Origin of the sequence: Mycobacterium sp. E3251, from assembly GCF_001666835.1 — a bacterium.
GTDB lineage: Bacteria > Actinomycetota > Actinomycetes > Mycobacteriales > Mycobacteriaceae > Mycobacterium.
Genome location: NZ_LZJF01000068.1, coordinates 56,497 through 110,805, shown reverse-complemented (window position 1 = coordinate 110,805; position 54,309 = coordinate 56,497). Strand labels below are relative to the sequence as shown.

Annotated in this window: 60 protein-coding genes and 1 pseudogene (2 of these 61 cut by a window edge); 31 read left to right on the top strand and 30 right to left on the bottom strand. The window is 67.3% G+C overall.

The features are described from left to right. Both A5697_RS10510 and A5697_RS10505 read left to right on the top strand, forming a co-directional pair. Positions 1-675 carry the 3' portion of a GlxA family transcriptional regulator gene (locus A5697_RS10510; protein WP_068010260.1) on the top strand. 285 nt of this gene lie to the left of the window's left edge, so 675 of the gene's 960 nt are visible here — the last part of the coding sequence; its start codon lies beyond the left edge, outside the window; its stop codon occupies positions 673-675. Between the two features lie 31 nt (positions 676-706). After that, positions 707-1,444, top strand: a complete 738-nt coding sequence (locus A5697_RS10505) for a DJ-1/PfpI family protein (protein WP_068010259.1) — start codon at positions 707-709, stop codon at positions 1,442-1,444. Here A5697_RS10505 and A5697_RS10500 read toward each other — a convergent pair whose 3' ends face one another. After that, a complete protein-coding gene (locus A5697_RS10500) occupies positions 1,445-1,921 on the bottom strand; it encodes a nuclear transport factor 2 family protein (protein WP_068010256.1) in 477 nt (158 codons plus the stop codon). Positions 1,922-1,979: 58 nt separating this feature from the next. On the opposite strand from A5697_RS10500, the gene A5697_RS10495 reads away from it, so the two are divergent. Beyond that, the gene (locus tag A5697_RS10495; RefSeq protein WP_068010254.1) at positions 1,980-2,750 is read left to right on the top strand and encodes an SDR family oxidoreductase; all 771 of its coding nucleotides are present in this window, start codon (positions 1,980-1,982) and stop codon (positions 2,748-2,750) included. 1 nt (position 2,751) lies between these two features. On the opposite strand, the gene A5697_RS10490 is transcribed toward A5697_RS10495, so the two are convergent. The 6 genes from A5697_RS10490 to A5697_RS10465 form a co-directional block, all read right to left on the bottom strand. Next, positions 2,752-3,525: a YqjF family protein gene (locus A5697_RS10490; RefSeq protein ID WP_082953323.1), complete on the bottom strand. Its 774-nt coding sequence runs from the start codon at positions 3,523-3,525 to the stop codon at positions 2,752-2,754. Next, the gene (locus A5697_RS10485) at positions 3,522-4,178 is read right to left on the bottom strand and encodes a hypothetical protein (RefSeq protein WP_068010252.1); all 657 of its coding nucleotides are present in this window, start codon (positions 4,176-4,178) and stop codon (positions 3,522-3,524) included. The genes A5697_RS10490 and A5697_RS10485 overlap by 4 nt, the downstream gene beginning before the upstream one ends. Positions 4,179-4,205: 27 nt before the next feature. Then, entirely contained in the window at positions 4,206-4,877 is a 672-nt protein-coding gene (locus tag A5697_RS10480; RefSeq protein WP_067944529.1) for a GAP family protein, read from the bottom strand. A gap of 8 nt (positions 4,878-4,885) precedes the next feature. Next, positions 4,886-7,213 (bottom strand): arylsulfatase, encoded by a 2,328-nt coding sequence (locus A5697_RS10475; RefSeq protein ID WP_068010251.1) that lies wholly within the window; start codon positions 7,211-7,213, stop codon positions 4,886-4,888. Positions 7,214-7,305: 92 nt separating this feature from the next. Then, positions 7,306-8,538, bottom strand: coding sequence for a serine hydrolase domain-containing protein (locus A5697_RS10470; RefSeq protein WP_068010291.1), 1,233 nt, complete (start codon positions 8,536-8,538; stop codon positions 7,306-7,308). 75 nt (positions 8,539-8,613) lie between these two features. Further along, the gene (locus tag A5697_RS10465; RefSeq protein WP_068010250.1) at positions 8,614-10,449 is read right to left on the bottom strand and encodes a fatty acyl-AMP ligase; all 1,836 of its coding nucleotides are present in this window, start codon (positions 10,447-10,449) and stop codon (positions 8,614-8,616) included. A 207-nt stretch (positions 10,450-10,656) separates the two neighbouring features. On the opposite strand from A5697_RS10465, the gene A5697_RS10460 reads away from it, so the two are divergent. Then, positions 10,657-11,124, top strand: a complete 468-nt coding sequence (locus A5697_RS10460) for an SRPBCC family protein (RefSeq protein WP_068010248.1) — start codon at positions 10,657-10,659, stop codon at positions 11,122-11,124. Between the two features lie 58 nt (positions 11,125-11,182). Here A5697_RS10460 and A5697_RS10455 read toward each other — a convergent pair whose 3' ends face one another. From A5697_RS10455 to A5697_RS10435, 6 genes are all read right to left on the bottom strand, one after another. Beyond that, entirely contained in the window at positions 11,183-11,518 is a 336-nt protein-coding gene (locus A5697_RS10455; RefSeq protein WP_156673237.1) for a hypothetical protein, read from the bottom strand. Positions 11,519-11,589: 71 nt separating this feature from the next. Next, entirely contained in the window at positions 11,590-12,753 is a 1,164-nt protein-coding gene (locus A5697_RS10450) for an LLM class flavin-dependent oxidoreductase (RefSeq protein ID WP_068010244.1), read from the bottom strand. A 186-nt stretch (positions 12,754-12,939) separates the two neighbouring features. Further along, positions 12,940-13,338 (bottom strand): hypothetical protein, encoded by a 399-nt coding sequence (locus A5697_RS28035; protein WP_068010242.1) that lies wholly within the window; start codon positions 13,336-13,338, stop codon positions 12,940-12,942. Positions 13,339-13,491: 153 nt separating this feature from the next. Continuing rightward, on the bottom strand, positions 13,492-13,710 hold the full coding sequence (locus tag A5697_RS27100; protein ID WP_082953322.1) for a hypothetical protein: 219 nt from the start codon (positions 13,708-13,710) through the stop codon (positions 13,492-13,494). Between the two features lie 374 nt (positions 13,711-14,084). Then, positions 14,085-16,373 carry an isocitrate lyase ICL2 gene (aceA, locus tag A5697_RS10440; RefSeq protein WP_068010241.1) on the bottom strand — a complete coding sequence of 763 codons (2,289 nt, stop codon included), beginning with the start codon at positions 16,371-16,373 and terminating at the stop codon, positions 14,085-14,087. A 212-nt stretch (positions 16,374-16,585) separates the two neighbouring features. Beyond that, the gene (locus A5697_RS10435; protein ID WP_068010239.1) at positions 16,586-17,302 is read right to left on the bottom strand and encodes an MBL fold metallo-hydrolase; all 717 of its coding nucleotides are present in this window, start codon (positions 17,300-17,302) and stop codon (positions 16,586-16,588) included. Positions 17,303-17,385: 83 nt separating this feature from the next. Here A5697_RS10435 and A5697_RS10430 point away from each other — a divergent pair, with 83 nt between their 5' ends. The 3 genes from A5697_RS10430 (at position 17,386) to A5697_RS10420 (ending at position 19,539) form a co-directional block, all read left to right on the top strand. Next, positions 17,386-18,390 (top strand): zinc-binding dehydrogenase, encoded by a 1,005-nt coding sequence (locus A5697_RS10430; protein WP_068010290.1) that lies wholly within the window; start codon positions 17,386-17,388, stop codon positions 18,388-18,390. 35 nt (positions 18,391-18,425) lie between these two features. After that, complete coding sequence (locus A5697_RS10425; protein ID WP_067944506.1) at positions 18,426-18,869, top strand: SRPBCC family protein; 444 nt, start codon at positions 18,426-18,428, stop codon at positions 18,867-18,869. A 61-nt stretch (positions 18,870-18,930) separates the two neighbouring features. Beyond that, positions 18,931-19,539 (top strand): YbhB/YbcL family Raf kinase inhibitor-like protein, encoded by a 609-nt coding sequence (locus tag A5697_RS10420; protein WP_068010237.1) that lies wholly within the window; start codon positions 18,931-18,933, stop codon positions 19,537-19,539. Positions 19,540-19,542: 3 nt separating this feature from the next. Here A5697_RS10420 and A5697_RS10415 read toward each other — a convergent pair whose 3' ends face one another. Beyond that, complete coding sequence (locus A5697_RS10415; RefSeq protein ID WP_068010235.1) at positions 19,543-21,105, bottom strand: NAD(P)/FAD-dependent oxidoreductase; 1,563 nt, start codon at positions 21,103-21,105, stop codon at positions 19,543-19,545. 106 nt (positions 21,106-21,211) lie between these two features. On the opposite strand from A5697_RS10415, the gene A5697_RS10410 reads away from it, so the two are divergent. Then, positions 21,212-21,811 carry a TetR/AcrR family transcriptional regulator gene (locus tag A5697_RS10410; RefSeq protein ID WP_068010232.1) on the top strand — a complete coding sequence of 200 codons (600 nt, stop codon included), beginning with the start codon at positions 21,212-21,214 and terminating at the stop codon, positions 21,809-21,811. A 79-nt stretch (positions 21,812-21,890) separates the two neighbouring features. Here the strand turns inward: A5697_RS10410 and A5697_RS10405 are convergent, their stop codons facing one another. Beyond that, positions 21,891-22,760, bottom strand: coding sequence for a LysR family transcriptional regulator (locus A5697_RS10405; RefSeq protein WP_068010230.1), 870 nt, complete (start codon positions 22,758-22,760; stop codon positions 21,891-21,893). A gap of 94 nt (positions 22,761-22,854) precedes the next feature. On the opposite strand from A5697_RS10405, the gene A5697_RS10400 reads away from it, so the two are divergent. Together A5697_RS10400 and A5697_RS10395 are read left to right on the top strand one after the other, a co-directional pair. Further along, positions 22,855-23,247 (top strand): tautomerase family protein, encoded by a 393-nt coding sequence (locus A5697_RS10400; RefSeq protein WP_068010228.1) that lies wholly within the window; start codon positions 22,855-22,857, stop codon positions 23,245-23,247. Continuing rightward, positions 23,244-24,230, top strand: coding sequence for a nitronate monooxygenase family protein (locus A5697_RS10395; protein ID WP_068010225.1), 987 nt, complete (start codon positions 23,244-23,246; stop codon positions 24,228-24,230). Before A5697_RS10400 ends, A5697_RS10395 begins: the two co-directional genes overlap by 4 nt. Here the strand turns inward: A5697_RS10395 and A5697_RS10390 are convergent. Genes A5697_RS10390 through A5697_RS10380 form a run of 3 tightly spaced genes read right to left on the bottom strand, consistent with a single transcriptional unit; the run spans position 24,216 to position 27,081 of the window. Further along, positions 24,216-24,929 carry a hypothetical protein gene (locus A5697_RS10390; RefSeq protein WP_068010223.1) on the bottom strand — a complete coding sequence of 238 codons (714 nt, stop codon included), beginning with the start codon at positions 24,927-24,929 and terminating at the stop codon, positions 24,216-24,218. The genes A5697_RS10395 and A5697_RS10390 overlap by 15 nt on opposite strands. A 15-nt stretch (positions 24,930-24,944) precedes the next feature. Continuing rightward, positions 24,945-26,381, bottom strand: a complete 1,437-nt coding sequence (locus A5697_RS10385; RefSeq protein ID WP_068010221.1) for a class I adenylate-forming enzyme family protein — start codon at positions 26,379-26,381, stop codon at positions 24,945-24,947. A gap of 10 nt (positions 26,382-26,391) precedes the next feature. Next, entirely contained in the window at positions 26,392-27,081 is a 690-nt protein-coding gene (locus A5697_RS10380) for a hypothetical protein (RefSeq protein WP_231972035.1), read from the bottom strand. 129 nt (positions 27,082-27,210) lie between these two features. On the opposite strand from A5697_RS10380, the gene A5697_RS10375 reads away from it, so the two are divergent. The 6 genes from A5697_RS10375 to A5697_RS10350 all read left to right on the top strand — a co-directional run bounded on the left by A5697_RS10375 (position 27,211) and on the right by A5697_RS10350 (position 31,252). Continuing rightward, the gene (locus A5697_RS10375; protein WP_067944496.1) at positions 27,211-27,693 is read left to right on the top strand and encodes a carboxymuconolactone decarboxylase family protein; all 483 of its coding nucleotides are present in this window, start codon (positions 27,211-27,213) and stop codon (positions 27,691-27,693) included. Between the two features lie 11 nt (positions 27,694-27,704). Beyond that, positions 27,705-28,334, top strand: a complete 630-nt coding sequence (locus tag A5697_RS10370) for a nitroreductase family protein (protein WP_068010218.1) — start codon at positions 27,705-27,707, stop codon at positions 28,332-28,334. Further along, positions 28,334-28,828 carry an SRPBCC family protein gene (locus A5697_RS10365; RefSeq protein ID WP_068010216.1) on the top strand — a complete coding sequence of 165 codons (495 nt, stop codon included), beginning with the start codon at positions 28,334-28,336 and terminating at the stop codon, positions 28,826-28,828. The genes A5697_RS10370 and A5697_RS10365 overlap by 1 nt, the downstream gene beginning before the upstream one ends. A 105-nt stretch (positions 28,829-28,933) precedes the next feature. Beyond that, positions 28,934-29,485 (top strand): hypothetical protein, encoded by a 552-nt coding sequence (locus A5697_RS10360; RefSeq protein ID WP_067944493.1) that lies wholly within the window; start codon positions 28,934-28,936, stop codon positions 29,483-29,485. Positions 29,486-29,501: 16 nt separating this feature from the next. Beyond that, on the top strand, positions 29,502-30,473 hold the full coding sequence (locus A5697_RS10355; protein WP_068010213.1) for an FAD-dependent oxidoreductase: 972 nt from the start codon (positions 29,502-29,504) through the stop codon (positions 30,471-30,473). Beyond that, positions 30,470-31,252: an enoyl-CoA hydratase/isomerase family protein gene (locus A5697_RS10350; protein ID WP_068010212.1), complete on the top strand. Its 783-nt coding sequence runs from the start codon at positions 30,470-30,472 to the stop codon at positions 31,250-31,252. Before A5697_RS10355 ends, A5697_RS10350 begins: the two co-directional genes overlap by 4 nt. Here the strand turns inward: A5697_RS10350 and A5697_RS10345 are convergent. The 3 genes from A5697_RS10345 to A5697_RS10335 form a co-directional block, all read right to left on the bottom strand. Then, positions 31,249-31,641, bottom strand: a complete 393-nt coding sequence (locus A5697_RS10345; protein WP_068010211.1) for a phage holin family protein — start codon at positions 31,639-31,641, stop codon at positions 31,249-31,251. The genes A5697_RS10350 and A5697_RS10345 overlap by 4 nt on opposite strands. A gap of 66 nt (positions 31,642-31,707) precedes the next feature. Then, a complete protein-coding gene (locus A5697_RS10340) occupies positions 31,708-31,947 on the bottom strand; it encodes a hypothetical protein (protein ID WP_067944489.1) in 240 nt (79 codons plus the stop codon). 78 nt (positions 31,948-32,025) lie between these two features. Then, a complete protein-coding gene (locus A5697_RS10335) occupies positions 32,026-33,090 on the bottom strand; it encodes an amidohydrolase family protein (protein ID WP_067944488.1) in 1,065 nt (354 codons plus the stop codon). A 52-nt stretch (positions 33,091-33,142) separates the two neighbouring features. Here A5697_RS10335 and A5697_RS10330 point away from each other — a divergent pair, with 52 nt between their 5' ends. After that, positions 33,143-34,405: a sialate:H+ symport family MFS transporter gene (locus A5697_RS10330; protein ID WP_197500967.1), complete on the top strand. Its 1,263-nt coding sequence runs from the start codon at positions 33,143-33,145 to the stop codon at positions 34,403-34,405. Positions 34,406-34,478: 73 nt separating this feature from the next. Here the strand turns inward: A5697_RS10330 and A5697_RS10325 are convergent, their stop codons facing one another. Then, positions 34,479-35,765, bottom strand: coding sequence for a competence/damage-inducible protein A (locus A5697_RS10325; RefSeq protein ID WP_068010210.1), 1,287 nt, complete (start codon positions 35,763-35,765; stop codon positions 34,479-34,481). Between the two features lie 85 nt (positions 35,766-35,850). Then, on the bottom strand, positions 35,851-36,156 hold the full coding sequence (locus A5697_RS10320; RefSeq protein WP_067944471.1) for an MTH1187 family thiamine-binding protein: 306 nt from the start codon (positions 36,154-36,156) through the stop codon (positions 35,851-35,853). A 40-nt stretch (positions 36,157-36,196) separates the two neighbouring features. Between A5697_RS10320 and dtd the strand changes: the two genes are divergently transcribed. Both dtd and A5697_RS10310 read left to right on the top strand, forming a co-directional pair. After that, positions 36,197-36,628 (top strand): D-aminoacyl-tRNA deacylase, encoded by a 432-nt coding sequence (gene dtd, locus A5697_RS10315; protein WP_068010208.1) that lies wholly within the window; start codon positions 36,197-36,199, stop codon positions 36,626-36,628. 55 nt (positions 36,629-36,683) lie between these two features. Next, the gene (locus A5697_RS10310; RefSeq protein ID WP_068010206.1) at positions 36,684-37,595 is read left to right on the top strand and encodes a class I SAM-dependent methyltransferase; all 912 of its coding nucleotides are present in this window, start codon (positions 36,684-36,686) and stop codon (positions 37,593-37,595) included. Positions 37,596-37,600: 5 nt separating this feature from the next. Here A5697_RS10310 and A5697_RS10305 read toward each other — a convergent pair whose 3' ends face one another. Beyond that, the gene (locus A5697_RS10305) at positions 37,601-38,626 is read right to left on the bottom strand and encodes an alcohol dehydrogenase catalytic domain-containing protein (protein WP_068010205.1); all 1,026 of its coding nucleotides are present in this window, start codon (positions 38,624-38,626) and stop codon (positions 37,601-37,603) included. Positions 38,627-38,636: 10 nt separating this feature from the next. After that, a complete protein-coding gene (locus tag A5697_RS10300; RefSeq protein ID WP_068010204.1) occupies positions 38,637-40,568 on the bottom strand; it encodes an NAD(P)/FAD-dependent oxidoreductase in 1,932 nt (643 codons plus the stop codon). A 328-nt stretch (positions 40,569-40,896) separates the two neighbouring features. On the opposite strand from A5697_RS10300, the gene A5697_RS10295 reads away from it, so the two are divergent. Both A5697_RS10295 and A5697_RS10290 read left to right on the top strand, forming a co-directional pair. Then, positions 40,897-41,361, top strand: a complete 465-nt coding sequence (locus A5697_RS10295; RefSeq protein WP_068010202.1) for a hypothetical protein — start codon at positions 40,897-40,899, stop codon at positions 41,359-41,361. A gap of 124 nt (positions 41,362-41,485) precedes the next feature. Beyond that, positions 41,486-42,619, top strand: coding sequence for a nitronate monooxygenase (locus A5697_RS10290; RefSeq protein ID WP_067944477.1), 1,134 nt, complete (start codon positions 41,486-41,488; stop codon positions 42,617-42,619). An 8-nt stretch (positions 42,620-42,627) separates the two neighbouring features. Here A5697_RS10290 and A5697_RS10285 read toward each other — a convergent pair whose 3' ends face one another. Genes A5697_RS10285 through A5697_RS10275 form a run of 3 tightly spaced genes read right to left on the bottom strand, consistent with a single transcriptional unit; the run spans position 42,628 to position 43,610 of the window. Next, entirely contained in the window at positions 42,628-42,852 is a 225-nt protein-coding gene (locus A5697_RS10285) for a hypothetical protein (RefSeq protein WP_067944478.1), read from the bottom strand. A gap of 57 nt (positions 42,853-42,909) precedes the next feature. After that, the gene (locus A5697_RS10280) at positions 42,910-43,200 is read right to left on the bottom strand and encodes a hypothetical protein (protein WP_068010200.1); all 291 of its coding nucleotides are present in this window, start codon (positions 43,198-43,200) and stop codon (positions 42,910-42,912) included. 11 nt (positions 43,201-43,211) lie between these two features. Continuing rightward, on the bottom strand, positions 43,212-43,610 hold the full coding sequence (locus A5697_RS10275) for a hypothetical protein (protein ID WP_067944480.1): 399 nt from the start codon (positions 43,608-43,610) through the stop codon (positions 43,212-43,214). A 211-nt stretch (positions 43,611-43,821) separates the two neighbouring features. Between A5697_RS10275 and A5697_RS10270 the strand changes: the two genes are divergently transcribed. The 3 genes from A5697_RS10270 to A5697_RS10260 are packed head-to-tail and all read left to right on the top strand — an operon-like array spanning position 43,822 to position 46,691. Further along, the gene (locus A5697_RS10270) at positions 43,822-45,105 is read left to right on the top strand and encodes a cytochrome P450 (RefSeq protein WP_067944481.1); all 1,284 of its coding nucleotides are present in this window, start codon (positions 43,822-43,824) and stop codon (positions 45,103-45,105) included. Positions 45,106-45,115: 10 nt separating this feature from the next. Next, positions 45,116-46,129, top strand: a complete 1,014-nt coding sequence (locus A5697_RS10265) for an alcohol dehydrogenase catalytic domain-containing protein (RefSeq protein WP_067944482.1) — start codon at positions 45,116-45,118, stop codon at positions 46,127-46,129. 13 nt (positions 46,130-46,142) lie between these two features. After that, positions 46,143-46,691 (top strand): YceI family protein, encoded by a 549-nt coding sequence (locus A5697_RS10260; RefSeq protein ID WP_068010198.1) that lies wholly within the window; start codon positions 46,143-46,145, stop codon positions 46,689-46,691. Between the two features lie 21 nt (positions 46,692-46,712). On the opposite strand, the gene A5697_RS10255 is transcribed toward A5697_RS10260, so the two are convergent. Beyond that, on the bottom strand, positions 46,713-47,825 hold the full coding sequence (locus tag A5697_RS10255) for a hypothetical protein (RefSeq protein ID WP_068010287.1): 1,113 nt from the start codon (positions 47,823-47,825) through the stop codon (positions 46,713-46,715). A gap of 613 nt (positions 47,826-48,438) precedes the next feature. Between A5697_RS10255 and ag85B the strand changes: the two genes are divergently transcribed. Beyond that, entirely contained in the window at positions 48,439-49,431 is a 993-nt protein-coding gene (gene ag85B, locus A5697_RS10250) for a diacylglycerol acyltransferase/mycolyltransferase Ag85B (protein ID WP_067944484.1), read from the top strand. Positions 49,432-49,519: 88 nt separating this feature from the next. Here the strand turns inward: ag85B and A5697_RS10245 are convergent, their stop codons facing one another. Beyond that, entirely contained in the window at positions 49,520-50,125 is a 606-nt protein-coding gene (locus A5697_RS10245; protein WP_082953325.1) for a hypothetical protein, read from the bottom strand. A 71-nt stretch (positions 50,126-50,196) separates the two neighbouring features. Between A5697_RS10245 and A5697_RS10240 the strand changes: the two genes are divergently transcribed. The 6 genes and pseudogenes from A5697_RS10240 to A5697_RS10215 form a co-directional block, all read left to right on the top strand. Next, positions 50,197-50,772 (top strand): chorismate mutase, encoded by a 576-nt coding sequence (locus A5697_RS10240; protein WP_082953324.1) that lies wholly within the window; start codon positions 50,197-50,199, stop codon positions 50,770-50,772. 93 nt (positions 50,773-50,865) lie between these two features. Then, positions 50,866-51,315, top strand: coding sequence for a resuscitation-promoting factor RpfC (rpfC, locus tag A5697_RS10235; RefSeq protein WP_231972034.1), 450 nt, complete (start codon positions 50,866-50,868; stop codon positions 51,313-51,315). Positions 51,316-51,350: 35 nt separating this feature from the next. Further along, a pseudogene (locus tag A5697_RS10230) lies at positions 51,351-51,823 on the top strand (SRPBCC family protein). 6 nt (positions 51,824-51,829) lie between these two features. Further along, the gene (locus tag A5697_RS10225) at positions 51,830-52,663 is read left to right on the top strand and encodes an SDR family oxidoreductase (RefSeq protein WP_067946464.1); all 834 of its coding nucleotides are present in this window, start codon (positions 51,830-51,832) and stop codon (positions 52,661-52,663) included. A 13-nt stretch (positions 52,664-52,676) separates the two neighbouring features. Then, positions 52,677-53,096 (top strand): lipoprotein LpqH, encoded by a 420-nt coding sequence (locus tag A5697_RS10220; protein WP_068010197.1) that lies wholly within the window; start codon positions 52,677-52,679, stop codon positions 53,094-53,096. Positions 53,097-53,149: 53 nt separating this feature from the next. After that, positions 53,150-54,309, top strand: the 5' portion of a protein-coding gene (locus tag A5697_RS10215) for a cytochrome P450 (RefSeq protein WP_068010282.1). Its footprint extends 172 nt past the window's final position; only the first 1,160 of its 1,332 coding nucleotides appear in the window; it begins with the start codon at positions 53,150-53,152; the stop codon falls past the right edge of the window.

The following is a 54,309-nucleotide window of genomic DNA, read 5'->3' as shown; positions in this document are numbered from 1 at the left end:
AAGGCCGTCGCCGGAAACGCCCGCCGCGTGGTCACCGTCTGCACCGGCGCGTTCCTGGCGGCCGAGGCGGGCCTGCTGGACGGGCAGCGGGTCACCACACACTGGGCCTTCGCCGGGCGGTTGGCCCGTGAGTTCCCGGCGATCGACGTCGACGCCGATCCGATCTTCGTCCGTAGCTCGGACACCGTATGGACGGCCGCGGGTGTCACCGCGGGGATCGACCTGGCGCTCTCGCTGGTCGAAGACGACCACGGCACCGAGGTTGCGCAGACGGTCGCCCGCTGGCTGGTGCTGTATCTGCGCCGCCCCGGCGGGCAGACGCAGTTCGCGGCGCCGGTGTGGATGCCGCGCGCCAAACGGAACGCGATCCGCGCGGTGCAGGAGGCCATCGAGGCGGAACCGGGCGGCGAGCACAGCGTCGACGAGCTGGCCCGCCGCGCGGCGATGAGCCCGCGGCACTTCACCCGCGTGTTCACCGCCGAGGTCGGCGAGGCGCCCGGCCAGTACGTGGAGCGCATCCGCACCGAGGCCGCACGCCGTCAGTTGGAGGAGACCGACGACACCGTCGTCGCGATCGCCAGCCGCTGCGGCTTCGGCACCGCGGAAACCATGCGGCGCAACTTCCTTCGCCGGGTCGGCATTCCGCCGGACCAGTACCGCAAGGCCTTCGCCTGACACTGACGCCTGAAACCGAAAGGACGACACCATGAACCAAATCGCGATCGTGACCTATCCGGGATTCACCGCGCTCGACATGATCGGCCCGTACGAGGTGCTGCGCAATCTGCCGGACACCGAGGTGCGGTTCGTCTGGCACGAGGCAGGGCCGATCACCGCGGACTCCGGTGTGCTAGTCATCGGGGCCACCCATTCGCTGGCCGACACACCGTCGCCCGACGTGATTCTGGTGCCGGGCGGCCCGTCGACCCCGGTGCATGCCCGCGATGAGGCGCTGCTGGACTGGCTGCGGCGGGCGCATCGGAGCGCCCGATGGACGACGTCGGTGTGCTCCGGGTCGGTGATCCTTGCGGCCGCCGGGCTGCTCGAGGGCCGCCGCGCGACGTCGCACTGGCTGACCGTCCCGGCCCTGAAGGCCTTCGGTGCCGTTCCGGTGGGCGACGAGCGAATCGTGCACCAGGGCGACGTCGTCACCTGCGCGGGGGTGTCGGCGGGACTCGACATGGCGCTGTGGCTGGCCGGCGAGATCGGCGGCGAAGGTAGGGCCAAGGCGATCCAGTTGGCGATCGAATACGACCCTCAGCCGCCGTTCGACTCCGGCCATCTGTCGAAGTCGTCGGCGACCACGAAGGCGGCCGCGACCGCGCTGCTGTCCAGAGACAGTGTGAAGCCGGCCAACGTGAAGGCGGCCACGATGCTGGCGTGGGAGCAGGCGCTGGCGGCCGTGCGGTCGCGGCGGCGGGGGCGACAGCCGGTGACCAGTTAGTCAGGCGCCGGGCTGCAGGATTTCGTCGGACGCGAGCCGGCCGCCGGCCTGCAGCCAGGCGGCCACCACCCCGGGCGCATCCCGGTTGGGGTTGTAGATGTCCTCCTCGCTGGAGAACAACCCGTCCCCCGCGTAGACCAGCCGAGTCCAGTTCGGAAACCAGAAGGGTTCGCCCTTGGGGTCCGTCGGATGGTCGAGCAGATTCTTGATCATTACGACGACGGCGTCGTTGTCTTCGTCGTAGGCGGTCCAGTCGGACGGAAATCGCATGTGCGGGAACGGTGCCATAACCGCGACGATCCAGTCCCGCACCGCCTCGCGGCCATGAAACACCCCGTAGTGGTGTTCGGTGTAGACGACATCCTCGGTGAAGAGATCGGCGAACGGTCGCCAGTCGCCCGAGGCGCTGCACCCCTCCACTACCCGCGTGTAGTTCTCGACGGCTTGCTCGATTTCTGCCCTGGTGAATTTGCACATGGCGGACACACTAGAACGTGTTTCGGTTACAGGTCGCTCGTCTGGATAGGGATATGGCATGAACGTCTTGAAGTTGTTCGATCTGCGCGGCAAGCGGGCGCTGGTAACTGGGGCATCCAGCGGCATCGGCAAAAAGGTGGCGCAGGCATATCTGCAAGCGGGCGCCGACGTCGCCATCGCGGCGAGGCGAGCCGAGGGTCTGGAACAGGTGGCCCGGGAGATCGCGGCGGACGGCGACGGCAAGGTCGTGCCCGTTCGCTGCGACGTGACCCAACCCGATCAGGTGACCGAAATGCTGGAGCTGGTGAACGTGGAGTTGGGTGGCGTCGACATCGCGGTCTGCAACGCCGGCATCATCACCGTGAACTCGATGCTGGACATGTCGCCCGAAGAATTCGAGCGCATCCAAACCACGAATGTCACAGGCGTTTTCCTTACCGCGCAAGCAGCGGCCAGGGCGATGGTGCGGCAGGGCCATGGCGGCGCGATCATCACCACGGCCTCCATGTCGGGCCACATCATCAACGTGCCGCAACAAGTGGGCCACTACTGCACGTCCAAAGCGGCGGTGATTCACCTGACCAAGGCCATGGCCGTGGAGCTGGCTCCGCACAACATCCGGGTCAACAGCGTTAGCCCGGGCTACATTCTCACCGAACTCGTGGAGCCGTTGACGGAATATCACCGGCTGTGGGAGCCGAAGATCCCGCTCGGGCGGATCGGCCGCCCCGAAGAACTGATCGGCCTGTACCTCTACCTGGCGAGCGAGGCTTCCAGCTACATGACCGGTTCGGACGTCGTGATCGACGGCGGCTACACCTGTCCGTAGGTCATGCGACGACGACGCGGCGGCCGAAACGGGCGCGCACGCCGGGCGAGAACAGCGCCCGCAACGGCTCTCCCGCGGGGAGAACCATGCTGGCCGCCACCAGCTCGTCGTGCATGTCGACGACGTCGGCCGCGTGCAGTGGCCAGGTTTCGTGTTCGTTGGGTATCCACCAGGTGTGGCCGGCGGTGCGGGTGTGCGCGCCCCATCGGGCGGTGAGCCAGATTTCCAGCGGTGTCGGTTTTACCGGGGCGCCGATGGCGACCTCGATTCGGCTGCGCAGGCCGCGGCGGGGCCACCGGCGCACGCTGTCATAGGTGATGCGGTCGCCGTGCCGTTGCGTCCGCATTTTCGCCCAGGTGTAGGGGACGCCGAGGCCGACCCGGGTGACCGGCACGACCGCGAGACGCGCCGTCTCCAGCGACCGGAACAGCACGCCATGCCTGGCGGCGTCGTCGACCGAATACAGCCGGACATTCGTCTCCGGGAAGCTGCCGAAGTACGGAAGTCGCAGCACCGAGCCAACTTTGGTGCTGTCCATGACGAATGGGACCAACCCGACGTAGGTCATCCCGTCGGCGAAGACGTCGGGCCGGGTACCGGGCGGGTACATCGTCTCGACGGCGTCGGGCCGCACCGGCCAATGGATGAAAGTCAGGTCGCGCCAGCATTGGTCGAAGGTGATGGGACCGCGAAGCGGCGGCGGGATCACCGGGTATCCCTCGAGGCCCGGGCTGTCGCCGGGTTCGGGCGCCGGCCCCCCGGGAGCCGTCGTCATCCCTCCAACTCCCCAAATACCTTTCGTTCGATGCCGGCTTGCGTGGTGGCCGGCAAGACGACGAGGCCCTCGAGTTCCTGACGCGCCAACTCATAGGCCTGCCGTCGTTCCTGCGCTGTCGCGGCGGCATCCGACGCCACGCGAAACAGATTCTGAGCGCGCGCGATCCGCTGCTGGTCCGCCCTGGAGAAGTCGGTGCGGCGTCTGCGTATCGCTTCCGTCTCGGCGGCGTGGAAGGCGGTCACGTAATCCTCGACGGCGGCCCGGTACTGAGCGGCGGTGTCGCGGTCGTCGAGGAGGTCTTCGGCCTTGGTCGGGCGCAGGAAGTCGGCGCGGAGCTTGGCTTTGTGGAAGGCGACGGTGAGCGGATCGCGCATGTCCGTCATGAGCGGAAAGTCGAGCAGTTTGGCCACGTCGAGTTCATACTCGAGCCAGCGGGCGTCGGTACGGCTGTGCTCCTCGAGGACGCGGCGCAGCGACCGCCACTGCGCGACGTGATTGTCGCCGGTGTCCGGTGTTTCCGTCCGCTCGATCCGCGGCGGTTGTTCGGCCGGCCGACGGTTGGCGCTGAACGCTCGCACCGCGGCGATTGTCGCCCCGGCCAGGGGCAGGATCACGATCAACAGCTCCGCCAACCGGATGAGTAAACCCACACGGCCAGGATGCCACTCGCGCAGCGGCTACAGAATCCCGAAGCCGCGCAGGGCTTTTATCCCGAACCAGATCCCGAAAACCACCCCGGCGACGATCAGGATGGGCCGGTCGTGCGCCTGCAGCCAGCGCAACGCCCGGTCCAGGAGGGAGCGTGACCGCTGCGGAGAAAATGCCGCCGCACCCACGATGCTCAGATTCACGCTCGCCGCAAGCGCCACGAAGAGAACGTATGAACCGATATTGGCGGGCCTGCTGAGGTTCGCATCGCCGATGACGCTGATCGCCGCCAGCGTGAATACCCAGGCTTTCACCGACACGGTGATGACACCGGCGCCGATGAGGAAGGCCTTGCCGGGCGTGGCCGACGTCAGCGCGGTCATCCACTTCGGTGGCGGGGCGTTGGGATCATCGTCGCTGAACAGCTCTCGCGCCGCGGTAACCAGAAACAGCAGGGCCACCACCAACAGCACGGTCGACACGATCCAGTGGTGTGGGTGATTCGAGTCGGCTTCGCGCTTTCCCCAATGCAGAATCGTGCCGAAGATGAGTCCTTGCAGCAGGCGTGTGCTGACGTGCCCGGCCACCCAGGCGCCGGCCGCTCGCACACGCGACGGGGTGCCCAACAACATGATCGTGATGACGATCTCGATCGGTTCGAGTGCGCAGCCAAGGATCAATGGGACGAGGCTGCCCCACATGGCGAGCACTATTGCGCTCCCAGCGCCGCGCGCATCTCCGCCTCGGCGATCGCCGCGGCCAGATCAGCGGGCTGTGGGCGCACGGTGGCGTCGATTCGGTCGATACGCCCCGTGAAGCGGAAGTCGTGCCCGTACGGCGCAACCGGGGAGCCGGTGTCGGTGCCGACGTCCAAGGTCTCGCCGCTCATCGAGAACCGGAACGGCACCGTCCGCTCGACGCGGCTGCCGGCGACCACGGCGTCATCGACGCGCAGTGACACCGAGGCGCCCTTGCCCAGTCCACCGCCGTCGTAGTCGAACGAAAGCCCCAGTGCGACTGGGCCTTCCGGTAGTGGTTCGGGGGCTTTCACGGTGGTTAGCTCGTGACCGACGTAGTTGTAGGAAAAATGCGGAATCCCGTCCTGCAGGTACAAACTCCACCCGGCCATCGCCCCGCCCATGCTGATTACCACGCCCCGACCGCCGCCCTTAGGTATGGTCAGCTGCGCCCGCAGCTCGAACGAGGTGCTGGTGTAGCTCAGCGTCACGGGTTCGGGGATCCGCACTTGCCCGGCGTAGTAGGTGACCGAGGTGCGCTCGCCCAGCAGGCTTGGCCGGTTGGCGGGCAGCGCGCGGGCCAGTGTCGCGTCGCTGAGCGGGTAGACGTCGTATTTGCGCGCTTCGGTATCGAAGACGGCCTGCAGTTCCGCGAGCTTGTCGGGGCATTGTGCGGCAAGGTCGACGCCTTGGCTGAAGTCACCCGCCAGGTGGTAGAGCTCCCAGCGTTCAGCATCCCCGAATGGGGTTGCCCGTTGGGTGCGGACCCAGGGCAGTCGACCGTGAAAGCATGAGGCGATCCAGCCGTCGTGGTACACGGCGCGATTGCCGAAGATTTCGAAGTACTGCGTGGTTCGCCGACTGGCCGCGGTCGCGTCGTCGAACGAGTACCGCATGCTGACACCTTGGATCGGCTTCTGTTCGACGCCGTTGACGCGCGCCGGCATCTCGATGCCGGCGGCTTCGAGGATCGTGGGGACGATGTCGATGACGTGGTGGAACTGGCTGCGCTGCTCGCCAGCCGCCGTGATGCCCTGCGGCCAGGAGATCGCCAGCCCGTTACGGGTTCCGCCGAAATGCGACGCCACTTGTTTCATCCACTGAAACGGTGCGTCGAGCGCGCACGCCCAGCCGACGTTGTAATGGTTTTCGCACCGGGGGGTGCCGAAGTCGGCGATGTGAGCCAGCAGCCATTCGGGGTCTTCCGGCAGACCATTTTGAAATGCCGGTGAGCTCCACGCACCGTGTATCGTTCCTTCGGCGGACGCGCCGTTGTCGCCGCACAGGTAAATGAATAGCGTGTTGTCCCATTGCCTCAACTCGTCTATGGCGTCGATGACCCGCCCGATCTGGGCGTCGGTGTGGGCCAAAAATCCTGCGTAGACCTCCATCAGGCGGCGGGCCACCGGCTTGTAGCGATCGTCGTAGTCCGCCCATGCGGGTATTTGCTCGGGTCGTGGCGTCAGGCGGGCACCGGATGGAATGATGCCCATTTCAAGCTGGCGGGCATATGTCCGCTCCCGCAGGGCATCCCAGCCGTCGTCGAACTGGCCGGCGAAGCTATCCGACCATTCCGGCCATACCTGGTGGGGACTGTGGGTCGCGCCGGGCGCGAGGTACAGAAAGAACGGCTTGTCCGGTGCCGAGGTCTTCTGCAGCCGGATCCAGTCGATCGCCTTGTCGGCGAGGTCTTCGGTCAAGTGGTAGCGGTCGCGGCCGAGGTACGGCTCCACCGGTGTGGTTTGGTCGTAGAGCGCGGGTTCGTACTGGGAGGTGTCCCCGCCCAGGAATCCGTAGAAGCGCTCGAAGCCGAGTCCAGTTGGCCAGCGGTCGAACGGTCCCGCGGGGCCGATCTCCCATGTCGGCGTGAAATGTGCCTTGCCGAACAGAGCCGTGCTGTAGCCGCTCAGCCGCAGCACCTCGGCGACGGTAGCTGTGCTCTGCGGTATCACGCTGTCGTAACCCGGTAATCCGTAGGCGATCTCGCAGATGGTGCCCATGTGCGCGCTGTGATGGTTGCGCCCGGTCAGCAGGGCGGCGCGCGTCGGAGAGCACAGCGCGGTGGTGTGAAATTGGTTGTAGCGCAACCCGGCACCGGCGACACGGTCGAGGGCCGGTGTCGCAACGGGGCCGCCGAACGTCGTTGCGGCGCCGAATCCGACGTCGTCCAGCAATACGACCACGACGTTGGGCGCCCCGGCCGGCGGGTGGACGATCGAGGGTTTGATCGGTGTGGAATCGCCTGCAGAGGGGCGGATGACCCCGCTGAAACGTTCATTGCCGCGGGGTAGGTCGGCCATCGCGCCTCCTGATGCTGGTTAAGCTGGTTCCCGGCCGTCCCCCATGCAACTTCGGCGCTTTCACCGTAGCGGGCGGCGAATTCTCGTCGGCATCACGTCTGCGGTCGCACTCCGAGGACGTCGCGAAACAGCGCCTGCCGCAACGCGAGTTCGCGCGGGTCACTCCAGAGGTGAAAACCCAGCCGGTTCATGACGTACGCGAAGCCGATGCCGGTGTCAGGGTCGGCGCAGCCGAAAGAGCCGCCGAAGCCGGGAGTCCCGAAGGCGCGTCCCGAAGAACCGAATGCGAAGTGCGGCACGGGTTTACAGAAGCCCAGCGAATACGCCACGTCGACGTTCATCACCTTGTCGCGGATGCCCTGGCTCGGCGAGAGCGCCGGCGCCGCAAGGGCCGCGACGGTGTCGGCGCCGAGGCCGAGCTCGGCTCCCCCGGTTGCCGCGCTGCCGTACATGCGCGCCACCGACCGGGCGGTGCCGATGCCGTTGGCCGACGGAATCTCGACCGCCCGAACGTCCTCGCGGTTGTAGTCACCGTTGAACGGGTTGACGCCGCGCGGGACCGCGATCGCGCGGGCGGTCAGGCCGACCGGGTTGAGCGAGGCGCCCACGAATCCCGGTGGCATGACGTTCAGGTGTAGCAGCGTTTCGGCGCGCACCCAGTTGTGCACGTGCGCGACCCGCTCGCGGTTGACCGAATCCGGCAGGCCGATGTGCAGGTCGAGCCCCAGCGGCCGGACGATTTCGTCGGCCATGAAGCGGCCCAGCGTGCGGCCGGCCGGGTCCGTCCGGCGGATCAGCTCGGATTCGTACCAGCCCAGCGTGATCGCGTGGTAACCGTGCCGCGAACCCGGTCGCCACGCCGGCGCCTGCGCCGCCAGGATGGGTGAGAGCCTGGCCGGGTCGGCGACGTCGGCCAGCGCCGGCTTCGGTTTGAGCGCGCACAGGCCGGCCTGATGCCCCAGGAGTTGGCGGACCGTCACGTCGCCCTTGCCCGCCCGCGCGAATTCCGGCCAGTAATCGGCCACCTTGGTGTCATAGGAGATGAGTCCTCGGGACACCGCGACGGCCACGACCAGGGCGGCGACCCCTTTGGTCGTCGAGAACATGTTGACCATGGTGTCGGCCTGCCAGGGTTGTTTGGCCAACCCGTTCCGGTAGCCGCCCCACAGGTCCACGACCTTGACCCCATCGCGGTAGACGGCGACGGCCGCGCCGACTTCAGCACCGTCGCGGAAACTCGCGCGAAAGGCGTCGGCGACCTTTCCATAGCCGGCATCCACGTCGCCGCCGATCAGGTCCGCCGACACCGCAACCTTGAGCACCATCGTCACGCCTCCGAAAGGAGACTAAGCCAGCGGCGGACGCGAGCAGCGCTTTTCGGGCCGTCTCATCCCAGCGGGTCAGTGGGCGCCCAGACTGCCGCTCAGGTACTGGGCGCGGCAGGCCCGGCGCGCCAGCTTGCCGCTGGTGGTGCGGGGAATCGCGCCCGCCGGCAGGAAACACACCTCGGTGACCGGCAGCCCGTGGCGGCGCATGACCGCGGCCCCGATGGCCTCGATGGCCGGCCGCGGGTCGGCGCGGCTGGTGCCCGTCGCCCGCTCGGCGATGATCACGAGTCGCTGATCGGCCTCCTCGCCCGGCACGGCGAAGGCGGTCACGTATCCGCGCCGCACCAGCGGGGACGCTTCGGCGACGGTCGCCTCGATGTCCTGCGGGTAGTGGTTGCGGCCGCCGATGGTGACCATGTCGGCGGTCCGACCGGTGACGTAAAGCTCGCCGTCGACATAGGTGCCCAAGTCCCCGGTCCGCAACCACGGGCGATCGAGGAGCGAGCCTTCGGCGTGGCTGGCGTCGGCGAGCCGCGATCGCAACCGGGCGCCGAACGCTCGCCCGGTTTCGTCGGGCAGTCCCCAGTAGCCCCGGCCGACATTGTTGCCCTGCACCCAGATCTCGCCGACCCGACCGTCGGGCAGTTCGGTCCCGGTGGCCGGGTCGACGATTACGGCCCATTCGCTGCGGCCCACCTGGCCGCAGGAGACCTGTGCCACGGCTTCGGGGTCGTCCGGCGCGACCCGCACCGCGCGACCGGCGCCCAGTTCCTCGCGGTGGAAGTAGGCGGGGGTCGCCTCGGCGGTGGGCGCGATGGTCGCGACGAACAGGGTGGCCTCGGCAATGCCGTATGAGGGCTTGAACGCCGTCGGTGGCAATCCGTACGGGGAGAACGCCTTGTTGAAGGCGGTGATCGCCTCGATGCGGACGGGCTCGGACCCGATGATCAGCACCACCTTGCTCAGGTCGACATCATCGCCCGGCGCGGGCACTCCCCGCTGGGCGGTCCATTCGTAGGCGAAGTTCGGCGCCGCGGTGACGGCCCGGCCTGTCTCGGCCGACAGGGCTCTGATCCAGCGTTGCGGCCTGCGGACGAACGCGGCCGGCGACATCAGCGTGGAGTGTCCGCCGTATACCGCCGGGAAGCCGATCATCGATAACCCCATGTCGTGGTAGAGCGGCAACCAGCTCACACCGTGGGTGTTGCGGTCCAACAGGTCAATCGAAAGGATCATCTGCACGAGGTTGGTGCCGACCGCGCGGTGCGTGATCTCGACGCCGACCGGGGGCCGCGTCGAGCCCGATGTGTACTGCAGGTGGGAGACGTCGTCGTGGCGTAACTCGTTGCGGGCGAACGAATCCCGATCCGAGTCGGGGATCTCGTCGATGACGATTACCCGGGGCCGGTGCGGTTGCGGGAGGGTGCTCAAGAACTCCTCGACCGCGTTCCGCGCCGCCGATGTGGTCAACACGGCCGTCGGCCGCGAATCGCGCAGGGCGGTGTTCAGGCGTTGCGCGTGGCCGGGCAACTCGGGCGCGAACAACGGCACCGCAATGGTTCCCGCCTTGATCGCCGCATAGAACCCCATCACGTAGTCGAGGCTCTGCGGCGCCAAGACGGCGACCCGCTCACCATGGCCGGCGACCTGTTGGACGCGCGCGCCGATGGCTTCCAGCCTGACACCGAACTGGTTCCACGTCACCTCTTCGACGAGTCCGTCGGCCGAACGGTTGAAGTCCAAGAAGCGGTACGCCACGGTGTTACCGACGTTCGCGATGTTGCGATCGATGAGCGAGATCAGCGTGACGTCCGGCGGCACCACGATGTTGCCCTGGGCATCCAGGCAGTCCTCGATCTCGAGCAGGCCGGGGACGGCTTTGGCGCGCTGCCGGGAACCGAACTCCATGGCCCCACTGTAGGCACAGCCGCCGTGCCGCGAACGTGATCATCGGCACGCCAAGCGCGAAGGGCCTTCGGTGAGAATCGAATTCGCCGGTCGGCGCCGACCCGTCGGTGACCGTCGTGCGCCCTCGTCGCGGCGCCCGCAACGTGAGCGGTAGCCTACGCGCGGGCGGCATGCAGGGTCGTCGATGATTGCACCGGGGAGTTGGCCATGTCAGGCAGGACGTTTTCATTCGAGATCAACCGCACCAGCACCGCACCCGCCGCGACGCTGTTTCGGCTCGTGACCGACGGCGCCAACTGGTCGAAGTGGGCGAAGCCCATCGTCGTTCACTCGAGCTGGGCCCGGCAGGGCGATCCCGCGCCCGGTGGGATCGGGGCCGTCCGCAAGGTGGGCATGTGGCCCGTGCTGGTACAGGAAGAGACCGTCGAGTACGAGCAGGACCGCCGGCACGCCTACAAGCTCGTCGGTCCCCCGACTCCGGCCAAGGATTACTCGGGCGAGGTGGTCTTCACGCCGAACCCGACGGGCGGGACCGACATCCGCTGGACCGGCTCGTTCACCGAGGGGGTGCGCGGGACGGGGCCGGTGATGCGGGCCGCCATGGGCGGAGCGGTCCGGTTCTTCGCCGGCCGGCTGGTGAAGGCCGCCGAGCGGGAATCGAGCGAAGGGCGGTAGCACCCTGGCATGGCGCGTGACGGCCGCGCTCGGCGGCCGCCACGCTTCGATTCACGAGCTACGGGTTGTTGAACTGGTTCTCGTACGTCTGCTGCTGCTGCATGTCCTGATTGAACTGCTGCTGGGCCTGCTCGTTCTGTTGTTCCGCCTGCTGCATGGACTGTTGCAGCTGCTGCTGGTCGAGCTGCTGCTGCAGTTGGGCCTGGTCGTCGTCGTCATCGGCGGCAAAGCCGCCGGAGAAGTTGGGCGGCGTCTGGGGCGATACGGCCACGTCGGTCAGGCGCATCGGTGCCTGCGCCGAGCCGAAGAGGGTGAGCAGGGCGGCGGACGCGGCTCCCGCGATAAGGAGGCGCCCCATTCGTCGCCGGCGGTGGTCAGCGGTGCGGGCGGTCATCCTTCGGTTATGCGCCGAGACTTTAGCTGCCGCCTGGGTGGCGGCTGTTCCCCGAATATGAAGTCCGCCCGCTACTTCGCGTCGACCTCGTCCTGATACTTCTTCGTCATGTGCGCGACCGCGTCCAACTGCGACTGCGCCAAGCCCTCCCGGGCCTGTCCGGCGCGCGCGGCGGCGTCCAGCGTCGGCTGCGCCTGGCCCTGGAAATGCGGCATGACTTCGGCGGCAAACAATTCGGCGGACCGTTTGGTGGCGGCCGGGTTGGCCCACTCATGGCCCATCTGCAGCATGCAGCCGAACCCGCCGGACTGATCCCACAGCCGCTGCACCTGCTCGCGCGCCCGCTCGGGCGTCCCGATCACGCCCGCCCCGTTGTCGTTGATGACGTCGATCATCTCGTCCAGCTGTTCGCCGGGCATCGTCATCTGCGGGAAGGCGGCCACCTTCTGGAAGTACCGGAACCACGGCTCGATGCCGAACTTGACCTCTTCCCGGGCCTGCTTTTCCGTTTCGGCGAGGTGGAACAGGCCGACCAGGCTCCAGTTCTTGCGGTCGACCTGCGTGCCGAAGGCCGCCGCGCGCTCCTCGACGATGCCCCAGTGATACGAGAGCGCGTTGAAGCCCTCGACGGTCAACGTCGCCCCGATGGAGAGCAGGCCGATGCCATGCTTGCCGGCCAGCCGCGCTCCCGTCGGCGACGCGACGGCGGCGACCGACAGCGGAATTCCGCCGTCCGAGTACGGGGCAAGCTGCAGCTTGGCGTCGAACAGCTGGTGTGTGGCCGTCTTGGCGCTCACGGTCTCCCCCGCCAGCAGCCGGACGACGATGTCGAGGTTCGTTTCGAGCAGCTCGCGCGTGTCCGTGGGGGTGAGCCCTATCATCGACGAGTCGCTGGGCAGTGAGCCCGGGCCCACGCCGCCGATGATCCGGCCGTGGGTCAGGTGATCCAGCAGCATCAGCCGGTCGGCGACCCAGAGCGGATTGTGGTACGAGAGCGAAATGACCCCGGTGCCAAAGCGAATGCGTTTGGCGCGCTCGGCCGCGGCCGCGATGAAAACCTCGGGCGAGCTGATGATCTCGCTGCCGGCCGAGTGGTGTTCGCCCATCCACACTTCGTCGAAGCCGAGGGCATCGAGGTGCTCGATGAATTGCAGGTCGCGTTGCAATGCGAGCGTGGGGTTCGTACCGGCCCGATGGAACGGGGCGATGAAGTATCCAAACCTGAGCTTCGCCATTGAAGTCCCCTTGCAGCCGAGTTGCGCAGAACCATAACCCGAATGCGGTGCCCGGCCTAGGGCGTTGGCGCCGCCGAGTTCGGCGAGACCGAGTTTTCAGCCGGCGGGGCCAGGTAATCCCGGCCCCGCCGACTACGGGAACAAGTCTCTGTCGCGGTGTGTTCCGGCGGGCTCAGCGTGCGGACGTCAGTAGCCGCCGCAGACGTTGCCGACGCACCCGCCGCCGCCACCCGGGCCGCCGCCGCCACCGCCGACACCGGGGATGCTGCCGCCTCCGCCGCCGGGGCCGCCACCCCCCGTGGGACCGCCGGGAACGCCGCCGCCACCGCCGCCCGGACCACCGCCACCGGTCGGTCCGCCGGGAACGCCGCCGCCACCGCCGCCGGGGCCGCCACCGCCCGTCGGGCCGCCCGGAGCGCCGCCGCCGCCACCGGGCGTGGACGGAGCCACGCTGGACGACGGCGTGGTCGTCGGGGTGGTGCTGCTGCTACTCGGCCCCTTATTGCCGCCGCCGCACCCGACCGCAAGCACGAGCATCGCCGCACCACCGAAGAGCGCGACCGAAGTCCTGGCTGCTGATGTCATCGAAGTCCCCAATCCCCACTTGCGCCACGGCAACTGGTTCTTTCTCCTTACCCCGGCGCGCACCCGGGCAAACGGGATTCGATGCGGGACTTCTGCCCGGAAACGCCGATGGCCCATCCCGCCGGGGATGGGCCATCGATACACGCGGTTCGGCTAGCAGTCGAGACCGGACACGCAGCCGGCAAGCGTAGCCGAGTGGACGCCGGCTCCGGCTGCATCAGGCGGGGCCAACGCGACGCGGGACGACGAGTGCGTGGCCGGCGCCCCCGCGCCGCCCGTCGGGCCGGCACTTACTCCGCCGAATACCACCGCCAACATCACCGCGGTCATCCCGCCGAACACGGCAGCCGCCCTGTGGTTTTGCACCTTCATCAGCCGCTCCTTCCGGTCCCAGCGCGTCTACGAGGATGGCGCGCAGCCATAGCACAAATCTACACCTGTGCAATTATTGCAACAAGACAGATTGCGTCGGTTACGGCTTGGGTCACCCGCGGGCGCACCGCGGGGCTGTGATCGTGCCGCCGGAAGAGGAAAGCGCGACAGAGTGGCCGCGTTAGGAGCCGATGGCCCATCTCGGGCTAATGGGCCATCGGCGAGCCAAATCGTATCCTCGGACAACAGTTGCAGTGCGGGAATTTGCTGCATCGAGAATAAGAAATTTTCTTATTCGTAAATTGGATACCGCGTTTCGGCGCATCAGCAACTGCACTCAGCCCTGCGCCACCTGGGCGAACGGCATCCGCTCTCTAGGCTTCCTTGGTGATCAACTTGCGCAGCGCCACGCGGTCGGGTGTCAGCAGCTCGGCGATGCGCGGCTTGTTCACCTCGGCGACGATGATCTCGCCGACCTCCTGATAGACCTCGCTGAAGATCCCGTGGGACTTCATCTTCTCGGTCTGGTAGAGGTTGTCCTCGGTCGGCGTGACGTAGTAAACCGCGTCGGCCTTGAACCGGTGCACCAGCCAGAGGTGGATCAGCGTCATCAGGCGCTTCTGGCGCAGCTTCTCGGCGAAGGTGTTCTGGTCACGCACCTGCAGGATGCTGCGGCCGTGCCGGTCCTTGATGGGATCGACGACGACGTTGGCCAGCTGCTCGTCCCCGTTGCCGTAGATGCCGAGCTCGAGGACGTCCGAACCGGCGCGGCGGGGCCGCAGGGTCACCCGCAGCTTTTCGCCCAGCTGGTAGTTCTCGCTCCACAGCGCCAGCCACTCCTCCAGCAGCTTCTTGGGCACCTCGGTCTGGGCGAGGTGCTGATGCTGGGTAGAGCCCTTGCCCATCGCCTTGGTGGTCGCCGTACGCCCGGACGACGCCTGCAGCGCGGCGTCGCTGCGTGGTCCGCCGACCAGCGTCTGCGGGGTCCGGTACGGCGACTCGACCAGGCGCATCTTGCGCTGCAGCCGAGCCAGCGCCAGCATCCCGTCCTGCTGCAGCGACGTGGCGAACTCCTCGGCGGCAACACCGTCGATCTGGTGGCCGCCGTAGGTGATGAAGTTGAAGACGAAGCCCATCTTGCCGAGCTCCTCGGGGAAGCGCTTCATCTCATCATCGGTCATCCCGGTGGTGTCCCAGTTGAAGGACGGAGAGAGGTTGTAGGCCAGCATCTGCTCCGGGAATTCGGCGTGGATCGCGTCGGCGAACTGGCGTGCGTCGGCGAGATCGGCGGTCTTCGTCTCCATCCAGAGGATGTCGGCGAACGGCGCGGCCGCGAGCGACTTGGCGATGGCGTACGGAATGCCGCCGCGGATCTGGTAGTAGCCCTCCGGCGTCTTCGACAACTCCGGGTCCCACGGCGGGTCGACGCCCAGTTCCTTCGCCTTCTCCCGTGCGGTGTAAAGCGATGCGCGCGCCGCGAACTGGCGCCACTCGTCGGGGGTCATGCTCGGCGACTCGTCTTCGGTCTCGCCGAACGAGAGCACCTCCGCGACGGCCTCGCCGTAGGTCATCAATCCCGCGTCGTCCTCCCAGGCGGCCACAAAGCGCGACTCGACCTGGTCGAAGAGGTCGTCGATCGAACCTTGCCCGTCCTCGCGCCGGGCGTTCACGGCGTCCGAGATCAAACTCTGGATGCCCTGACGCTCCAGCCAGGCGGTGGCGGCGCCGTACTCGGAATCGGGCAGAGCGTAGAGCAGGTGGCCGTTGAGTTCCTTGACCCCCAGCTCGTAGAAGCGCCGGACCATCGCCAGGAAACACGCCTTGTACGACGGGATGTCGAGGTTGGTGGCGCCGAGCAGGAACGGCTGATCGCGCTCGTCGGCGCGGCTGTCGATCAGGTTGGCCGCCTCGGCATCGGTGCGGGCGACGATGATGCCGGGCACCTTCATGACGTCGAGCTGGAACCGGGCCGCGTTGAGCCGCTTGATCTGTTCGTCCGACGGCACCAGCACCTTGCCGCCCTGGTGGCCGCATTTCTTGGTGCCCGGGCGCTGGTCCTCGATGTGGTAGCCGGCCACGCCGACCTCGACGAAGCGGCGGATTAGGTTGCGCACGTGCGGGTCACCGCCGTGGCCGGTGTCCGCGTCGGCGATGATGAACGGCCGGTAGTCGTACGCGGGCGTGGTGGCGCGCTGCCGTTCGGTCATGTTCAGTCGCTGGTATTGCTGGTTGCGATCGGCGGTGAGCAGGGCGCGCACCAGCACCGCCGCGTCGTCGGGCACCTGGCTGAGGGGATAGCTGGCGAGGTCGGGACCCGGGTCCTCGGTGGTGGAACCCTTGGCCGAGGTCGCCCAGCCGCCGAGGTAGATGCCCTCGATGCCCATCCGCTTCATGGCCACCGCCTGGCCGGGCGAGTAGGGGCCGAACGTCGTGATGCTCTTCTTCGCGGCGAACAGCTCGCGCAGCCGGTCGTAGAAGGCGGCGGCCGCGTTGCGCGCCACCGGGTAGTCGGTCGGGATTGTGCCGCGCTGCTCGACTACCTGGCGGGCCGTGTAGAGACGCGTGATGCCGGCGAAGCGCGGGTCGTCCATGTAGCGCTGCGTGGCGGCGATGTCGTCTTCGAACGATGTCCGGACTTCGGTGTCCGAGTCAATGATGGCCATGGCCCTACGCTCCTCTTCGGCACGATTTCCCTGGACGGAGTCTATCCCCGGAGATGGCCTTTCAATCAGGGGCCGAAAGACCCATGCCAAAACTGTTGCCGGACGCCTGTATCCGCAAGCCGGCGACGGCGTGGCACGGCCGCGGGGCGCCGCCCGGGCGGTCTCGGTGCGCACCGCTTGCGGCGCAACACCTTTCGTACGCAAGCCCCGGCTCAGCCGGGGCCGCCGGCCGCGCGCCGGGTCAACCACTCGCGCTGGCGACGGACGAACTCCGCGTCGACGACCCTTCCGTGGCCCGGCACGTACACCGCGTCCGGCCCGCCGACCGCGAGCAGCCGCTCGAGGGTGGCCGGCCACGCCGCCAGGTCCGAGTCGGCGTCGATCGCGGGATCGGCGGACTCTTCGACCAGGTCGCCGGTGAACACGACGACCGGGTCGTCGGCTCCCCCGGGAGCCACCACCACCAGATCGGAGGCGGTGTGGCCACGGCCCAGGTTGGCGATCGTCACGGCGCGATCACCGAGGTCGATGGTGGCGTTGAAGACCCCGCGCCGCGGGGGTCGCAACGCCGCGATCGCTCGATCTATCTCCGCGGCGTCGGCGCCGTGGTCCAACGCGTCCTCGCGCATCCGCCCGGTTCCCGACGACAGACATTCGACCACCTCGGGCGCGCAGTAGATGTTCGCGTCGGCAAACGCCGAAGAACCCAGCACGTGGTCAAAGTGCTTGTGGGTCAAGACGATATCGCTGACCGGGCGGCCGGCGAGCCGTCGCACGCCAGCGTCGATTGCGCGCGCCTCGGGCAGCGTCGTCCCGGTGTCGACCAGCAGTACTCCGGTGCTGCCCCACACGAGTCCGACCGTGACATCGCAGAACGGCAGCCGGCAGCGATGCACGCCGGCCGTCAACCGTTCCCAGGCGAGATGCACACCCAGCAAGCTAGCTGAGCATGTCGGAGATAGTTGACGTGTTGGCAGAAGCCGGAGACAAGGCCGGAGAGAAGGTATTCGCGATGCGCGCAGTCGTCATCACCAAGCGCGGCGGTCCGTCGGTGCTGCGGGTCGAGCAGCGGCCCGATCCCCCGCCCCCGGGCCCGGGGCAGCTGCGGGTCGCGGTGCGCGCGGCGGGGGTCAACTTCGCCGACCACCTCGCCCGCGTGGGCCTGTACCCCGATGCGCCGAAGCTGCCGGCGGTGGTGGGCTACGAAGTCGCCGGGACCGTCGAGGCCGTCGGCGACGGTGTCGATCCGGGCCGCGTCGGCGACCGGGTGCTGGCGGGTACCCGCTTCGGCGGCTATGCCGAGATCGTCAACGTGGCTGCGAGCGACTCGGTGCCGCTGCCGGCCGCGATGAGCTTCGAACAGGGCGCCGCCGTCCCCGTCAACTACGCGACCGCATGGGCCGCGCTGCACGGATACGGGTCGCTGCGCCCCGGGGAAAGGGTGCTGGTGCACGCCGCGGCCGGCGGCGTCGGCATCGCGGCCATCCAGTTCGCGAAGGCCGCCGGGGCCGAGGTGCACGGCACCGCGTCACCGGCGAAACACGAGAAGCTGGCCGAACTGGGGGTGGACCGGGCGATCGATTACCGCCGTGACGGTTGGTGGCGCGGCCTGGATTTATACGACGTGGTGCTCGATGCGCTGGGTGGCACCTCGCTGCGCCGGTCCTACGCGTTGTTGCGGCCGGGCGGACGGCTGGTCGGGTACGGGGTGTCGAACCTGCAGCATGGCGAGAAGCGCTCGCTGCGGGCGGCCGCCCCGCATGCGCTGGCGATGCTGCGCGGGTTCAACCTGATCGACCAACTCTCGGAGTCCAAGGCGGTGATCGGCCTCAACATGCTGCGGCTGTGGGACGACCGCGGCACGCTCGAGCCGTGGATCACTCCGCTGGCCAGGGCGCTCGCGGAGGGGACGGTCGCTCCCGTCGTCCATGCGGCGGTGCCCTTCGCCGAGGCGCCGGAGGCGCACCGCATCCTGGTGGCCCGGGAGAACGTCGGCAAGGTCGTCCTGGTGCCGTGAGTTTTTAGCGGCGCCGCAGTGGTTATCTATCTGCCATGGCTGTCACCGAATCCCGCGAAGTCGTCATCGAAGCGACACCGGATCAGATAATGGATGTGCTGTTCGACATCGAAGCGCTGCCCGAGTGGTCCTCGGTTCATCAGAAGGTGGAGGTTCTCGAGCGGGACGATCAGGGCCACCCCCTCAGGTCGAAGCAAGTGGTCAAGCTCGTCGGCGTCAGCGACGAGCAGGAGTTGGCGTACACCGTCCACGACGACGGCGTCAGCTGGACTCTGGTCAGTGCCAAACAGCAACGCGCGCAAGACGGTCGCTACACCCTGAAGCCCGACGGAGACTCCACCCGGGTGAGCTTCGACCTCACCGTGGACCTGTTGATGCCGGTGCCCGGGTTCTTGATCAAGCGAGGCTCCAAGAGCCTCATGGACACGGCCACCAAGGGATTGCGTAAACGCGTGCTGGAGCGCAAGGGCGGCAAGTAGGGGCACCCGGCCGTCAAATCCGGCGCTTCCGGATGGTGGCCGCGCGAGCGACACTGTCCGTATGAAACCGACACCCGTGAGCAACTTTCGGCGGGTCGCATCGATCGCCGGTGCGTTGACGATCCTCGGAGCGGTGGCCGGCTGCGGCGGCCACGGTGACACCCGCATGACGGCGCCGTCGACGCCGAAGGTCACGACGCTTGGGCGGACCGCCCGGGCCGCCCCCGCCGAGGGGCCGTTGACCATCACCAGCCCGGCGTTCAACGACGGTGCGCCGATCCCGGTGCAGTACACGTGCAAGGGCGCAAACATGGCGCCGCCGCTGACATGGTCGGCGCCGTTGGGGGCGGCACTCGTGGTCGACGACCCGGACGCCGTCAACGGCCTCTACGTGCACTGGGTGGTGGTCGGAATCGGCCCCGGTAGCGGCAGCAGCGCCGACGGCCAGACGCCGGCCGGCGCGACCACCCTGCCGAACACCGCCGGAGAGACCGCATACAAAGGCCCCTGTCCGCCGGCCGGAACCGGCACGCACCACTACCGGTTCACGCTCTACCAGCTGCCCAACGACTACCGGCTGCCCGACGGGCTCGCCGGCGTGCAGGCGGCGCAGACGATCGGCGGCGCGGCAACCGCCCAGGCCCGGCTGACCGGGACGTTCGCGGGCTGAGCGTCAGGCCATCTCGTCGAGCGCCTGATAGCCGGCGTTATAGCCGGGCGTGAAGGTGATGCCGGGACCACCGTGGCATCCCGCACCGCCGAGGTAGAGCCCTTCGATGGGAATCGGAAAGTCGAGGAACCCCTTGGGGCCGGGCCTGTTCGGGCCCATCAAGTCCGGATGCAGCAGCCCGTGGCAGAAGTCGCCCGCGGGCGCACCGAACATCGTGTTCATGTGGTAGGGCGCAAAGGTGATGTGCCGGATCACGATGTCCTTGAAATTCGGGGCCAACCGGGTGATCTTGTCGATAACACGCTGTGCCATAACATTTTTGAGCTGTCCATGATCGTGGCGGTCGACTTCGACAGGGAAAGCGTAAGCGTAGGCGCTCGCGGCGTGCTTACCGGGCGGCGCCATCCCCGGATCATGCACGGACGGTATCTGCATTCCCATCGACGGGTTGTCCGGGACGATGCCCCGACGACAGTTCTCCCAATGCAGCTGTTGTTCTTCGGGATCACCGAAGATCCCGACCGACTGCTGCATGCCTTCCTCGTTCAAAAACTCATAGGGCGGCGCGAATTCGGGCAGCCCGTCGAGGGCGAAGTGGATCTGCACGAAGGAGGCGCGGTGGTCTCGTCCGCCAAGACGTGAAATGAGCTCCCCCGGCACATGTTCGGGGGCGATCAGCTCGGTGAGGGTGACGTCCGGCGCGAGGTTGGAGACCACGATCGGCGCGGTGATCGTCGAGCCGTCACGCAACCGCACCCCGGTCACGGCGCCGCGGTCGACGAGGATCTGCTCGACCTTGCTCCGGAACCGGAGCTCACCGCCGTGGGAGACGAAGAGCTCACGCAGGTGTTCGGTGAGCGCGCCGATGCCGCCCTTGAGTTTGGTCATCATCGCCGTGCTGTCGTCCGGTACCGCCAGAGCGAATGCCAGGCAGGTGGCACTGCCCGGAGTGTAGGGGCCGCGGTAGGTCGAGTTGACGGCAAGGAACGCGAGCATCCCCCGCATGACGGCGTGCTTGTCCTTGTCGGGCAGGTAGCGGTCGATGACGTCCATCGCCGAACCGAACAGCATTTCGTGAATGGCGCGGCGTTCGGCGTCGTTCGCCGCGCAGGCGTACATCTCGTCGAGGGTCTTGGGCGGTGTGCGAACGTCGAAGCGGCCCAGTGCCTTTGCGGGCCCCTGGCTCCACCCGATCAGTTCGGCCATGCCCGTGACGGCCTCCATGCCGTGCTTCTCGGCCAGGTGCGTCATCAGCCGCATCGGGTCGCGGTAGAAGATCATGGCCTCCTCGCCGTGGTCGCCGATGTTGGTCGACATCACGTCCGGCTCCACCGTGGGCAGCGTGTCCAGCCCGAGATCCTTGGTGATCTGGCTCGCCGTCGGGAATTGGACGGAGCCGGCGATCTCGTACCGGAAGCCGTCGATCAGTTCGACGGTCGCCGCCATGCCTCCGGCATAGGTGTTGCTTTCCAGGCACAGCGTTCGGACGCCCGCGCGTTGCAGTACCGCGGCCGCGGTGAGCCCGTTGTGGCCCGCTCCCACGACGATCGCGTCGTAGTCCGACATGGCGTCCTCCCTCGATTGGCGCGTGACAAGAATATGTCAGTACTGACACAATCGGAAGATGTCAGTTCTGACAAATTTCGGCCGGCTGGGATACCATTCCGGGGGGATGAACGCGCCGACGAACCGTCATGAGCTACGCCGACGATCGACGCATGAGGCGCTGCGCCAAGCGGCATTGAAAAGCTTTGCGCGCAAGGGGTTTACCAATGTCACCGTGACCGAGCTGGCCCGCGAGGCCGGGGTCACCGAACGGACTTTCTTTCGCCACTTCCCCACCAAGGAGGCGGTGCTCTTCCAGGATTACGAGACGCAGCTGGCGTGGCTGGCCGAGGCGCTCGCCGACCGTCCCGCCTCCGAGTCGCTCTTCGATGCGGTGCTGGCGAGCGTCGCGGCCTTTCCGCATGACCTCGAGGTGGTCCGCCAGGCCGCGACGGCCCGCGCGGAGTTGATCAGCGCGGAGCGCATCGCGAGCCATCTGCGCGTCGTGCAGTCGTCGTTCGCCGAGGTGCTGACCGATTTCGTCAGGGATCGCAACCCGGGCGTGGCGAACATCGATCTGCTCGCCGAGGTCACCGGCTCCGCCGTGGCCGCCGCTCTGGTTGTGGCAGTGGAGAATTGGGGCCGCAACGGCTGCATGGGCGACCTCGGCGAACTCGTCGCGTCCAGCCTGGAGCTGCTTCGCTCGGGTTTTGCGCCGCTCGCCTGATCCGTTGAATGTGCGCCCACGGTGGCGACACGCGGAGCAACGCCGCCGTCAGCGCACACTCGAAGCCGCCAGCGCACAATTAAACGGCTGCCGCGCTCTCGACGGCCGCCTCGACGAAGCGGCGCAGCACGGCGTTGCGGGCGCGCGGCAGAAACGCTAGCGAGACGGGGCTCGTGGGGGCTCCGCGCAGCGCGACGAACCGCACGCCGGGGTGGATGTTGCGCCGGACCGCGACGTCCGGGATCACGCCGATGCCGCGATCGGCCGCGACGGATTCGAGCCACTCGTCGAAATTGGTTGTCTCGACGATCGTTTTCGGTCCCTCGCCCGCCGGCCACGACCATGGCCCGGTGGTCCCGCTGGCGGTGTTGACGACCAGCGGCCACTGCGGGACCTCGGCCCAGTCCAGCTCCGATCTGGTTGCCAGCGGCGAGTGCACCGAACACACGGCCACCCGGGACTCGTCGAAGAGGTGCACCACCCGCACCTGGGTCGCCGTCACCTGGCCGCGGACCACGGCGACGTCCACCCTGCCCTGCTGGACGGCGCTCAGCGCATCGTCGGTGCGGACCAGTCTGACCGTTGTCCCGGTGGCCCGCTCGAAGCGGGCGACGGTGTCCTGGGCCCACGGGTCGGGCAGCAACCAGCTGAAGCCGAGGCCGATGCTCGCCTGGCGGCGGACGGCCGCGAACGCCCGGTCCAGCTCGGCGAGGACCCGTTCGACGTGGTCGAGGAACGCCCGCCCGGCCTGGGTTGTCTCCACGTGCCGCGAAGTGCGGTCCACCAGCGTCACACCGAGCGCGTCTTCCAGTTGGCGGATGGTGCGGCTGAGCGCCGGTTGGGTGATGCGGAGTTCGTCGGCCGCCTGCGTGAACGACCGCAGCCGCGCCACCGCCTCGAACGCCCGGAGGTGGCGCAACTCGACCCGACCGCTCGCCAATGCGTCCATGCTTGGCAAGCATAGATCGATTACAGCTGGCATTTCACAGGCCCTCTCGACGGACCTACCGTCGTAGCGAGGACACAGATCTCAAGGAGACGAAATGCCGCTGCTTTACATCGACCTCATCGAGGGCCGCACGCCGTCGGAGGTCAGGGCCTTGCTCGACGCGGTACACGAGTCCGTCGTCGAAGCGTTCGGGGTGCCGCCGCGCGACCGCTATCAGGTGGTGCGCACCCATCCCGCCCACGAAATCGTCGCTTTGGATACCGGTCTCGGCATCAGCCGCTCGTCGAACCAGGTGATCGTCAACGTGGTGAGCCGGCGGCGCACGCGGGCGATGAAGGAGAAATTCTACGAGCTGCTGGCGACCAACCTGGCAGAGCGGTGCGGCCTCGACCCGGCCGACCTGATCGTCTCGATCACCGAAAACGGCGACGAGGATTGGTCTTTCGGACACGGCCGCGCGCAATTTCTCACCGGGGAGCTGACATGAGCCTCGACACCCGGCTCACGGAATTCTTCGGCATCCAACACCCCATCGTGCTCGCCCCGATGGCGATGATCTCCGGCGGCCGGTTGGCCGCGGCGGTGACCTCGGCCGGGGGCCTGGGCCTCATCGGCGGCGGCTACGGCGACTCGGATTGGTTGCGGCGCGAATTCGAACGGGCCGACGGGGCACGCGTCGGATGCGGGTTCATCACCTGGAGCCTGGCCCGGCAGCCCGAGCTGCTCAACGAGGCCCTGGCCCGGCAACCCGCCGCGATCATGCTCTCCTTCGGTGACCTGCAGCCGTTCGCCGACCGCATTCGCGCCGCCGGCGTCCCACTCATCGCGCAGGCGCAGAAGCTCGACCACGCGCGCCGGGCCCTGGACGCCGGCGCCGACGTGGTGGTGGCGCAGGGCGGCGAGGCAGGCGGCCACGGCATGACCGTCCGGTCCACCTTCACGCTGGTGCCCGACGTCGTCGACCTCGTCGCGGACCGCGCACCGGACACGCTCGTGCTGGCCGCGGGCGGGGTGACCGACGGGCGCGGGCTGGCCGCCGCGCTGGCGCTCGGCGCCGACGGCGTACTCGTGGGCACCAGGTTCTGGGCGTCCCCGGAGGCGTTGGTGTCCCCCCGCGCCCACGAGCGGGCGCTGGCCGCCGGCGGGGACGACACCGTCCGCACGCGCGCCTACGACCTTGTGCGGCGGCTGGATTGGCCGGCCGGATACAACGCGCGGGCGCTCGGCAACGCCTTCCTCGACACCTGGCACGGCAACGAGGATCGGCTGGCGGCATCGCTGCCCGAGGCGGTCGTGGATTACGAAAAGGCTGTCGCGGCAGAGGATTTCGACGGCGCCGCCATACTCGTCGGCGAGGGGGTGGGGCTCGTCCGGCGAGTCCGGCCCGCGGCCGACATCGTGGCCGACATGGTCGAGCAGGCCGGCCGCATCCTGAAGCGCACGACCGGGCCGGGATCAGTACAGCGGTGACCAGTCCGACGTCCGCAGCAGGCGGCTCTGCCACTGGTCGCGGTACTTGAGGGCGTCGAACATGTAGCTTCCCGGTGCCCGGTGCTCCGGCGGGATCTCCTTGGTCAGCAGGTGGACCAGTGCGGCGTAGTTGTTGGAGTCGTCGATCTTCTGCCACAGCATGGCCTCTCGGCGCCGGCTGCTCCCATGCGCCACCTGGAAGCACGCCTGGATGTCGAGGATGCGCATGCGGGCCGGCGCCTGGGACAGCGGCCGATAGTAGATCTCGTCCCAGGACCGGATGTAATCGTCGAGCGGCGCGTACGGCCAGCCCGTGTCTTCCATGAACATCGTCAACGGGTGCGTCTCACCCGTGGTCGGCACGCTGGCCAGGTCCACCGTCTGCAGGGGTGACCAATTAACCGGTAGCAGCAGCTTGCCCGTCACCTCGTGACGCAAATTGTCCAATTCACGCATCCACGGCTGGAGGTCACCGCGCTGAGCTCGGCGAGCCAGCCTTTCCCACGCCGCGCCGTCGACGATGCCGGTGATGGTGACCACGTTGTAGGACAGCCCCGAGCCGTGGGCGTGATTGGTGTACCAGAGCAGCCTGGCGTCGTCACCGGCGGCGAGCGTCGGCATCCAGCCCTCGCGATACGTGGCCTCGAATTCGTCCTGCCGCGCGCCGACCACTTTGTGGGTCTCATGCAAAAACAGCATCGGAACTCCTTGCCGTCAAGCGTCTTTGGCGATCAGCGCGGCGAGCTCGCGGCGGTTCACCTTGCCGGTCGAGCTGTAGGGGATGTGGTCGACGATCGCCAGCCGCTCGGGCAGTTTGAAGTAGGCGATCAACTCGCGACAGTGCGCTCGCAGCTGTTCGAGGGTCACCGGCGCGCATGCCGTCACTGCCACCCCCACTCGCTGGCCGAGCTCGTCGTCGGGGATTCCGGCGACCGCGACGTCGCGCACCGCCGGGTGGGAACGAACCGCTTCCTCCACCTCGATCGGCCCGAATTTCTCGCCGCCGCGGTTGATGGTGTCGCTGAGCCGTCCGCTCGGGAAGAGGTAGCCGTCGGGGTCTTGGCGGGCGAGGTCCCCGGTACGCAGCCAACCTTCGGTGACGTTTTGGGTGCTGTTCACCCATAACTCGCCGACCGTTCCGGGCTCGACGTCCTCCCCCGTCTCGGGGTCCACCACTCGCACGTCGACACCAGGCAGCGGCCGGCCGACCGATCCCGCGCGGGCCGGATCGCGGTGATCGGCGGGCATCAGCGTCGTGTAGGCGCCGAGGGTCTCGGTCTGCCCGAATACGTTGGCGAACGCCACATGTGGGAGGGCATCCATCGCCCGGCGCACCAAACTTATCGGCGCGGCGGCGGCGCCGTAGGCGACGGCGACCAGAGACGACAAGTCGGCGCCGGCGAAGTCGGGATGGTCGAGGATGCGCTGCATCATCGCGGGAACCAGGAATGTGGTGGTCACCCGATGCTCGGACACCAGGCGCAGCCACTCGCCCGCGTCAAATCGCCGCTGTACCACCGACGTATTGCCCGAGTACAAACTGCCGAGCGTGCCCAGTGCGCCCCCGACGTGGAAGAACGGGACGCACATCAGCCCCACCGAGGGTGCGGCGTCGGCGCGGAACGGTGCCGCCATCCCCTTGATCCGCCTTATCAGCTGCCGGCCGCCGATCCCGACCGCCTTGGGCAAGCCCGTTGTCCCGCTGGTGAACAACACAAGGGCCTCGCCGCCGGCGTCGTCGCGCGGGGGCGGCGGCACAGCGGCGCCCTCCAGCAGCTCTGCGCCCGATACCGTCGGCGCACCGGCCTCGCGGAGCCGCTCGGCGTACGGCTCCCCCGCGACGGCCACCTCGGCGCAGCGCGCGCTCGTCATGAGGCTGTGGAGTTCGGGCGGGGTCAGCGCGGGGTTCATCAGCGCCGCGGCGGCACCGATGCGGGCCGCCCCCAACACGGTCGCGATCGAGAGCACACTTCCGCCGTCGACGACTGCGACGCGTTGGCCGGCCCCCACGCCCCGCTCGGCCAGGCCGGCGGCACAGCGGTTCACGGTGCTCGCCAGCTCGCCATAACCGATCGAGCGTCCATCGACGATGAGCGCGACGCGGCCGGGATCGCCATTCGCGGCGGCCTCGAGCATCGTTCCGATAGTCATCGTGTGCGGCTCAGTAGAAGGGTGACCATGCGGAGGTGCGCAGCAGCCGACTGGTCCACTGGTCGCGCAGGTCGAGAGCGTCGTGCATCCACGTGCCCGGTGCGCGGTATTCGGCGGGAATCCGCGTCTGGAGCAGCCCGAGCAGCTGATCGGGCCGCTGGATGCGCTGCATCAGGACGACCTCCCGGCGTAGGTGGCTGCCCAGCGCGGGCTGAAAAGCCGCCTGTATCGCCAGCATTGACGACGGTCGCCGGAGGCTCTGCGCATACACGCCGCCGCTGCGGGCGATGTATTCCTCGAACTTGTCCGGATAGGGCCACATGGTGTCTTCCATGTAGAGGGTGAGTTCGTGCTCCCGGCCGTCGACCGGCACCTCCCCCAGCGGCTCGTCCTGCAGCGGCGACCACGGCAGAGGCGCCAGCAGTTTGGCCTCGACGTCGTAGCGCAGCTCATCCAGCTCGCGCATCCACGCCTGCAAATCACCCTGCTGCACCCGGAGCGCAAGGCGCTCCCACGCCGCCCCGTCCCGAACGGCGGTGACGGTCACGACGGTGTAGGACGGTCCGCTGCCCTGGGCGTGGTCGGCGTACCAGAGCAACCGGGCGTCGTCACCGTCGGCGAGCATGGGCATCCAGCCCTGTCGGAACGCGGCCTCGAAATCGTCTTCGCAGCGGCCGCGCACCTTATGCACCTCGTGCATGAACAGCACGCCGAGACGGTAACTCCGAACGCGTTGTCGGGTCTACAACTGCGCGATTACGCCCTGGACAGTCGAGTTGCGAACTGGTTTGCTCGACTCAGTAATTAACTCACCGGGCAGGAGTCGCCGATGGCCCGTCTCAACGTGCCGGATGGCCCCGGCGGCGAAGCCGCCATGATCTGGACGCTGCGGCCGCAACTCGGCGACATGGTGGAGCGGATGATCCGCGGCGCCTACCAGCAGAGCGTTCTGCCGGCCGACGAGCGCGAGCTGGCCAGGATGCGCATCGCCCAGATCAACGACTGCGTCGCCTGTTCGGACTTTCGGGCCCAGTCGGTGCTGGACGCCGGGGTCACGCCGGAGCTTTACGACAACGTCGCGGCGTACGCCAGCTACCCCGGCTACACGCCCCGCCAACGGCTTGCCATTGAGTACGCCGAGCGCTTCGCCACCGATCATGGCTCGCTGGACGACGCCTTCTTCGCGCGGCTGCGCGAGTCGTTCTCCGACCCCGAGATCCTGGATCTCACCCTGTGCGTCGCGGTATTTCTGGGCCTGGGCCGCTCGTTGACCGTGCTCGGCGTCGATCAGTCTTGCGCAATCGATCTGTAGTAAGGAGCCGAATGGACCTGGCGACCGTCGACGAATTGCTGACGACGACGCGGTCGGTGCGTAAGCGCCTCGACTTGGACCGGCCGGTCGGCCGCGAGGTGATCCTCGAGTGCATCCGGCTGGCGATGCAGGCGCCCACGGCGAGCAATGCGCAGGACTGGCGCTGGCTGGTGATCACCGACGCCGACAAGCGCGCCGCGATCGGCGAGATCTATCGCAGCATCGGCGCCGAGTACCTTGCGTACGCGACCAAACAGGCGTCCGACCCGCAGACCCGGCGCGTGTACGCCGGCGCGCTGGCCCTGACCGACACGCTGGGCAGCGTCCCCGTGCACGTGATCCCGTGCCTGGCGAACCGCATCGACAACTCCACTCTGCTGACCGCCGCGTCGGCGTGGGCGTCGATCATCCCGGCCGGCTGGAGTTTCCTGCTCGCCCTGCGGTCGCGGGGGCTGGGATCGGTATGGACGACGATGCATCTGGCCAAGGAACGGGAAGTGGCCGAATTGCTCGGTATCCCGGACACGGTGACGCAGGCCGCCCTTTTCCCGGTGGCCTACACGATCGGTACCGACTTCCGTCCGGCCACGCGCCCGCCCGCGGAAACCGTGACGTTCTGGGATAGCTGGGGAGCCGGCTGATGCAGTCCTACACCGTGCGATTTCACGTCGACGCACCGCCGGCGAAGGTGTGGCGGGTGCTGCATCCGCCCGCGCCGCCCAACGCGCCGCGGCCCCGAGTCCTCACATGGCCCACCGGCAGCATGGAAATCCTCAACGAGGGCAACGAGGCCGGCGAGGGCCTGGTCCGCACCTGCGTCTACCCGGTGCCCAAGTACCTGCTGTCTGGAGGCCGGGCGCGGTCGTGGGAGACCGTCACAGAGGCGGAAACCAACAAACTGTCACGCTACGTGGCCGTGGGCGCGCCGCTGTGGTCCCGGGCCGAGGGTTATCACCGGCTCGAGGAGCAGCCCGACGGCACGACGGTGCTGACCTTCCACGAGACCTATCACGCCTACAACCCGCTGCTGCGGTTCTTCCTCGAACGCCCGGTGCACGCGAAGATTTCTCGGGACAACCTGGATACGTACGAGCACGCGCTCGGCTACGCCGGCCGCGTGCGGCGGCTCCCCTAAGGGGTTCGTACGGCGCCGTGACCATGGGTTACGCGTCCGGGGGCGCCGGCCGGCGGATGCCGCTTTGCGTGAATTCGGCTGCTCAGCCCGGTACGCTGACGTGCTATGGGGATTGAGGCTGGTGTACCGAGCGCGGGGCGGTTGGCGCTCGCGGCACTGATGATTGCGGGCTGGGCGGTGTCGGTGGGCGTCGCGGCGGCCGACCCGGACCCGAGGGGACCCGCACCTGGACCGCCGCCGTCGTCGGCCTCACCGGCACCCTCTCCCGCCGCCTCGCCGGCCGCCTCACCGGCACCGGGACCGAAGTCGAGCATCGATAAGGACGGCATCTACAACGTCGGGTCCGACATCGTGCCGGGCATTTACAGCTCCGGGGGCCCCGCCGACAACGGCACCTGCTACTGGAAGCGGATGGGCAATCCGGACGGCAACATCATCGACAATTCGATGAGCAAAAAGCCTCAGGTGGTGCAGATCGACCCGACCGACAAGGCGTTCAAGACCTCGGGTTGCCAACCGTGGCAGCTGACTCCGGACGCAACGCCGCCGCCGACTACACCGCCGGCCGGTGTGCAGAGCACGCTCGGCCTTCTCAACGGCCTGCTCGGTGGCGGCCAGGGCGGACAACAGCCTCCGCCGCCCGCCCCGCACAACTGACGGTTCCTGACGGGCCGTGGCCAGTGCGCAACAAGTTGTCGTCGTCGGCGCCGGTGTCAGCGGTCTGACGTCGGCCGTGTGCCTGGCCGAGGCCGGCTTGTCGGTGCGGGTCTGGACGGCCGGCACGCCACAGCACACGACCTCTAAGGTGGCGGGCGCGGTATGGCTGCCGCCGCGGCCGGCGGAGCGCGCAAGCGGCACGTTGGATTGGACCGAGCACTCCCTGCGGGTCTTCCGCGAACTCGCGGACGACGCCGACTCCGGCGTTCAACTGTCGCCGGCGATGGCGGTCGGTGAACTGACTGCGGCCGAGGCGATGTCGTCCGCCGCGGCGTTGATCCCCGACCTGCGCCCCGCCGACCCCGCCGACCTTCCGGGCGGCTTCGGCAACGGCTTTCGCGCCACGTTGCCGATGATCGATATGCCGCACTATCTCGACTACCTCACCCGGCGGCTTGCCGCGGCCGGCTGCGCAATCGAGGAGCGACCGGTGCGATCACTGGCCGAGGTCGCCGATGCCGCGCCGATCGTGGTCAACTGCGCCGGTCTGGCCGCGGGATCCCTGACCGGCGACGAAACGCTGCGCCCGCTGTTCGGCCAGCACGTCGTGCTCACCAACCCCGGTCTGCGGCAACTGTTTCTGGAAATCAACGGCGGGCCGGAATGGACCTGCTACTTCCCCCACCCACAGCGCGTCGTGTGTGGCGGCATCAGCATCCCCGGGCGCTGGGACACCACCCCGGATCCCGACGTGACCGACCGAATCTTGCACCGCTGCCGCCAGATCGAGCCACGGCTCGCCGAAGCCGAGGTGATAGAGGTCATCACCGGGCTGCGTCCCGACCGCCCCTCGGTGCGGGTACAGGCCGAGCCGCTGGGACGGGGCCGGTGCATCCACAACTACGGCCACGGCGGCAACGGCGTGACCCTGTCGTGGGGTTGCGCGCGCGACGTGGTCCGTCTGGCCGCTCAGCGGGAGGCGCGGTGAGCATTGACTACACGCTGGACGCCCACATCGCCACCATCACGATCAACCGTCCCGAGACCCGCAACTCGCTGGACATGGAACACTTCCGCGACCTGGCCCACGCGTGGGCGGCGTTCCGCGATGACGGCGGCGCCTGGGTGGCGGTGATCACCGGTGTCGCACAAGACTTTTGCACCGGTGCCGACCTGAAGAAGTTCATTCCCGAGCTCACCGGCGATCTGCCGCAGTCCGAGGGGTGGAACAAGGACGACGCCATCCACGCCGTACTGCACCGCTTCCCCGTCTACAAGCCGATCATCGCCGCGGTCAACGGCACCTGCGTCGCGGGCGGCTTCGAGATGTTGAGCTCAACCGACATCCGGGTCGCCGTGCCCGCCGCGCGATTCGCGGTGATGGAACCCAAGCGCGGCCTTTTCGCCGGTGGCGGCAGCACCGTGCGGCTGCCGCGTCAGATGCCCTATCCGCTGGCGATGGAGTTGCTGCTGACCGCCGACATGGTAGACGCGGAGCGGGCGCTGGCGATGGGGCTGATCAACCGCGTCGTCCCGCCCGGACGCCTGATGGATACCGCGTACGACTACGCCGAACGCATCGCGGCGAACGCGCCGCTCGCGGTGTCCGCGACGAAGCAGTCGGCCGTCGAGGGTCTGGCGCTCGACCTCGCGTCGGCGTACGACAACGAAACCCGGCACAGCGACCGCATTTTCGAGACACAGGACGCCAAGGAAGGCCCGCGGGCATTCGCCGAGAAGCGTCCGCCGCGATGGCAGGGCCGCTAGCGCCGGCTGACGTCCCGAATGATCAGCGACAGCACCCAGCTCACGATGGACAACACGATCGCGGCCCAGATCGCCGTCCACCAGAAATGATCGATCTGCAAACCCCAGTGTGTGGTGTGCTCGGTGATCCACGCGGTGATCCACAACATCAGCGCGTTGACCACGACATGGAACAAGCCCAGGGTCAGGATGTACAGCGGGATCGACAACAGCTGGACGACCGGTTTGATGAACGCGTTGACCAGACCGAAAATGATGGCGACGATGAAGATGATGCCGACCCGCTCCAGCTTCGTGTCGCCGCCGACGAACGTGATCCCGTGGACGAACTTCGTGACCAGCCATAGCGCGAAACCGGTCAGTGCGGCGCGAATCAGGAAAGGGCCCATGCCCAAGATCCTCTCACCAGACGTGCGCGAAGCGCAGCCTGTCGAGTTGACTGCTGATACTGCTCGTTAAGCGTCGTCGCGCTGAGACGACAGGTACTTCACCATCTGGCACAGGTTGACGACGGCAGCGCTCAGTTTGTAGATGGTGGCGTCGCGATCTGCCACGCACGCCTGCCAGTCGGCGAACTCCTGCGGGGGTTTCTGGTTGTCCGCGTTGAGGTGGATCTTCTGCTCGATCTGGTCGCACAGATCCGCGAGGGTCAGCTGCCCCGGCGCGCTGATATCGGAGAACCATTTATCAGTCATGTCGGATGGCCGCCTCCCCAAAATTTCAGGTTGCTCACGAGAATATCGGGTCGTCTGTCACGAGGATTGCGCAGCCGCTCAATTCAAGTTGTAGAAGCGCTGCGCGTTCAACCCGCCGATCTTTTCGCGGGCCTCTTCGCTGATATCCGGGCGGGTCCGCAGGTGCTTGGTGCTTTCCGGCCATTCACCGTCCCAGTGCGGGTAGTCGCTGGCGAACATGATGAAGTCGGCCCCGAGCACGTCGATCACTCCGGGCAGGATCGGTTCCTCCGGCTCGCACGTCACCCAGATGTTGCCCGCGGACAGGTACTCGTGCGGATCGCGCTGCCAGCCACGTTCGACCCAATCGCCCCGCTTCTCGTAGTGCTCATGCAGGCGATCTATGAAGAACGGAACCCAGCCCGCGCCCGCCTCGAGGAAGGCGACCCGCAACCGCGGGTGGCGCTCGAAGACGCCGCCGGAGACCAGCGCCGTCATGGCCGTCATCTGGTCGAACGGGAAACTGATGCAGTGCACCTGAATGTAATTGGTGAAGCGGTCCACGCCGATCTTCGGCAGGTGGATGCCCGGGGCGCCATGAATGCCCAGCGGCATGTCCAGGTCGACCGCGGCGGCGTAAAAGGCGTCCAGGTCGGGGTGGTCGAGGTTACGCGTCTTGAGTGCCGGCGGAACCAGAGTCGCCACCAGCCCAAGCTCTTTCGCTTCGGTCATGACGTCGATCGCCGCCTGGCCGTGCTCGATCGGGGTTACCGCGACGCCGCGTAGCCGTCCACCCGACGGGGCGCAATAATCCGCGATCCACTGGTTGTAGAGCCGCGAGAACCCCGCCCCGAACTCGGGGTCCTCGAGTGTCGGGGCGCACAGGCCCAGGCTGGGGTACAACACCATGGTGTCGATGTGGTCGCGATCCGCATCCCCCAGCACGCCTTCGGTCGATCGGCAATGGATGTCGGGCGCCTTGCTGATGCCGTGTTGGGGCGGACAGCCGGCACCCGGTCCTTCGTCCACCGGATAGCTGCGGCCTTCGAACATCAGCCGGCTGCCATCGGCGGCGGGCTTGATGTACTGCGGCCAACGCTTGATCGCTTCGGTCGCCAACGATGGGTTCTCGGCGACATGTCCATCGGCGTCGATGATGCGCATGTATTCGCAACTTACTCTCGCGCCATCGCGCTCGGTACTGCACGATGCTGACGTGACAACTCAACGGTTGACCGCCGATCAGCGGAACTCATTCATCGCGGCGTTGTTGGGCTGGACGATGGACGCGTTCGACTACTTCATCGTCGTGCTGGTCTACGCCGACATCGCAAAGACCTTCCACCACAGCAAGGCGGAGGTCGCGTTCGTCACCACGGCCACCCTGATCATGCGACCGGTCGGCGCGCTGCTGTTCGGGCTGTGGGCTGACCGCGTCGGTCGGCGGCTGCCGCTGATGGTCGACGTGATGTTCTACTCCGTGGTCGGCTTCCTGTGCGCGTTCGCCCCTAACTTCACTGTGCTGGTCATCCTGCGCCTGCTGTACGGCATCGGGATGGGCGGCGAGTGGGGCCTTGGCGCCGCGCTCGCGATGGAGAAGGTTCCCGTCGAGCGACGCGGATTTTTCTCGGGGCTGCTGCAGGAGGGCTATGCGTTCGGTTACCTGTTGGCAAGCGTCGCCTCGCTGGTGGTGATGAATTGGCTCGGGTTGTCGTGGCGGTGGCTCTTCGCCTTGAGCATCGTCCCCGCACTGGTCAGCCTGATCATTCGCTATCGGGTGGAGGAGTCCGAGGTGTGGGAAGCCGCGCAGGATCAGATGAAGCTCACCAGCACCAGGATCCGCGACGTGCTGCGCGACGCAGCCATCATCCGCCGCTTCATTTACCTGGTGCTGCTGATGACGGCCTTCAACTGGATGAGCCACGGCACTCAGGACGTCTACCCGACTTTCCTGACGTCGACCGCCAACCACGGCGCCGCCCTGTCCAGCGCGACGGTCAAGTCGATCGTCATCGTCTACAACCTCGGCGCCATCATCGGCGGATTGTTCTTCGGCACGCTTTCGCAGCGATTCAGCCGCCGGTACACGATCATCTTCTGCGCGCTGTTGGCGCTGCCCATCGTTCCGCTGTTCGCCTACTCTCGCGCGGCGGCGATGCTGTGCCTCGGCTCGTTCCTCATGCAGCTGTTCGTGCAGGGCGCGTGGGGTGTGATTCCCGCCCATCTGACCGAGATGTCACCGGACGCCATCCGCGGCCTCTACCCCGGCGTGACCTACCAGCTCGGAAACCTGCTGGCCGCGTTCAACCTTCCCATCCAGGAACGGCTGGCCGAGTCGCACGGCTATCCGTTTGCCTTGGCGGCGACCATCGTGCCGGTGCTGATCGCTGTGGCGTTCCTGACGCTGATCGGCAAGGACGCCACCGGAATTCGTTTCGGCACCGCCGAAAGCGCCTTCCTGCCGACCGAAGTGACGTGAGTTTGCCACGTCGAGATTGCCGCTATGGCCGTGTCCCGGACGCCGGCCACGACCGTGGCGGCAATCTCGGTAATTAGGAGCCGACCGACCCGGGACTGCCGAGCAGGCGCAGCAGCAGGTGCATAGCCACCGTCGTCGAGCGCTCCCGGATGTCCGAGCGGTTGCCGGGCAGCCGCAACGTGCGGGTGTCCCTCCGGCCGTCCGACAGCTCCACCGTGAAACAGACTGTGCCAACCGGCTTTTCGGGAGAGCCGCCGCCAGGACCGGCGATCCCGGTGATCGCGACGGCGGTGTCGGCGCCGAAACGGCGTAGCGCCCCCGCCGCCATCGCCTCGGCCACCGGCTCGGACACCGCGCCGTGGGCCGCGATCAGCGCCGGATCAACGCCCAGCAGATCTGCTTTCGCGTCGTTCGAATAGGCCACCACCCCGCCGGCCACATACTCCGACGACCCGGGCCGGTCGGTCAGTCGCGCCGCCACCAGGCCCGCGGTGCAGGATTCGGCCGTCGCGATCCGACGACCGGCCAGCGCCCGGCCGACCAGATCGTCCACGGTGGAACCATCTTCGGAGAACAGCTGCTGTGCGTGGCGGTCACGCACCAGTTGGATCAGCTTCGCGTAACTGGCGGCGGCGTCCGGCTCGTAGCGCGTGACCATCTCGACTTCACCCCGCCGCAAGCAGGTGGTGATCTCGAGTGACTCGAAGCCGGGCACCGAAGCCTCGGCGTCGCGCAGCGTCTCGGCCAGGCCCGACTCGGGCAGCCCGAACATTCGCACGGTCTCCTGCCGATAGAGCGTTCGGCCGGCGATCGCCTGCTGGGCGGCGGGCGTCTCGATGGCCCGGTGCCACATCGGCTGCAGCTCGCGCGGCGGACCTGGAAGCACAACGACCGTCGGGGTGCCGGGCACCACCACGCCGGGAGCGGTGCCGACCGGGTCGAGCACCTGCGATCCCGCCGGAATCATCGCCTGCTTGCGGTTGGCGGCGCGTACCGCCTCGAACTCCACGCCCTCGAAGCGCGCCATCAGCTTCTCGAGGATGTTCGCGATCTTGCGCTCGGTCTCGTCGTCCAACACCAGCTCGCGATTGCAGAACCGCGCCACCACCTCCACGGTCATGTCGTCGGCCGTGGGCCCAAGTCCACCGCTGGTGACGATCAGATCCATGCCCTGGTCCGCCATGAAGCGCAGCTGCGCCTCGATGTCTTCCGGGCGGTCGCCACAGATCGTGATGTGCGCCAGCTCGACGCCCAGCTCCAGCAGGCGGTCGGCGATCCAGGGTCCGTTCGCGTCCTGGACGCGCCCGGTGAGAACTTCGGTTCCGGTGACGACGATTCCCGCGCGTGCGCTCACCGCCATGAGCCTACTGGCAGGGCTGAGAGACCGACGTGACCAAGCTCGAACTTGACGCGGCCGGCCGCACGTTCCGCGACGCCGTGGGCGGCTAGCCCTCTTCGAGGTAACGCTCGACGGAGGCGACCTTCTGCGTCATCGCGTCGCTGACACCGGCCCGCCAGTCCGCCTTGATCACGGTGCTGACCCGCGGCGCGCGGGCGGCCACCGCCTCGACCGCTCGCTGCACGACCGCCATGACTTCGTCCCAGCTTTCGCCCTCGATCACGGTGAACATCGAGTCCGTCTTGTTGGGCAGGCCGGAATCGCGCACCACCCGAACCGCTTCGGCGACGATCTCGCCGACCGCCTCCCCCACTCCCATGGGCGTGACGGAGAACGCGACGAGCACAGACACCCCACAAGCGTATCGAGCAGGCCTGGCAGCATCGAGGCCCATGCGGGTTTTGGTGCAGCGGGTCGCCTCGGCGACGGTGTCGGTCGGCGGCGAAGTGGTGGGCGCCATCCGGCCCGCCGGTCAGGGCCTGCTGGCCTTCGTCGGCGTCACGCACGACGACGATCCCGACAAGGCGCGGCGGCTCGCCGAAAAGCTTTGGTATCTACGCATTCTCACCGACGAACGCTCGGCTGCCGACGTGAACGCGCCGATCTTGGTCGTCAGTCAGTTCACCCTGTACGCCGACACCGCCAAGGGCCGACGACCGTCCTGGAATGCGGCCGCCCCGGGCACGGTCGCCGAACCGCTGGTCGCTTCGTTCGCCGAGGCCTTGCGGCGGCTGGGTGCCGAGGTGCAGACCGGGGTGTTCGGCGCCGACATGCAGGTCGAATTGGTCAATGACGGCCCGGTCACGGTGTTGCTGGAGCTCTGAAGGTACGTTGGACACGTCGATTTCTCGTGACCGATTGTTGACGGGAGGGGCGACTATGAGCGCGACGCCCGAGTTTGGCTCGCTCCGTTCCGACGATGACCATTGGGACATCGTCAGCAGCGTGGGCTACACCGCCTTGCTGGTGGCCGGATGGCGTGCGCTGCATGCCGTGAGCCCGGAGCCGCTGGTCCGGGACGACTACGCCAAGGTCTTCATCGAGGCGTCGCGAGACCCGTATCTGGCGGGGGTGCTCGCCAACCCGGGGACCTCCGAGGACGAGATGGCCTTCCCCCGGCTCTACGGCGTGCAGACCCGGTTCTTCGATGACTTCTTCGTCGCTGCCGGTGCCGCGGGCATCCGGCAGGCCGTGATCGTGGCCGCCGGCCTGGACTCCCGCGCATATCGACTCGAATGGACACAGGGCACAAAGGTTTTCGAGATCGACTTGCCAAAGGTGCTTGAGTTCAAGGCGCATGTGCTCGCCCAGCACGGTGCCAAACCCAAGGCCCCCAGGGTGGAGGTTGCCGCCGATCTGCGCGCCGACTGGTCGAGGGCTTTGGAGGCCGCCGGCTTCGACGTGGAACGACCCAGCGCCTGGTCGGTGGAGGGAGTGCTGCCCTATCTGACCGACGAGGCCCAGAACGCACTCTTCACCCGGATCAGCGGACTCAGTGCGCCCGGCAGCCGAATTGCCATCGGCGCGTTGGGGTCTCGTTTGGACCACGACCAGCTGGAGGCCTTGGAGGCAGCGCATCCCGGCGTCAACATGTCCGGGGACGTCGATTTCTCCGCCCTGACCTACGAGCCCCAGACGGACCCCGCGGAACGGCTGGCCGCGCATGGGTGGGTGGTCGAGCCCGTCCGCAACACGCTCGATCTGCAGGCCGGTTACGGGATGACCCCGCCCGACGTCGACGTCAAAATCGACAGTTTCATGCGTTCCCAATACATCACGGCAACGCGATAGAAGGTCTAGGGCCTCAATAGGATTTTCACGTCGTCGCCCGACCGCGACGCCGCGGTCGCGTAGCCCTTGGGGGCTTCCTCCAACGGCAGCGTGGTGGTGAAGATTCCGTCGACGTCGAGCCGCCCGGACTGTAGCAGCGGGATCAATTCCGGCCAGGTGCGCTGCACCGGCGCCGTCGTCATCCGTAGCGTGATGCTGCGGATCAGGCAACCCAGGGCGTTGAGCGGGAACGGATTCATGTCGTGGACACCGACAACCGAGACCGTGCCGCCTGGTCGCACCGCATTGAGTGCATCCGTCAGGGACGCGTCCGTGGCGACGGCATCGATCACCGCGTCGGCGCCGCGGCCCTCGGTGCCGGCGAGGATGGCCTCGACCGCCGGCGCCTTGAGTGGCGTCGCGCCCCACTTGGCGGCCCGATCCAACCGACCCTGCACCTGGTCGACTGCGAAAACGGTTGCGGCGCCTTGAAACAGCGCGCTGCGCAGCGAGCACAGCCCCACGGCGCCCAGGCCGATGACCGCCACGGTGCCGCCGAACGGAATGTCGGCGCGCTGCGCCGCCGCCCAGCCCGTGGCGAGGTTGTCGGTGAGCAGCAGCGCCTGTTCGGTGCTGATGCCTTCCGGCACTTTGAGCAGTTGAAAGTCGGCCGCCGGAACGGCAAGCAGGTCGGCCTGCGCTCCCCCGAGCAGACCGCCGCCGAAGATCTGAAAACCCTTGTGGCACATGACGGGATCGCGGGTGGCGCAGCCGGAGCAGGCTCCGCACCCGGTCACCGAGGACACCATGACGAGGTCGCCCACCTTGACGGTGCGTACCTCCGGCCCCGCGTCCACGACGGTGCCGATCGCTTCGTGGCCGAGCGCAATCGGGTCGGACATCGGGAAATCGGCCTCGTAGAAGTGCAGGTCGGATCCGCAGATGCCGGCGGCGGCGACCTCGACGATAGCCCCGTCGGGTCCGGGAAGGACGGGATCCGGTCGGGTGTCGACCCGGATGTTGTGGGGCCCGTCGACGACTACCGTTCGCATAGTGGCGTGCTCACTTCCTTTGCCGCACAACAAATTGTGACCAGTCGGGCGCACGCACGGCGGCCCAGTACTCGTTGAGACGCCACGGACTGACGGTGTGGATCTCCCCGTCGGCGTTCTTGAAGTAGGAGTGTTTGACCGCGGGGTGCGCCCACACCATCTTCTTGATCTGGGTCTGCGTCCGGTCATGCCATTCGGTGGCGGCGTCGGGTTTCGGCTCCAGCGAATGCACCTCTGGGTCGGCCAGCCGCGCCAGGCACTGGTCGATGTAGCGCATCTGCAGCTCGGACTGAAAGATCAGGCTGCCGCCGTGGGCGAGGTGCGTTCCGGGCCCGTAGATGATGAACAGGTTGGGGAACTTCGGAACAGTGATGCCCAGGTAGGCGTACGGTCGGCTCCCCCACATCTCGCGCAGGTCGACCCCGTCGCGCCCGGTGATCTTCAGCGGCCACAGCACGTCGGTGTGCCGGAAACCGGTGGCGTACACGATGACGTCGATGTCATGCGCCACACCGTCTTCGGTGACGATGCCGCGTGGGGTGATCCGCCGAATCGGCGTGCGCACCAGTTCGACGTTGTCCCGCTGCAGTGTTTGCAGCCAGCTGCCGTTGTCCTGCAGTGTCCGTTTGCCGCAGGCGGGATAGTCGGGCATCACCTTGGCCAGCAGGTCGTGTCCTTCGCCGATCTGGCTGGTGATCCACTGGGAGAACATCATTTGGGCGGCGGCGTTGATGTCGCTGACGGCATGCTCTTGGTCGGCGTAGTCCGGGTCGCCTTCCGCGGCGTCGAGCCCCTTGTCGGATCCCGGCCAGAGGACGAGAAAGCGGTACCAGCGCCCGTAGAACGGCAGGTGGCGCATGGCCCACCGCATGCCTTCGCCGACCTCGTCGTGATACATCGGGTTGGGGAACATCCACTGCGCGGTCCGCTGAAAGACGGTGAGGTGCTCAACATCCGGGGCGATGGCGGGTGCGATCTGGAAACCGCTGGCCCCGGCGCCGACGAGCGCGACGCGCTTCCCTCGGATGTCGACGGAGTGGTCCCAGGCCGCCGAATGGAACGACGGGCCCGCGAAGCTCTCGGCGCCGTCGAAGTCGGGAATGTTGGGCCGGTTCAACTGACCGACCGCCGTGATCAGGGCACGGGCGCGCACCGTGCGCGTCTGGCCTTCGGCGCCACACAGCCGGATGCTCCAGGTGGCGTCTTCGTCGACCCATTCGGCGGCCACAACCTCGGTATTCCACAGCACGTGCTCGGCCAGGTCGTGCTTCGCCATGACCTGCGTGAAGTAGTCCTGCAGCTCGTGCTGTTCGGCGAAGAAATGGGTCCAGTCGTTGTTGGGTTCGAAACTGTAGCAATAGAAGTGGTTGGCCACGTCGACGCGGGCACCGGGATAGCTGTTCTCCCACCAGGTTCCGCCCGGGCCGGGGTTTTTCTCCACGATGGTGAAGGGAATGTTGGCCTGCTTGAGCCGGATTCCGGCCAGGATGCCCGATTCACCGCACCCGACGACGAGGACCGGGATGTCGGCCGCGCTCTCGGTCGGCAGGGCATGCGGGCGGCGGGGATCGACCCCGTCGAGGTCCATCTCTTCCAGCACCAGGGGCAGGTAGTCGTCGGTCACGTGCTCGCAGGCCGCCCAGTCCATCATTTCGCGAATGAGATCGAGGCTCAGCGGCTCCGGTTCGGGGCAACCGCGGTCCCGATACTCGGTGATCACCGGCAGGGCGACCGCGCGGGCCCGCGCCTTGTCCTCCTCGGACATGAAGCCCTGGATTTCGTTGAGAAAGACGCCCATCTGCTTGAAGTCGCGGATGAAGCGCGGGTCGCCGGTGATGTGCACGAGCGAGAGCAACAGCGTCGGGATGCTGACATCCGCGAGGGCGGCCTCGATCTCCGCCGTGGAGGTGGTGAAGGGATCGCCGGCATAGGCGCTGCGCATCGAGTGTGGTTCCTCTCGGTGAACGGCTGTCAATTACGCTACGAACCGTGTCGTAATTGGCAGCACCACGCTACCCGCTGGCCACGCGGTGGATCAATAGCCCGCTACTGCGCGTCACCAGCTCGGGAATGCCCAAGGATGCGCGAGACGATCTCCCGTTGCGCGGCGTCGTCCGGGGCAATGCCACATGATCACTCGAAATCCGAATCTCGCGTCAGGCCCACTGACAACTTCAGGGCGCCATTTCCTGACGCCGCTATTGCGCCGCTGCGAAACAATGGGTTCACGTCGACGAGTGCTCCCGGTGAGCCGGAGATGGAGGAGCGTCATGGCCTCGTTGCTCACGGCCTGCGGCGGATTCCTGTTGGCCGTCTTGTGGATGGATCTCATCTTCGACGTACAGGTCCTTCGATTCCGTTCCGCGCCAACCGATCTGCCCGAGGCCGTACTCGCCTCCATCGCGGCTTACTACCATCGCGCGACCACCACGTCGCGCCCGATGAGCCGGCTGATCGCCGCGGTCATGATGATCCTGCTGGTGGCGTTGACCTACCAGTCCGCGCGTGGGCATGACCCCTGGTGGCTCTTGGTGTTGTCGGCCATCCTTGCGGGGAGTCCGACCATGCTGGCGTTGACGCAAACGGTTCCCGACGCGGTGCGGCTCGGCCGGCGAACGGACGGTCCACCCGAGCAGACCCGCCTGGCGCGGTCCGTCTGTCGGGATCACCTCGTGTGCGCCGGCTGCATGTTCGCGTTTCTGGTGCTCTGGATCGCGCGCAGCGCGGCACTTTGAGCGGCCGACGGGCCGTAGTGGCAAAACGCAGGTCAGGACCCGCTGGCCACGTCAATGCGGTCCGTACTAAACTAGAACACGTTTCAATTTGTTTGCGTCGGTTCCGCGCCCCACAGGAGTAGGCATGCACACCGCCATCTGCGATGAGCTTGGTATCGAGTTTCCGATCTTCGCGTTCACCCACTGTCGTGATGTCGTGGTCGCGGTCAGCAAGGCCGGCGGTTTCGGCGTGCTCGGCGCGGTCGGCTTCACCCCCGAGCAGCTCGAGATCGAGCTCAACTGGATCGACGAGAACATCGGCGACCACCCGTACGGCGTCGACATCGTCATCCCGAACAAGTACGAGGGCATGGATTCGCACCTGTCCGCCGAGGAGCTTGCCGACACGCTGCGCAAGATGGTGCCCCAGGAGCACCTCGACTTCGGCAAGAAGATCCTGGCCGACCATGGCGTGCCGATCGAGGACAGCGACGGCGACAGCCTGCAGCTGCTCGGCTGGACCGAGGCGACCGCCACGCCGCAGGTCGAGGTGGCGCTCAAGCACCCGAAGGTGAAGATGATCGCCAACGCCCTGGGCACTCCCCCGGCCGACATGATCAAGCACATCCACGAGGCGGGACTCAAGGTGGCCGCGCTGTGCGGGTCGCCGTCGCAGGCGCGCAAGCACGCGGACGCGGGCGTCGACATCATCATCGCCCAGGGCGGCGAGGCCGGTGGGCACTGCGGCGAGGTGGGCTCGATCGTCTTGTGGCCGCAGGTGGTCAAGGAGGTCGCCCCGGTGCCGGTGCTCGCGGCCGGTGGCATCGGCAGCGGCCAGCAGATCGCGGCGGCCCTGGCGCTGGGTGCCCAAGGAGCGTGGACGGGCTCGCAATGGCTGATGGTCGAGGAATCCTCGAACACACCGGTTCAGCAACAGGCGTACGTCAAGGCGGGTAGCCGGGACACCGTCCGCAGCCGGTCGTTCACCGGCAAGCCGGCCCGCATGTTGCGCAACGACTGGACCGAGGCGTGGGAGGCGCCGGAGAACCCGAAGCCGCTCGGAATGCCGCTGCAGTACATGGTTTCCGGGATGGCGGTGCGGGCCACGAACCGGTACCCGAACGAGAGCGTGGACGTCGCGTTCAACCCGGTCGGTCAGGTTGTCGGCCAGTTCACCAAGGTGGAGAAGACGGCGACGGTCATCGAGCGCTGGGTGCAGGAGTACCTGGAAGCGACGAACAGGCTGGACGAGCTGAACGAGGCTGCTTCCTCCGTCTGACGGCGGAGCTAGACCTCGTCGTCGAGCTCGTCGCGGCCGCTGAACATCTCCCTCGTCCGGTCCACCGCGTACGTGCCGATCTCGATCGAGTTCTGGACGATGCCGCTGACACCGCCGGAGATGTCTCCCCGGATGATGTCGCTACCGTGTTCGACGATGTCGGAGGCCTTCTCGACCGCGTTGGTCGCGATGTCCTTGGCCGCGTCGACCGCATCTTTCGGGCTGAAGCCCATCTCGAGTCTCCTCTCGTCGCGGGACAGTTGGCTATGACTCTAGACCGGGCGCAGTAACTAGTAGTTGACCAAGGTGCGCCAATAGGATTCGGGGATCTCGGCCCCGGAGCGCAATAGCCGGGCCAGCCCGACGGCCATCGCGATGCCCAGCAGGCCGAGCCAGAGTCCGGCCAGGCCGATGATCGCCCAGAGCACGGCGGTGACGACGGGCCACGGCGAGAGCACCGCGAGGACAGGTGCGAAAAAGAAGCCCGTCCCGATGTACCACGCCGAGCCGGCACGATCCGACGCGAGGACGAACCGCAGCCAACGCGGGATCGGAGGTGCGCCGACCTGACCGTCGTCCATGGCTCAGCCGCTCACTCGGACGGAGGGAAGAATCCCGCCCCGGTGAACCATCCCTCTTGCCAGCCCCGCTCGCCCAGGCACAGCATCGGCAGCCCGCGATCCGACTGCGCCGCGGCTTGCGGCCCAGGGCACTTCGCGCCCGCCTGCTGCACCCCGTACAGCGGATAGGAGATGACCCAGTATCCGGTGGTGGCCGCCGGGAACTGGTTGGGCGGAGGGAAGTGGCACGCCTCCGCCTGGCCGCTCGGGCCGCGGCCGAAGATGAAGCGCTCATAGTTGTCGCACGGCGCGCCCAACGACGCCTGATAGTTCATCCCCGGCACATCGCCGTCGTATCCGGCTGCCGCGCACGGCGCCACGCCAATCGCAATGCCCGCTATAGAAGCGGCGCTGAGCAGTTCCCGAATCATGTTCCACCCCGCCTGTCGTCGCCGGTGACCTGCACCAAAGCATATCCATCGGGCCGTCGCTCACAAGACCGTATCGCCGGTCGGAATGCGAAACGAGGAACACGTTCCAATTTGCCCCCGGCGATCTTGCGTCAATGCTTCCCAACCGTGGTGCGGCAATGGTTTATTTGCACAAAGACGACTAGACCACTTCGTCACCGAGGAGCGGGCCATGCCAACCGTCGAGCCAACCGCCAAGCCGGTCCCCAATCTCCCTCCCGGATTCGACTTCACCGATCCGGACATCCACGCCGAGCGACTGCCGGTGGAGGAACTGGCCGAACTGCGACGGACCGCGCCAATCTGGTGGAACGAGCAGCCCCTCGGGGCCGGCGGGTTCGACGACGGCGGCTTCTGGGTGGTGTCCAAGCACAAGGACGTCAAAGAGGTGTCGCTGCGCAGCGACGTCTTCTCCAGCCTGCAGAAGACGGCGCTGCCGCGCTACAAGGACGGCACGGTCGGCGAGCAGGTCGAGCGCGGCAAGTTCGTCCTGCTGAACATGGATGCGCCGCAACACACCCGACTGCGCAAGATCATCTCCCGGGCCTTCACTCCCCGGGCCATCGAGCGCCTGCGCGGCGATCTCGCCGAGCGCGCGCGGCGCATCGTCGAGGAGGCGGCCGCCCAGGGTCGCGGTGACTTCGTCGAGCAGGTGTCGTGTGAGCTGCCGCTGCAGGCCATCGCCGGGTTGATGGGTGTGCCACAGGAAGAACGCAAGAAGCTCTTCCACTGGTCCAATGAGATGGTCGGCGACCAGGACCCCGAGTTCGCCAACAACGACGCCATCACCGCTTCCGTCGAACTCATCATGTACGGCATGCAGATGGCGGCGGACCGGGCGAAAAACCCGGGGGAAGACCTCGTCACCAAGCTGGTCCAGGCCGACATCGACGGGCACAAGCTCTCCGACGACGAGTTCGGATTCTTCGTCATCCTGCTGGCCGTGGCCGGCAACGAGACCACCCGCAACTCCATCACGCAGGGCATGATGGCCTTTACCGACTTCCCCGATCAGTGGGAGCTGTACAAGAGGGAGCGCCCCGCCACCGCTGCCGACGAAATCGTCCGCTGGGCAACCCCGGTGACGTCCTTCCAGCGCACCGCGCTGGAGGACTACGAACTCTCCGGCGTGCAGATCAAGAAGGGCCAGCGGGTGGTGATGGTCTACCGCTCGGCCAATTTCGACGAGGACGTCTTCGACGACCCGTTCACCTTCAACATCCTGCGCGACCCCAACCCGCACGTGGGGTTTGGCGGCACCGGCGCGCATTACTGCATCGGGGCGAACCTGGCGCGGATGACCATAGATCTGATGTTCAACGCGATCGCCGACGGCATCCCGAACCTGGAATCGATCGGGAAGCCCGAACGGCTACGGTCGGGCTGGCTCAACGGGATCAAGCACTGGCAGGTCGACTACCACACCGACGGCGCGAAATCCCCTGCCGCGCAGTAGCCTCAACCGCATGGCAACCCATCGAGCAGTTCATGTGAAGTCGGCCGGGGCACCGTTGGAACTGGTCGATGTCGAAACCAAGCCACCGGGACGTGACGAGGCGCGGATAACCGTCACCGCATGTGGAATCTGCGGCACGGACGCACACTTTGTCGCAGGCGGCTTCCCGGGCATGACATGGCCGTTGACTCCCGGGCACGAAATCGCCGGGACGATCGCGGAACTAGGGGCGGGCGTCGAGGGTTTCGCCGTCGGCGATCGTGTCGCGGTCGGGTGGTTCGGCGGGTGCTGCTACCACTGCGATGAATGCCGCAAAGGCCACTTCATTCATTGCGAGAACGGGAAGGTGCCGAGTTACCAATATCCGGGCGGGTACGCGGAATCGGTGACCGTCCCGGCGAGTGCGCTCGCCCGCATACCGGAAGGGCTGTCCGACGCGGAGGCCGCGCCGATGGGTTGCGCCGGCGTTACCACCTACAACGCTTTGCGCCATACCAAGGCGGTGCCCGGCGACCGGGTCGCCATCCTCGGTGTCGGCGGCCTCGGCCACCTCGGGGTGCAGTTCGCCCGGGCGATGGGGTTCGAGACCATCGCGATCGCTCGGGGCAGCGGCAAAGAGGAGGATGCCCGGAAGTTGGGTGCCCACCATTACATCGACTCCACCGCCGCCGATCCCGCAGAAGCGCTGAAGGCCCTGGGCGGGGCGGCGGTCGTGTTGGCGACCGCGGGCAACTCGCCGGCGATGGCCGCAACGGTTGGCGGGATATCGCCGCAAGGCGAGCTGGTGACCATCGGCGTCACGCCCGAACCACTGCCGATCAGCCCCATCCAACTGATTACACCGGGGATCAGCATCGTCGGTCATCCTTCCGGCACGGCGAAAGACGTTGAAGACACGATGCATTTCGCCGTGCTGTCCGGGGTGCGGGCGTGGGTCGAGGAGCTACCGCTGTCCCAAGCCGCGGACGGATACGCGGCGTTGGAGCAAGGGCGCGCGCACTACCGCACAGTGCTGACGATGTGATTACAGTCGGCCTATGACCGACGAGTGGAGCTTGGACGCAGCCGACGGCGAGTTACTTCTTGGCACCGGCGTTCGCGGGCGAGCCGCGCGAATGGGCCACCGTCTCACCATCGCCATGACCCGCTGGCATGCCACCGTGGGCTGGGCCGGCTCGGAGCCCGCCACCGTGGAGCTTGTGGTCGAAACGGATTCCTTCGAGGTGTTACGCGGCGAGGGCGGCGTGAAGGGATTGTCAGGACCCGAGAAGGTTTTGGTGCGGTCCAACGCCTTGAAGTCGTTGGACGCCGGCCGTTTTCCCGAGATCCGTTTCCTCGCACGGGACATCGGCAAGACCGACGACGGGTACCGCCTCACCGGTCAACTCGACATTCGGGGAAAGTCGCGGGGCCACGTAATCTACTTGCGCACAGAGGATCTCGGGGACGCTTGGCGTATGTCCACCGAGTCAACGGTCCGACAGACCGACTACGGCATCAAGCCGTACTCATTGCTGATGGGTTCGGTCCAGGTCGCCGACGACGTTTCGGTGTCCTTCTCCGCGGTTCACGCGAAAAACGCCTGAGCGCCTTATCCCGCGCCGACGTCAGGGCTGCGGCTGGGAGGGCGCCTGCGAGGCCGAGGCGCCCGTCGCGTCGCCGGTGTCGCCCGGGATGTGTTCGAGCATTCGCGTCAGGTAGGGCTGCCTGCTGTTGGGCTCCGGTTCCGGCCGCTGCTCGTCGGGTGCGGTGGCCTCCGTGATCGGTTCGCCGGCCGGGACTTTCGCCTGCGGGGTCAGCGGTGCGACGACCGGGGGCGGTGCTACGGCCTCGGCGACTTGGGGCGGCGGCGCGTGCTCCGTGTGCCGCGGGACGGGCTCGCTGGCCGGGGCCAGTTGAAGGCCCACCGCTAGCGATATCGAGGAGACAAAGGTGACCACACCGGCGGCCAGAGTGGTCACGGCCCCGGCGTACGACAGCTTTCGCGGCGCCGGCGGCGCGGCGACGGGTGCACTGGGGTGCACCACCAGCTGGTCGTCGGTGAACTCGGTGCTTCGGGCTGCGGTCAGCGCAGCGCCCCGCGCGATGGTCACCTGCGCCATCGCTTGCACGAATACCGGCACCGGCAGGGTCTTTTCGAGCTGCCAGGACAGGCCGTCGATGTCGCTGTGCGCGCCGATGACCACCACCCCGGCGGGCTGCCAGCCATTGCGGTCGAACATGCCGGTCAACCAGCGAGTCAGGCCGTCGAAACCGCCGCGCACCTGCTTGGTCGCCGTCTGCGTTTCCCCGTCGCGGGTATCGACCATGACCACGGTCGTCGAGTCGTGTTCGAGGAGACAGACCGCGGTCTGTTCATAGCCGATGACCGGCGCGAGGGCCCGCGCCAGTGTCTCGACGGCGTCGAGTTGCCGGACCGGCACGACGTTGTCGAAGCCACCGTCGGTGAGCGCTTCCAGCAGCAACGCGGCGTGGGCCGCCGCGTCGTCGTTCCACGTCACCCCGATGACCCGCAGTCGATGGTCGCTGGCGGCCGCCTGCGCTTCGACCCGTGCGATCTCGTCCGCTACTTGCTCCGCGGTACTCACGGCGCGGCCGCCGCGACCGGCGTCCAGCACCAGCTCCTGATGGTCCAGGATGGTGCCGTCCGCGCCGTGCCCTTCAGCGAGGACCCACCCAACGGCGGTCGGCGTCACTGATAGCCCAAGTACCGTGTCCAAACTCATGCCCCAATCGGTCCCGGGCCTCCGACACCCTCAGCGGCACCCGCGCACGCCAGGAAACCCCTGGTCAGTTGGGTCGTAAGGGCCGGAACGGACCGAGATAACGTGGTCTCCATCGGCTTGCTCCGTGAGAGCCTACGCGGTCGACACAAGTCCGGCTGCCCCGGTTCGATCTCGCCGGACAATCAGCCCGTCGGTAACCAATCGATGCGCCCACAGGACGCGCAGGTGGGAGAAGGGCCGCCGGCGCCGGGAATCCATGGCTTCCTCGGGCGGCGATAAACGTCTTGCGGGTACCGAATCGACCTTTTCGGCGGCGGTTCGGCGTCGCCGCGCCGCTCGACGTCATGGCGGGACCGAAAATGGCGGCTTTGCGCATTACGGCCTACCCCGCCCCGGACCTCGCTGCCAGGCGTTTTGCTGGGACGAGTCGCGAAAACCCGGTCCGGGCCAACCGAGGCCAACGTTGCGGCGGTCTTATCCCGGGACCGCAATTCGCCGGGAAATTCCGATACCAAACTGAGACATCCCCGCGTCCCGATCGACATTCGGGCTATTCGCACGGTAAATTCCTGCCTGAGACGACGGTCACATACGACAAGGGGCAGGTATGACAGATCTGAGCGAGATGGTCCGGGCCTGGGGGCGCCGGCTTTTAGTCGGTGCGGCAGCGGCCGTTACCCTCCCGGGGCTGATCGGTCTTGCCGGCGGCGCACCGACCGCGGGAGCGTTCTCGCGCCCGGGCCTGCCGGTTGAATACCTGCAGGTGCCGTCGGCGGGGATGGGCCGCAACATCAAGGTTCAGTTCCAAAGCGGCGGCAACAACTCCCCCGCGGTCTATCTGCTCGACGGGTTGCGCGCCCAGGACGACTACAACGGCTGGGACATCAACACGCCGGCGTTCGAGTGGTACTACCAGTCGGGCCTGTCGATCGTCATGCCCGTCGGTGGTCAGTCCAGCTTCTACAGCGACTGGTACAGCCCGGCCTGCGGCAAGGCGGGGTGCTCCACCTATAAATGGGAAACGTTCCTGACCAGTGAGCTTCCCCAGTACCTGGCCTCCAACAAGAGCGTCAAGTCCACGGGCAGCGCTGCGGTCGGCATCTCGATGGCCGGCTCGTCGGCACTGATCCTGGCCGCCTACCACCCCAACCAGTTCATCTACGCCGGTTCGCTGTCGGCCCTGATGGATCCGTCGCAGGGCATGGGCCCGTCCCTGATCGGCCTCGCGATGGGTGACGCCGGCGGTTACAAGGCGAGCGACATGTGGGGCCCGTCGAGCGACCCCGCGTGGCAGCGCAACGACCCCACGCTGCAGATCCCCAAGCTGGTCGGCAACAACACCCGCCTGTGGATCTACTGCGGTAACGGCACGCCGTCGGAGTTGGGCGGGGCGAACATGCCCGCCGAGTTCCTGGAGAACTTCGTGCGCAGCAGCAACCTGAAGTTCCAGGACCAGTACAACGCGGCCGGTGGGCACAACGCGGTGTTCAACTTCAACGCCAATGGCACACACAGCTGGGAGTACTGGGGAGCCCAGCTCAACGCCATGAAGCCGGACCTGCAGGGCACCCTTGGTGCCACCGCCGGCGGCGGCGGATAGCCTCACCTGCCCCGAGGTCGCTACTGCGCCCGACGACGACGCCGTCGGGCGCAGTAGTGCGTCATGGGCCCCGTTTGGCGTCGGCCGATCAACGCGGCGCGGCGAATTGGTTGGTGATATCCGTCCAAGCCGTCGCGTCCCTGCGGTGATCGTTCATGTTGCGGCACTGGCCGTAGACGCGTAGGACACCCAGGTGCGGTTCGTCGTCGTGGCGGTAGACGATCACCGTGACGCCATCCTTGGTGAGTGTCTTCGCGAACGCGTGATTGTTGGGTGGTAGGCCCTCGGCCCAGCCGTCGCCGGCCAGCGTGGTGGCAATCCGGGTGATATACGTGTCGGCCGGTGCCGTGGCGGGCACCGAGAATGTCAGATAGATCGAGCCCTGGTACGGCGGGTCGTCCCGGTCTTTGCAGGACATCAGCGCGTAGCCGGCCGAGGAGGCCTGCAGGCCCGCCGCGGTGACGATGTTCTGGGCCGAATTGACGACCTGAGCCTTCGACTGCTCGTCGTTCACCGGGCTGGCGGGATGGTCGATGGCGTCGGCGGGCGTGGAATGCAGCCGATCCACCATGATGAGCGCCGCCCCGAGCAGCAACGGAATCGCCAGCGCGACGGCGATCAGCGCGCGAATCTGCTTCGAGCGCAACGATTTCCCGCGCTTCCCGCCAACGCGGCGCGGGCCGCGACTATCCATGGTCGACGACATCAGCATCTCAGGCTAACTCCGAAATGCGCTCGCATCCGGCGCTGCCGCAGAATCATGTCATGCAGAGCCGGCGCGTCACCCTGGTTACCCGCTGCGCCGGCACGATCGTCGGGCTGGCGATCCTGGTCGCGTCGCCCGCGAGCGCCGACGACGCGAGCCCGCTCACCGAGTTGGTCGACGCCGCCGCGCAGCGGTTACAAATCGCCGAGCCGGTGGCCGCCTACAAGTGGACCACTCGCGGGGCCATCGAAGACCAGGACCGCGTCCGGCAAGAACTCGCGAAAATGGCCGCCCAGGCCTCGGCCCGGCGGATCGACCCCGACTACGTCACCCGGCTGTTCGGCGACCAGATCCGCGCCACGGAGGGCATCGAATACAGCCGGTTCGCGGATTGGAAACTGAATCCTGATGCCGCCCCGGGCCAGTCGGTGGACCTGTCGGCGTCGCGGTCGGCGATCGACGACCTCAACCAAACGATGCTGAACCAAGTCGTGGGCAACTGGGACCTGCTGCATTCGCCGGCCTGCGCCGCACAGCTCGACCTCGCCGCAAGCGGCGTTGTCCGCGCGCGCAGCCTCGACGCCCTCTATCGGCGGGCGCTGGCGTTAGCAACTCAGTCATATTGCCAGCAATAATTTAATTTTTCCTCATCGGTTTCTAACACTTTCTTTTTGTTCCGCGATATTGCCGTTTCCGCAGATAGAGGGCATATCTCGCGGCATTTTCGAATGGGTAACGCTTTGGCCACAGCGGCCGAATTCCATGACATGAAAATTCTCTGCAAGCCTCTCGTCAAGTCCCTGGCGGTCGGCGGGTTCGTTGCAGCGTCGATAGCTTCGTCCACCGGTATAGCCACCTCCGCGCCCACCCCGAACTGGGACGCGATCGCGCAGTGCGAGTCCGGTGGCAACTGGCACGCCAACACCGGAAACGGCAATTACGGTGGACTCCAATTCAAACCGGGTACCTGGGAACGGTACGGCGGTGTCGGCAACCCGGCGGCCGCGTCCCGAGAGCAGCAAATCGCCGTAGCCAACCGGGTTTTCGCCGACCAAGGGGTGGAGGCGTGGCCCAAGTGCGGCGCCCAGTCGGGCCTGCCGATCGGTTGGTACTCGCACCCCGCGCAGGGCATCAAGGAGATCATCAACGGGTTGATCCAGGCGGCGGCGCCGCACTGACGATATGTCCTCGCGGTCTATGACCGAACGGCAAGCTGTGTTTGGATCAGGCCATGGAAGGTTCGGCGACTGTTCATATGGCGGCGTCTGCGGACAAGATCTGGGATCTCATCGCAAACGTTCGCAACATCGGCCGGTTCTCCCCCGAAGTGTTCGAGGCCGAGTGGCTGGGCGACGCCAATGGCCCGGCCCTCGGCGCGAAATTCCGTGGCCATGTGCGGCGTAACGAGATTGGGCCGGTGTATTGGACGACGTGTGAGGTGACCGCGTGTGAGCCGGGCCGCGAATTCGGGTTCGCGGTGCTGCTCGGTGATCGGGCGGTCAACAACTGGCACTACCGATTGGCACCCAGCGGCGGCGGCACGACGTGACCGAGTCTTTCCGCCTCAACCCGGCGCCCTGGCTCGCCGTCTACTGGCTGTTCGGGGGTTTCCTGCGTAAGCGACGCAACGTGCGCGACATGACCAAAACCCTGAATCGCATCAAAGATGTGGTCGAGGCTGGCTGACGCGCCGTGAAATCGATCTTCATCACCGGTGCGGGCAGCGGCATGGGCCGGGAGGGGGCAAAGCTGTTCCACGCCAAGGGGTGGCGGGTCGGCGCCGTGGACCGCAACGGTGACGGTTTGGCGACGCTGCGGGAAGAACTCGGCGGCGACCGGTTGTGGACCCGCCAGGTCGACGTGACGGACAAGGCGGCCCTGGAGGGTGCCCTCGCCGACTTCTGCGCCGGCAACAGCGACGGCGGGCTCGACATGATGTGGAACAACGCGGGCATCGGCGAAAGCGGATGGTTCGAGGACGTGCCCTACGAGGCCGCCATGCGCGTCGTCGACATCAACTACAAGGCGGTGCTGACCGGGGCCTACGCCTCGTTGCCGTACCTGAAGAAAACGCCTGGCAGCCTGATGTTTTCGACGTCGTCGTCGTCGGGCACCTACGGCATGCCGCGCCTGGCCGTCTATTCGTCGACCAAGCACGCCGTCAAGGGATTGACCGAGGCGCTCAGCGTCGAGTGGCACCGGCACGGGGTTCGCGTCGCCGACGTGCTGCCCGGCCTGATCGACACGGCCATCCTGACCACGACGACGAATCACTCCAACGACGGCGGTGCCCCGAGGACGGCCGATGAGCTTCGGGCCACCGCGCCCAAGAAGGGGTTGTTCCGGCTGATGCCGGCGAGCAGCGTGGCGGAGGCCGCGTGGCAGGCTTACCACAACCCGAAGCGGTTGCATTGGTACGTGCCCAAGAGCATTCGCTTGATCGACTTCTTCAAGGGCTTGAGTCCGGAACTCGTGCGACGCAGCATCGTCAAATCCCTACCCGCCCTGATGCCGAAGCGGCAGTGAAGGAGGTGAACCGGTGCGAAACCGGTTAATCGCGGTGGTTTTCGTGGTGATCGCCGGCGTCGGCGTCGCGGGGTGCGGGCAGGCCCAGACCACGCCCCGCAAAGCGGCCCGTCTGACCATCGACGGGGCCACTCACACCACCCGCCCTCCGGCGTGCAGCCAAAACCAGCAGTACCGCACCATCGACATCAAGGACCGCGACGGCGGTGTCGAGGCAGTGGTGCTCACCAGTGGTTACCGGGTAATGCCCCAGTGGGTGAAGATCCGCAACGTCGACGGATTCACCGGCAGCTTCTGGGAAGGCGGCGTGGGCGACGCGCACGCCGACGTCACCAACGACGCGTACACGATCAGCGGTAACGCCTACGGCATCAACAGCAGCAACCCCGACAAAGTGGTGACGACTGAGTTCAAGATCATCGCCGAGTGCTGACGGTGTCCGGGGTCCGGGCATAGGCTCGGTGGCATCGATCGATGGAGGGGCCGGTGAAGGAACGTTTGCACTGGTTGGCGATGCACGGCTTCATCCGGGGCGTCGCGACGCTCGGCGTCCGGCGCGGTGACCTGCACGCCAGGCTGATCGCGGATCCCCGGGTGGCCGCCGACCCGGTGCCGTTCTACGACGAACTCCGGGCGGCGGGACCGCTGCTCAAGGGTCGCGTGAGTTATCTGACGGCCGACCACGCGCTGGCCCACGAGCTGCTGCGCTCCGAAGACTTCCGCGTGCTCGTGTTCGGGGCGAATCTGCCCAAGCCGCTGCGGAGGCTGGAGGGCCGCACCCGCGACGGTCTGCTGCATCCGCTTCGCGCACCGTCGCTGCTCGCCGTCGAGCCGCCGGACCACACCCGCTACCGCAAGACGGTGTCCGCGGTCTTCACTCCCCGCGCGGTTGCCGCGTTGCGCGCTCGCGTGGAGCAGACCGCCGCCGACCTGTTGGATCAGCTCGCCGCCGAGTCCGGCGCCTCGCAGGTCGTCGACATTGTGGGTCGGTACTGCTCGCAGCTGCCGGTCGCGATCATCAGCGACATCCTCGGCGTCCCAGAGCGCGACCGGCCGCGCGTCCTGGAATTCGGTGAGCTCGCCGCGCCGAGCCTGGACATCGGATTGACGTGGCGGCAATACCGCAGTGTGCAGCGAGGGCTCGAGGGCTTCAGCTCCTGGCTCGACGAGCATCTCGGCCAGTTGCGGCGCACCCCGAGCGACAACCTGATGAGCCAGCTGATCCAGATAGCCGAAAGCGGTTCCGCCGAAACATATCTGGACGAGAACGAGCTGCAAGCCATCGCCGGGCTGGTATTGGCGGCCGGGTTCGAGACCACGGTCAACCTGCTTGGCAACGGGATCCGCATGCTCCTAGATGCGCCCGACCGCCTGAACACCTTGCGCGAACGGCCCGAGCTGTGGCCCAACGCCGTTGAGGAGATTCTGCGGCTGGAATCGCCGGTACAGCTGACCGCGCGGATCGCGCGGGGCGACGTTGAGCTGGCAGGCAGGCGGCTCCAGCGCGGCGACTTGGTGCTCGTCTATCTGGCCGCCGCCAACCGCGACCCGTCCGTCTTCGACGAGCCGCACCGCTTCGACATCGAACGGCCAAACGCCGGAAGGCATCTCGCGTTCTCCGGGGGCCGGCACTTCTGCCTGGGCGC

Coding starts and splice junctions, on each gene's coding strand:
- A5697_RS10270 (WP_067944481.1), top strand. CDS start 43,822: ATGCCAACCGTCGAGCCAACCGCCAAGCCGGTCCCCAATCTCCCTCCC.
- A5697_RS10345 (WP_068010211.1), bottom strand. CDS start 31,641: ATGGGCCCTTTCCTGATTCGCGCCGCACTGACCGGTTTCGCGCTATGG.
- A5697_RS10325 (WP_068010210.1), bottom strand. CDS start 35,765: ATGGCGGTGAGCGCACGCGCGGGAATCGTCGTCACCGGAACCGAAGTT.
- A5697_RS10285 (WP_067944478.1), bottom strand. CDS start 42,852: ATGGGCTTCAGCCCGAAAGATGCGGTCGACGCGGCCAAGGACATCGCG.
- A5697_RS10340 (WP_067944489.1), bottom strand. CDS start 31,947: ATGACTGATAAATGGTTCTCCGATATCAGCGCGCCGGGGCAGCTGACC.
- A5697_RS10415 (WP_068010235.1), bottom strand. CDS start 21,105: ATGTCGGACTACGACGCGATCGTCGTGGGAGCGGGCCACAACGGGCTC.
- A5697_RS10400 (WP_068010228.1), top strand. CDS start 22,855: ATGCCGCTGCTTTACATCGACCTCATCGAGGGCCGCACGCCGTCGGAG.
- A5697_RS10430 (WP_068010290.1), top strand. CDS start 17,386: ATGCGCGCAGTCGTCATCACCAAGCGCGGCGGTCCGTCGGTGCTGCGG.
- A5697_RS10300 (WP_068010204.1), bottom strand. CDS start 40,568: ATGCGCAGCGCCTATGCCGGCGATCCCTTCACCACCTCCACGGCGGAG.
- ag85B (WP_067944484.1), top strand. CDS start 48,439: ATGACAGATCTGAGCGAGATGGTCCGGGCCTGGGGGCGCCGGCTTTTA.
- A5697_RS10275 (WP_067944480.1), bottom strand. CDS start 43,610: ATGATTCGGGAACTGCTCAGCGCCGCTTCTATAGCGGGCATTGCGATT.
- A5697_RS10265 (WP_067944482.1), top strand. CDS start 45,116: ATGGCAACCCATCGAGCAGTTCATGTGAAGTCGGCCGGGGCACCGTTG.
- A5697_RS10385 (WP_068010221.1), bottom strand. CDS start 26,381: ATGACTATCGGAACGATGCTCGAGGCCGCCGCGAATGGCGATCCCGGC.
- A5697_RS10455 (WP_156673237.1), bottom strand. CDS start 11,518: ATGACCGCCCGCACCGCTGACCACCGCCGGCGACGAATGGGGCGCCTC.
- A5697_RS10360 (WP_067944493.1), top strand. CDS start 28,934: ATGGGGATTGAGGCTGGTGTACCGAGCGCGGGGCGGTTGGCGCTCGCG.
- A5697_RS10505 (WP_068010259.1), top strand. CDS start 707: ATGAACCAAATCGCGATCGTGACCTATCCGGGATTCACCGCGCTCGAC.
- aceA (WP_068010241.1), bottom strand. CDS start 16,373: ATGGCCATCATTGACTCGGACACCGAAGTCCGGACATCGTTCGAAGAC.
- A5697_RS10310 (WP_068010206.1), top strand. CDS start 36,684: ATGAGCGCGACGCCCGAGTTTGGCTCGCTCCGTTCCGACGATGACCAT.
- A5697_RS10495 (WP_068010254.1), top strand. CDS start 1,980: ATGAACGTCTTGAAGTTGTTCGATCTGCGCGGCAAGCGGGCGCTGGTA.
- A5697_RS10380 (WP_231972035.1), bottom strand. CDS start 27,081: ATGCACGAGGTGCATAAGGTGCGCGGCCGCTGCGAAGACGATTTCGAG.
- A5697_RS10305 (WP_068010205.1), bottom strand. CDS start 38,626: ATGCGAACGGTAGTCGTCGACGGGCCCCACAACATCCGGGTCGACACC.
- A5697_RS27100 (WP_082953322.1), bottom strand. CDS start 13,710: ATGAAGGTGCAAAACCACAGGGCGGCTGCCGTGTTCGGCGGGATGACC.
- A5697_RS10410 (WP_068010232.1), top strand. CDS start 21,212: ATGAACGCGCCGACGAACCGTCATGAGCTACGCCGACGATCGACGCAT.
- A5697_RS10260 (WP_068010198.1), top strand. CDS start 46,143: ATGACCGACGAGTGGAGCTTGGACGCAGCCGACGGCGAGTTACTTCTT.
- A5697_RS10475 (WP_068010251.1), bottom strand. CDS start 7,213: ATGGCCGACCTACCCCGCGGCAATGAACGTTTCAGCGGGGTCATCCGC.
- A5697_RS10425 (WP_067944506.1), top strand. CDS start 18,426: ATGGCTGTCACCGAATCCCGCGAAGTCGTCATCGAAGCGACACCGGAT.
- A5697_RS10405 (WP_068010230.1), bottom strand. CDS start 22,760: ATGGACGCATTGGCGAGCGGTCGGGTCGAGTTGCGCCACCTCCGGGCG.
- A5697_RS10365 (WP_068010216.1), top strand. CDS start 28,334: ATGCAGTCCTACACCGTGCGATTTCACGTCGACGCACCGCCGGCGAAG.
- A5697_RS10390 (WP_068010223.1), bottom strand. CDS start 24,929: ATGCTGTTTTTGCATGAGACCCACAAAGTGGTCGGCGCGCGGCAGGAC.
- rpfC (WP_231972034.1), top strand. CDS start 50,866: ATGGGTAACGCTTTGGCCACAGCGGCCGAATTCCATGACATGAAAATT.
- A5697_RS10480 (WP_067944529.1), bottom strand. CDS start 4,877: ATGTGGGGCAGCCTCGTCCCATTGATCCTTGGCTGCGCACTCGAACCG.
- A5697_RS10420 (WP_068010237.1), top strand. CDS start 18,931: ATGAAACCGACACCCGTGAGCAACTTTCGGCGGGTCGCATCGATCGCC.
- A5697_RS10470 (WP_068010291.1), bottom strand. CDS start 8,538: ATGGTGCTCAAGGTTGCGGTGTCGGCGGACCTGATCGGCGGCGACGTG.
- A5697_RS10335 (WP_067944488.1), bottom strand. CDS start 33,090: ATGCGCATCATCGACGCCGATGGACATGTCGCCGAGAACCCATCGTTG.
- A5697_RS10290 (WP_067944477.1), top strand. CDS start 41,486: ATGCACACCGCCATCTGCGATGAGCTTGGTATCGAGTTTCCGATCTTC.
- A5697_RS10490 (WP_082953323.1), bottom strand. CDS start 3,525: ATGACGACGGCTCCCGGGGGGCCGGCGCCCGAACCCGGCGACAGCCCG.
- A5697_RS10240 (WP_082953324.1), top strand. CDS start 50,197: ATGCAGAGCCGGCGCGTCACCCTGGTTACCCGCTGCGCCGGCACGATC.
- A5697_RS28035 (WP_068010242.1), bottom strand. CDS start 13,338: ATGACATCAGCAGCCAGGACTTCGGTCGCGCTCTTCGGTGGTGCGGCG.
- A5697_RS10450 (WP_068010244.1), bottom strand. CDS start 12,753: ATGGCGAAGCTCAGGTTTGGATACTTCATCGCCCCGTTCCATCGGGCC.
- A5697_RS10460 (WP_068010248.1), top strand. CDS start 10,657: ATGTCAGGCAGGACGTTTTCATTCGAGATCAACCGCACCAGCACCGCA.
- A5697_RS10395 (WP_068010225.1), top strand. CDS start 23,244: ATGAGCCTCGACACCCGGCTCACGGAATTCTTCGGCATCCAACACCCC.
- A5697_RS10370 (WP_068010218.1), top strand. CDS start 27,705: ATGGACCTGGCGACCGTCGACGAATTGCTGACGACGACGCGGTCGGTG.
- A5697_RS10465 (WP_068010250.1), bottom strand. CDS start 10,449: ATGGAGTTCGGTTCCCGGCAGCGCGCCAAAGCCGTCCCCGGCCTGCTC.
- A5697_RS10280 (WP_068010200.1), bottom strand. CDS start 43,200: ATGGACGACGGTCAGGTCGGCGCACCTCCGATCCCGCGTTGGCTGCGG.
- A5697_RS10500 (WP_068010256.1), bottom strand. CDS start 1,921: ATGTGCAAATTCACCAGGGCAGAAATCGAGCAAGCCGTCGAGAACTAC.
- dtd (WP_068010208.1), top strand. CDS start 36,197: ATGCGGGTTTTGGTGCAGCGGGTCGCCTCGGCGACGGTGTCGGTCGGC.
- A5697_RS10295 (WP_068010202.1), top strand. CDS start 40,897: ATGGCCTCGTTGCTCACGGCCTGCGGCGGATTCCTGTTGGCCGTCTTG.
- A5697_RS10245 (WP_082953325.1), bottom strand. CDS start 50,125: ATGGATAGTCGCGGCCCGCGCCGCGTTGGCGGGAAGCGCGGGAAATCG.
- A5697_RS10375 (WP_067944496.1), top strand. CDS start 27,211: ATGGCCCGTCTCAACGTGCCGGATGGCCCCGGCGGCGAAGCCGCCATG.